The 49,831-nt window shown below is 42.7% G+C and carries 41 protein-coding genes; 14 read left to right on the top strand and 27 right to left on the bottom strand.

What is annotated here, in order from left to right:
* The first annotated feature begins 144 nt into the window (after positions 1 to 144).
* The 3 genes from AC06MN_RS13660 (at position 145) to AC06MN_RS13650 (ending at position 1,456) form a co-directional block, all read left to right on the top strand.
* Positions 145 to 495, top strand: coding sequence for a hypothetical protein (locus AC06MN_RS13660; protein ID WP_475672944.1), 351 nt, complete (start codon positions 145 to 147; stop codon positions 493 to 495).
* A gap of 47 nt (positions 496 to 542) precedes the next feature.
* A complete protein-coding gene (locus AC06MN_RS13655; RefSeq protein WP_475672943.1) occupies positions 543 to 833 on the top strand; it encodes a hypothetical protein in 291 nt (96 codons plus the stop codon).
* 371 nt (positions 834 to 1,204) lie between these two features.
* The gene (locus tag AC06MN_RS13650; protein WP_475672942.1) at positions 1,205 to 1,456 is read left to right on the top strand and encodes an XRE family transcriptional regulator; all 252 of its coding nucleotides are present in this window, start codon (positions 1,205 to 1,207) and stop codon (positions 1,454 to 1,456) included.
* Positions 1,457 to 1,467: 11 nt separating this feature from the next.
* On the opposite strand, the gene AC06MN_RS13645 is transcribed toward AC06MN_RS13650, so the two are convergent.
* Positions 1,468 to 2,721, bottom strand: a complete 1,254-nt coding sequence (locus tag AC06MN_RS13645) for a serine/threonine protein kinase (RefSeq protein WP_475672941.1) — start codon at positions 2,719 to 2,721, stop codon at positions 1,468 to 1,470.
* Between the two features lie 121 nt (positions 2,722 to 2,842).
* Positions 2,843 to 3,400 carry a hypothetical protein gene (locus AC06MN_RS13640; RefSeq protein ID WP_475672940.1) on the bottom strand — a complete coding sequence of 186 codons (558 nt, stop codon included), beginning with the start codon at positions 3,398 to 3,400 and terminating at the stop codon, positions 2,843 to 2,845.
* An 82-nt stretch (positions 3,401 to 3,482) separates the two neighbouring features.
* On the opposite strand from AC06MN_RS13640, the gene AC06MN_RS13635 reads away from it, so the two are divergent.
* Complete coding sequence (locus AC06MN_RS13635) at positions 3,483 to 3,734, top strand: XRE family transcriptional regulator (RefSeq protein WP_475672939.1); 252 nt, start codon at positions 3,483 to 3,485, stop codon at positions 3,732 to 3,734.
* Positions 3,735 to 3,775: 41 nt separating this feature from the next.
* On the opposite strand, the gene AC06MN_RS13630 is transcribed toward AC06MN_RS13635, so the two are convergent.
* The 7 genes from AC06MN_RS13630 to AC06MN_RS13600 form a co-directional block, all read right to left on the bottom strand.
* Positions 3,776 to 3,994: a hypothetical protein gene (locus AC06MN_RS13630; protein ID WP_475672938.1), complete on the bottom strand. Its 219-nt coding sequence runs from the start codon at positions 3,992 to 3,994 to the stop codon at positions 3,776 to 3,778.
* Positions 3,991 to 4,437 carry a DUF3990 domain-containing protein gene (locus AC06MN_RS13625; RefSeq protein WP_475672937.1) on the bottom strand — a complete coding sequence of 149 codons (447 nt, stop codon included), beginning with the start codon at positions 4,435 to 4,437 and terminating at the stop codon, positions 3,991 to 3,993. Before AC06MN_RS13625 ends, AC06MN_RS13630 begins: the two co-directional genes overlap by 4 nt.
* A 20-nt stretch (positions 4,438 to 4,457) precedes the next feature.
* Positions 4,458 to 4,673 carry a DUF3791 domain-containing protein gene (locus tag AC06MN_RS13620; RefSeq protein ID WP_475672936.1) on the bottom strand — a complete coding sequence of 72 codons (216 nt, stop codon included), beginning with the start codon at positions 4,671 to 4,673 and terminating at the stop codon, positions 4,458 to 4,460.
* A 202-nt stretch (positions 4,674 to 4,875) separates the two neighbouring features.
* Positions 4,876 to 5,820 (bottom strand): bifunctional riboflavin kinase/FAD synthetase, encoded by a 945-nt coding sequence (locus tag AC06MN_RS13615; protein ID WP_475672935.1) that lies wholly within the window; start codon positions 5,818 to 5,820, stop codon positions 4,876 to 4,878.
* Positions 5,817 to 6,812, bottom strand: coding sequence for an aspartate-semialdehyde dehydrogenase (locus AC06MN_RS13610; RefSeq protein WP_475672934.1), 996 nt, complete (start codon positions 6,810 to 6,812; stop codon positions 5,817 to 5,819). Before AC06MN_RS13610 ends, AC06MN_RS13615 begins: the two co-directional genes overlap by 4 nt.
* A 33-nt stretch (positions 6,813 to 6,845) precedes the next feature.
* Entirely contained in the window at positions 6,846 to 7,148 is a 303-nt protein-coding gene (locus AC06MN_RS13605) for a nucleotidyltransferase family protein (protein ID WP_475672933.1), read from the bottom strand.
* A gap of 129 nt (positions 7,149 to 7,277) precedes the next feature.
* Positions 7,278 to 8,483 carry a TlpA family protein disulfide reductase gene (locus AC06MN_RS13600; protein ID WP_475672932.1) on the bottom strand — a complete coding sequence of 402 codons (1,206 nt, stop codon included), beginning with the start codon at positions 8,481 to 8,483 and terminating at the stop codon, positions 7,278 to 7,280.
* A gap of 158 nt (positions 8,484 to 8,641) precedes the next feature.
* Here AC06MN_RS13600 and AC06MN_RS13595 point away from each other — a divergent pair, with 158 nt between their 5' ends.
* Together AC06MN_RS13595 and AC06MN_RS13590 are read left to right on the top strand one after the other, a co-directional pair.
* Complete coding sequence (locus tag AC06MN_RS13595) at positions 8,642 to 12,019, top strand: lamin tail domain-containing protein (RefSeq protein WP_475672931.1); 3,378 nt, start codon at positions 8,642 to 8,644, stop codon at positions 12,017 to 12,019.
* Positions 12,020 to 12,117: 98 nt separating this feature from the next.
* Positions 12,118 to 12,261 (top strand): hypothetical protein, encoded by a 144-nt coding sequence (locus AC06MN_RS13590; RefSeq protein WP_475672930.1) that lies wholly within the window; start codon positions 12,118 to 12,120, stop codon positions 12,259 to 12,261.
* Positions 12,262 to 12,604: 343 nt separating this feature from the next.
* On the opposite strand, the gene AC06MN_RS13585 is transcribed toward AC06MN_RS13590, so the two are convergent.
* The 5 genes from AC06MN_RS13585 to AC06MN_RS13565 form a co-directional block, all read right to left on the bottom strand.
* Positions 12,605 to 15,079, bottom strand: a complete 2,475-nt coding sequence (locus AC06MN_RS13585) for an LTA synthase family protein (RefSeq protein WP_475672929.1) — start codon at positions 15,077 to 15,079, stop codon at positions 12,605 to 12,607.
* A gap of 1 nt (position 15,080) precedes the next feature.
* Positions 15,081 to 16,649, bottom strand: coding sequence for an acyltransferase family protein (locus AC06MN_RS13580; protein ID WP_475672928.1), 1,569 nt, complete (start codon positions 16,647 to 16,649; stop codon positions 15,081 to 15,083).
* Positions 16,650 to 16,680: 31 nt separating this feature from the next.
* Complete coding sequence (locus AC06MN_RS13575) at positions 16,681 to 18,555, bottom strand: CotH kinase family protein (RefSeq protein ID WP_475672927.1); 1,875 nt, start codon at positions 18,553 to 18,555, stop codon at positions 16,681 to 16,683.
* A gap of 82 nt (positions 18,556 to 18,637) precedes the next feature.
* Positions 18,638 to 19,738, bottom strand: a complete 1,101-nt coding sequence (locus AC06MN_RS13570; protein ID WP_475672926.1) for a redoxin domain-containing protein — start codon at positions 19,736 to 19,738, stop codon at positions 18,638 to 18,640.
* Positions 19,735 to 20,826, bottom strand: coding sequence for a redoxin domain-containing protein (locus tag AC06MN_RS13565; protein WP_475672925.1), 1,092 nt, complete (start codon positions 20,824 to 20,826; stop codon positions 19,735 to 19,737). The genes AC06MN_RS13570 and AC06MN_RS13565 overlap by 4 nt, the downstream gene beginning before the upstream one ends.
* Positions 20,827 to 21,190: 364 nt before the next feature.
* On the opposite strand from AC06MN_RS13565, the gene AC06MN_RS13560 reads away from it, so the two are divergent.
* From AC06MN_RS13560 to AC06MN_RS13545, 4 genes are all read left to right on the top strand, one after another.
* The gene (locus AC06MN_RS13560) at positions 21,191 to 22,366 is read left to right on the top strand and encodes a formimidoylglutamase (protein ID WP_475672924.1); all 1,176 of its coding nucleotides are present in this window, start codon (positions 21,191 to 21,193) and stop codon (positions 22,364 to 22,366) included.
* A gap of 1,071 nt (positions 22,367 to 23,437) precedes the next feature.
* Positions 23,438 to 23,839: a putative barnase/colicin E5 family endoribonuclease gene (locus AC06MN_RS13555; protein ID WP_475672923.1), complete on the top strand. Its 402-nt coding sequence runs from the start codon at positions 23,438 to 23,440 to the stop codon at positions 23,837 to 23,839.
* A gap of 110 nt (positions 23,840 to 23,949) precedes the next feature.
* Positions 23,950 to 24,123, top strand: a complete 174-nt coding sequence (locus AC06MN_RS13550; RefSeq protein WP_475672922.1) for a hypothetical protein — start codon at positions 23,950 to 23,952, stop codon at positions 24,121 to 24,123.
* An 18-nt stretch (positions 24,124 to 24,141) separates the two neighbouring features.
* Positions 24,142 to 26,676 (top strand): helix-turn-helix domain-containing protein, encoded by a 2,535-nt coding sequence (locus AC06MN_RS13545; RefSeq protein WP_475672921.1) that lies wholly within the window; start codon positions 24,142 to 24,144, stop codon positions 26,674 to 26,676.
* Here the strand turns inward: AC06MN_RS13545 and AC06MN_RS13540 are convergent.
* The 5 genes from AC06MN_RS13540 to AC06MN_RS13520 form a co-directional block, all read right to left on the bottom strand.
* Entirely contained in the window at positions 26,673 to 29,324 is a 2,652-nt protein-coding gene (locus AC06MN_RS13540; protein ID WP_475672920.1) for a restriction endonuclease, read from the bottom strand. The two genes, AC06MN_RS13545 and AC06MN_RS13540, sit on opposite strands and share 4 nt — an antisense overlap.
* Complete coding sequence (locus tag AC06MN_RS13535; protein ID WP_475672919.1) at positions 29,321 to 29,929, bottom strand: hypothetical protein; 609 nt, start codon at positions 29,927 to 29,929, stop codon at positions 29,321 to 29,323. The genes AC06MN_RS13540 and AC06MN_RS13535 overlap by 4 nt, the downstream gene beginning before the upstream one ends.
* A 1-nt stretch (position 29,930) precedes the next feature.
* Positions 29,931 to 32,990 (bottom strand): HsdM family class I SAM-dependent methyltransferase, encoded by a 3,060-nt coding sequence (locus tag AC06MN_RS13530; protein ID WP_475672918.1) that lies wholly within the window; start codon positions 32,988 to 32,990, stop codon positions 29,931 to 29,933.
* Positions 32,991 to 33,008: 18 nt separating this feature from the next.
* Positions 33,009 to 34,994, bottom strand: coding sequence for a site-specific DNA-methyltransferase (locus AC06MN_RS13525; protein WP_475672917.1), 1,986 nt, complete (start codon positions 34,992 to 34,994; stop codon positions 33,009 to 33,011).
* A gap of 180 nt (positions 34,995 to 35,174) precedes the next feature.
* A complete protein-coding gene (locus tag AC06MN_RS13520; protein WP_475672916.1) occupies positions 35,175 to 36,317 on the bottom strand; it encodes a Fic family protein in 1,143 nt (380 codons plus the stop codon).
* 119 nt (positions 36,318 to 36,436) lie between these two features.
* On the opposite strand from AC06MN_RS13520, the gene AC06MN_RS13515 reads away from it, so the two are divergent.
* Entirely contained in the window at positions 36,437 to 37,621 is a 1,185-nt protein-coding gene (locus AC06MN_RS13515) for a T9SS type A sorting domain-containing protein (protein ID WP_475672915.1), read from the top strand.
* Positions 37,622 to 37,727: 106 nt separating this feature from the next.
* Here the strand turns inward: AC06MN_RS13515 and AC06MN_RS13510 are convergent, their stop codons facing one another.
* Positions 37,728 to 37,928, bottom strand: coding sequence for a PspC domain-containing protein (locus tag AC06MN_RS13510; RefSeq protein WP_475672914.1), 201 nt, complete (start codon positions 37,926 to 37,928; stop codon positions 37,728 to 37,730).
* Between the two features lie 170 nt (positions 37,929 to 38,098).
* On the opposite strand from AC06MN_RS13510, the gene AC06MN_RS13505 reads away from it, so the two are divergent.
* Positions 38,099 to 38,773: an energy transducer TonB gene (locus AC06MN_RS13505; protein WP_475672913.1), complete on the top strand. Its 675-nt coding sequence runs from the start codon at positions 38,099 to 38,101 to the stop codon at positions 38,771 to 38,773.
* Positions 38,774 to 39,110: 337 nt separating this feature from the next.
* Here the strand turns inward: AC06MN_RS13505 and AC06MN_RS13500 are convergent, their stop codons facing one another.
* From AC06MN_RS13500 to AC06MN_RS13485, 4 genes are all read right to left on the bottom strand, one after another.
* On the bottom strand, positions 39,111 to 40,580 hold the full coding sequence (locus tag AC06MN_RS13500) for an MBOAT family O-acyltransferase (protein WP_475672912.1): 1,470 nt from the start codon (positions 40,578 to 40,580) through the stop codon (positions 39,111 to 39,113).
* 40 nt (positions 40,581 to 40,620) lie between these two features.
* Positions 40,621 to 42,177, bottom strand: a complete 1,557-nt coding sequence (locus tag AC06MN_RS13495) for an alginate O-acetyltransferase AlgX-related protein (RefSeq protein WP_475672911.1) — start codon at positions 42,175 to 42,177, stop codon at positions 40,621 to 40,623.
* A 515-nt stretch (positions 42,178 to 42,692) separates the two neighbouring features.
* On the bottom strand, positions 42,693 to 42,911 hold the full coding sequence (locus tag AC06MN_RS13490; protein ID WP_475672910.1) for a hypothetical protein: 219 nt from the start codon (positions 42,909 to 42,911) through the stop codon (positions 42,693 to 42,695).
* Between the two features lie 239 nt (positions 42,912 to 43,150).
* Positions 43,151 to 44,599 (bottom strand): alanine/glycine:cation symporter family protein, encoded by a 1,449-nt coding sequence (locus tag AC06MN_RS13485; protein WP_475672909.1) that lies wholly within the window; start codon positions 44,597 to 44,599, stop codon positions 43,151 to 43,153.
* 598 nt (positions 44,600 to 45,197) lie between these two features.
* Here AC06MN_RS13485 and AC06MN_RS13480 point away from each other — a divergent pair.
* Positions 45,198 to 45,986, top strand: a complete 789-nt coding sequence (locus AC06MN_RS13480; protein ID WP_475672908.1) for a hypothetical protein — start codon at positions 45,198 to 45,200, stop codon at positions 45,984 to 45,986.
* Here the strand turns inward: AC06MN_RS13480 and AC06MN_RS13475 are convergent.
* From AC06MN_RS13475 to AC06MN_RS13465, 3 genes are all read right to left on the bottom strand, one after another.
* Entirely contained in the window at positions 45,952 to 46,209 is a 258-nt protein-coding gene (locus AC06MN_RS13475; protein ID WP_475672907.1) for a hypothetical protein, read from the bottom strand. The two genes, AC06MN_RS13480 and AC06MN_RS13475, sit on opposite strands and share 35 nt — an antisense overlap.
* A gap of 424 nt (positions 46,210 to 46,633) precedes the next feature.
* Entirely contained in the window at positions 46,634 to 46,999 is a 366-nt protein-coding gene (locus AC06MN_RS13470; protein WP_475672906.1) for a YraN family protein, read from the bottom strand.
* 37 nt (positions 47,000 to 47,036) lie between these two features.
* Entirely contained in the window at positions 47,037 to 47,951 is a 915-nt protein-coding gene (locus AC06MN_RS13465) for a tetratricopeptide repeat protein (protein ID WP_475672905.1), read from the bottom strand.
* A gap of 432 nt (positions 47,952 to 48,383) precedes the next feature.
* Between AC06MN_RS13465 and udk the strand changes: the two genes are divergently transcribed.
* Entirely contained in the window at positions 48,384 to 48,992 is a 609-nt protein-coding gene (gene udk / locus AC06MN_RS13460) for a uridine kinase (protein ID WP_475672904.1), read from the top strand.
* The last annotated feature ends 839 nt before the right edge of the window (positions 48,993 to 49,831 follow it).

Genomic DNA, 49,831 nt, shown 5'->3' with positions numbered 1-49,831 from the left:
TGGTAAGTTGCTTGCGCTCCGTTGCAGACAGACTTACCTCGTACTTCTGGATAGGCATAATCGTATCGTGTTGTATGTGACGCGGCAAAGATACGATTATTCTTTGTTTTATGCAATATTTAGATATTACAAAGTACTAGAAGGATGAGGGAATACCTATTCATTTATTGGTATATCAAAGGTGCAGCAAACGAAGAAGAGCAATTCGACGAAATTAAATACATAGAGTCAATGTTGCCGCAACTCAAATCAATCATTGATATGGAAATGCTAACCTATTGGGGCGAAATTCTCGAACAACAATGTGATAAAAACTGGAGAGACAAGTATCCCGAACTGGTTGTGTTGGGCGATGAAGAAAGGTTCAGGGAAAATGTGATTCGCAATGCCGAGTATTATACCCAACTTGCTTCAACGGGTTATTCCATAGAGGCATTTGCCCAAATGTTATGCGATTTCGACAACAGCCAATGCAAAGTAATGAGCAACCTATAGTAACAATAAACAACTGATTTACAAACACAAAATTAAAAACACAAACAATGAATAAGGAAGCAATTCAGGCAATACTTGCCAAACATCTCAACGAAAAGAGGAAGATTGAAGATATTTGGCTTAATAACAACAACCTCTTGGGTTATGTGGAAGAAACAGATTGCTATATCGAAAAACGCAGTCCAGTTGAAGTACAGCATGAGGATGGTTGTTTGGTGTTAAAAGGCCATCGCTACAGATACGATAAATATAATAGAAAAGTGGAGTATGATTATGATTTCATCGAATATGTGGCATATACAACCATCAAGGAAATACTTGTCAATTACAAGAAATAACCGCTCTGTTTTTAGCAATAATTGCAAATGCGCGTTGCCAAAAGGAGAGCAAATGCAACTTTTTGCTCTCCTTATCAAATAATTTTCCTATTTTTGAAGCCTCAACAAAATAGGAGAATCGACAGGAGAAACAGACAAAACACACATAATCTGATATAAACAGGGCTTTTGCTCTTGTTCCTAAAGTAGTAAATCTGGAAAATTTATGTCAAACAGGAATGGAGAGCGAAGGTTCATGCTTTTTAGCGTGAATCTTTCGTTTTTTATGGTTTGACAAGGCATTCCAGAGCCAACTACTTTCATAGAGGCGATAAGCGTTCACGCTATTTTTATGCCAAGGCGCAAGGGCGGAAGCCGAACCACAGGGCGGCATGGCTTACACAAAAGGCGACATACACATTGGCAACATCATCCACGAGCAACTGAGGAAAGACCAACGCAGCGTGGGCTGGCTGGCACGCGAAATTCCCTGCACGCGCAACCACCTCTACAAGGTGTTCCGCCGTCCTTCCTTAGACACGGATTTGCTGCTGCGCATCTCGCAAGTCATGAATTTCAATTTCTTCCAGTATTATGTGGCAGAAGTGAAGAAAGAGGTTTCAGAAAGAATGGGAGAAGATTAATAATCCAGTCCCTACCATTCCATATCCTTCAGTTTTTCCAAATCCTTCATGTCGAAGTCATCGCCATCTTCGGATATTTTGGGTGTTTCGGCTTGCTTCGTCTCTCCGGCAGCCTTTTTCATCTTGTTGAAATCGGCCATGAAATACCGTATGATGGCTTCGCCCGCTTGGTTGTATTTGGCACGAGCCGACTTTGATGGGTTTATCGCATTGATTTTCTCTTTGATCATCGTCCTGCCCGTCGAGACGGCCTTATCCATATAGAAATCCATGTCCGGCGAATAGCTGTCATACATATCGTTAATGGTATTGTACCAAAAACCGAATGTTGGTGCCAATGCGTTTTTCAAGTCTTCTTTAAACATGGCAATGGAGTCATCTAAAGTCAGCAAAGGTGCCGTTTCGGCAACAAAAACGGTATCGTACTGCATAAGATATACCGTATCGTGTTGAATTTCAGTTACGACATTCGCCTTTTGATTGTTTATCGAGATTGGAATGGCAATAGCACCAGCAATAACCGCCAGAGCCAAAACTCCCCAAACGGACGACCGCTTCGGTTTGACAGCCTTTATCAATTCCTCAACGCTCTGAAAGCGCTCTTTGGGATTTTCTTTCAGGCAGCGTCGCACAACGGCATCTTTCGCCAGATGAAACTGCTGCATGACTTTGCCCAAGGCATAGATGTCGGTGGCCGGTCCGATGCAATCCGTGCGGTTTTCCAACTGCTCGGGTGCGCAGTAATCGCGGCTGAACCCTGCATCATACAAGTAGCTCTCCGACCAGGCGAACCCCAAATCAATCAACTTCACATGATAGCCTTTGTTGGTGATGAGAATGTTGCTGGGTTTCAGATCCAAATGCAGCATCTGCTTATCGTGCAGATAGGCCAGGGCACTCAGCAATTCGTCAAGCAGACGCTCACGGTTTTCCTTTTTGCTGAAGAAACCGGGGTGCTTTGCGGCAAACTGCTCCAGATTGTCGCCATCCACAAAATCCATACGGATGAAAGGGCCGCGCTCATCGTCGCCGTAAGCAAAATAGCGCACGATGTTGGGATGTTCCATATCAATGCCCAATTCAAATTCCTTGCGGAACAACGCCATGTATTCTGATGAATGGCACTTGTCGGGCTTCGGCCTCTTTATGCAATAGGCACGGTTGCCCATGATGAGTTTGTAGCAGTCGGAAGTACCGCCGCTATCGAAGAGCACTTCTCCCGCATCGTGAGAAGCCTTGTTGGTAAATTCAGAGTCTTCTATCATTTCTTTTTTGTTTTTATATTGCTTTTGGCTTCTGGCTCTTTGCCTTTGGCACGTCTATCATTTGAACATACTATTTACTTTTTCTAATGAACCAATGTGCCAAAGGCCAACAGCCAATAGTCTACTCTCTTATTTTTAACATTCTCAATCCATTACGTTTTCCTGCCACATAGCATTGCTCATTGCCATCGGCATCGCAAACGGTCTTGCCGTCACGGACTATATGGCTGACATCCAAAGGATGTTCGAGACGGAAATAGTAGATGGTTATCTCATCACCAACCTGCAATTTCCCATTCAGGCTTTCCGTAATGCGGAAACGGTTTTCGCCAATGCATAGCAAGGCTAGTTTCCGTTCGGGCAGCCATTCCAACTCAATGGAAGAACCTGTCTTTATCTCGTCGGCACAGACGGCTTTTTCAGTCCATTCGCTGTCGTTTGGCACCATTCCGTTGAGGCTTTCCCAAGAATCGCAGCCCAGATAATGCGCCAAGGCATCGAGGGTGGCCTTGCGTGGCGCAATGGGCGATTTGGCATAGCCGAAAAGCCTTTTCAAGGTGTTCACGCCCAATCTGTCGGCAGCGGAAAAAGCGCTGGAAAGCACTTCAAAATCCTTGGCATTGTCGAATGACAAGCCCGATTGCTGCTTAATCTTTTCTATGATGAAATTCGGTAACATGATTCGGCAAATATACGCAAATGGATGAAATGGATGACAGCAAAACGCTTTTGTTCAGATATTTTTGCCGCAAAATTCGGTCATGGAAAACTACGACAACAACATTCACATCGGACAAATCATCGAGGCACAGCTCAAGGCCGACAAGCGCAGTGTTTCGTGGTTGGCGGCACAGCTTCCATGCACCAGAAACCATCTTTATAAAATCTTCAGAAAAAGTTCCTTGGATTGCGCCTTGCTGCTACGCATCTCGCAAGTCATGAATTTCAATTTCTTCCAGTATTATGCGGCAGAGGTGAAGAAGAGTTCGGATGAGAGAATGGGAGAAGGTTAAACGGAAAGCAGGGACGCACCGTGCATCCGAAAAATGGAAGATCAATTCAAAACGATTTCTTTTTTCAATAGTTCGTATATGTATGCAGGACTTTGCGACACCAAATCGGCATCCTTGATTTGCAAAAGAAGGTAGACTTTTGAATTGTAAACCACATTCAGGGCTTCTTCCAGTTCAAGATTATGGTCTTCGATGAGAAATCCTGTAAGCTGGTCTATGATTCTGTTTAACAGATATTCCTGAATTTGTTTGTCGCTCATATTCTTTTCAAGAGTTTAATTGACTTCTCCGTTCCAAAGAAATACTGATTGTTCAGTTCGCGGAATTGAAGTTCTTTTGTCAATTCATCGAGGGTCAAAGTTCCTTCTTCGAAACGTCCGAGAAGGTAGGCAACGCCATCATTTGCAATCGGTCCATAGACAATATCGTAATCGTGATGGAAATGAGAATCCCTGTTTCGGTTTTTGTAAATGAATTCAGCCCATTCACGTTTCGGCTTTTCAAAAAGCAAAACCTTATAGTCGGGAGAATACAATACTGTTTCATCAAACTCATACATTTGAACAATTGGCGTACCTTTAAACAGTTTTGCCTTTTTTTCTGCCAATTGTTCGGCTTGGCTTCTGATGTCGGTCAAATAAAACCCCTTTCCGAAATCCTTGTAAGGAGATGATTTGGAAAGCTCTATGCCATCAAAATCCATATTTGTTCCGTGATACAAAATCATGCCAAATATCCTCCATTGTTTTGGCAACACACCACAAGGTCGTCAACGGCATCCTCTATAGATTGCAAGTGCTCTATTTCATAAAATTCGACGAGAAAAGCGATTCCCTTGAAACGATAAAGATATTGGAAAGCATCTTTTGTCGTCATTTTGAAACGTCTTCCAAAAGCTCGGATACATGCGTTGGTATATGGAATCTGGTACTTGCTCATCGTTAGTTTTCTATTCGGTTGCAAAATTATATATTTTCCAGCAAGTTGCAACCATTTACCCAGAAATATAAAGACACAATCGGATTCGGCGAATTTCACAAACACAAAAAATGCGAAACGTTAAAATCAGGCGTTCCGCATATTCTTAATAATCACAGACTCAAATCCTTAAATCTTGAATCTTTAAATTTTGAATCCGTCATCATTGCTTCATTTTCAAAATTTTCATTGCCGAATCCTTGTCGCGGTTCAATTGGGCTTTCAGTTCCTCTAAACCGTCGAATTTCACTTCGGAACGGATGCGGTCGATGAAGCGTACGCGGATTTGCTTGCCGTAGATATCGGCATTGAAATCGAATATATTCACCTCGATGATGAAATCATCTTTGGCGCGGTCGCCAATGGTGGGGCGGCGTCCGATGTTAGCCATGGCCTTGTATTCCTTGCCTTCCAAACTGACAAGACAGGCATAAACGCCCGCATTGTTGATGAGTCTATACTCTTTTGGCAGCTCGAGGTTGGCGGTGGGGAAGCCTATCGTGCGTCCAATCATGTTGCCGCGTACCACTTCGCCTTTGACGGAATAGGTGTAGCCCAAAAGCCGGTTTGCACTTTTCACGTTGCCTTCCGACAGGGCGTGACGGATTTTCGTTGAACTGACGGCAATATGCTCAACATCTTGTGCTTCAATGCGTTCGACTTTAAAATTATACTTTTTGGCAAAATCGGAAAGTATGTTGAAATCGCCCATGCGGTTTTTGCCGAAATGATGGTCGTAGCCGACAACTAAAATGGCAGGCTTGATAGGTGCAATGATATAATCTTTGATGAAAGTTTCGGACGGGGTGCGCGAAAACTCCTTTGTAAAATTGATAATCAGTACGTTATCAATGCCGAAATCTTCAAATTTCTGTAGTTTTTCTTCTTGGGTGCAGATGAAACGCAGGTTGGAGGTGTCGATGTTCAGCACCAAGCGTGGATGTGGATAAAAAGTAACGACAACTGTCTGTCCATCAACGGAATGAGCCAATTCCTTCATTCTTTTGAATATGGCCTGATGTCCAAGATGAACGCCATCGAAAGTGCCGATGGTGACAACTGCGTTAGGAATGTTTTTAATATCGTTTATGTCGTTGAAAATCTTCATTTCTTGAAAAATTGACGGATGACATATTGCGCAATCTGAACGGCATTGGTGGCGGCGCCTTTGCGGATGTTGTCGCTTACAACCCAGAAATTCAGTCCGTTGGCAACGCTGAAATCGCGTCGGATGCGGCCTACGAAGACTTCATCTTTGTCGTAGGCGGTAATGGCCATTGGGTAAACGTTGTTTGTTGGGTCGTCTTGCACAATAATGCCTGGAAAATTGGAAAAGAGTTTGCGGATTTCATCCAATTCAAAAGGTTTGTTGAACTCGACATTGACGGCTTCGGAATGGCCGCCTGTGACGGGCACGCGGCACACGGTCGCGGTGATGCCGATTTGTGGCGCACGCAAAATCTTGTGCGTCTCGTTGACCAGTTTTTCCTCTTCGGTCGTGTAGCCGTTTTCGCAGAAATCGCCGCCGTGAGGCAACACGTTGCGGTAAATCTGGTGCGGATAAGCGGGCTTCTCGGGCGTTTCGCCAGATTCTTCCTTGTTGAGCTGGTTGATGCCTTTCAAGCCGCTGCCACTGACACTTTGGTAGGTGGCAATGACCAAACGCTTGATGTCGAAAGTTTTATGCAAAGGGGCAAGAGCCATCACCATCTGAATGGTTGAGCAATTCGGATTGGCGATGATATGTGTTTCGCGGGTGATGGTGTCGGCATTGATTTCGGGCACAACCAAAGGCACGTTGTCATCCATGCGCCAGGCCGAACTGTTGTCAATGACGTATGTTCCTTTTTCAGCAAATTGCGGCGCATATTGCCTTGAAGCCGCCGCTCCTGCGGAAAAAATAGCTATGTCGGGACAAGCATCGATGGCATCTTCAACACTGATGACTTGGTGCGTTTTGCCACGGAAAACGATTTCTTTTCCAATGGAACGCTCTGATGCAGCAACAATGAGCTCATCGATTTCAACGTGCTGTTCATCAAGTACTTGAAGCATTTTTGAGCCAACCAAACCTGTGGCGCCGACTACTGCGATTTTCATAGGAATAAAATTTATCAAATTAGAAAAACAATCTCACGCTGCTCTAAAGATATCGATTCCATATTTTTCAATTTGCTGTTTAAATAATGGTTTTAGATTGTTATGGTCTCTGACGACATCGACACGGCAACCTAACAGATTTTCAAGGAAATCAGCCGCTTCGCAAATGGTATAAAATACAGGAGGCATGATAACGAACAGGTCAACATCGCTGTCCTCGTTGTGTTGGTTGCGGGCTACAGAACCGAACAGACGCATATAGGTGATGCCGAAACGGTTTTGTAATTCATCAGCATTTGCTTGTAAAATCGCTATGTATTCCTCTCTTGTTTTCATACTAAATTTCTTGCTGCAAAAATAAAACGGTTTTTCCGTTTATTATTGATTTGAATTATTTGATGATAATATTTTCAAGTCTGATAGTTAAGTTGGATTTGTTGAAAGAGATGGTTTAATTGCATATGTTTATTTGTTGTACTGCTTGATTGCTTTTAAGATTTCTTCATCGGTAAAATGGGTTCCTTTCTTTACAACTTCGTTTTTAGGAGAGAGAAGGTAATATGAAGGATAAGCTGGAATTTCTATCAATGCTGTCAGACCCTTTCCTGCGTAAAGCAGATTGTGGACATTGTATTTTTCGGCCACCTTGCCAATATATTCCATGTTATCGCTCTGTGGATTTACGCAAATGACTTTCACGCCGTTTTTTTCAAGTACCGTTTGCCCAATGGAATCGATTTGTTGTCCCATGCGTTTGAAACCGGCATAACAGCCTTTGCAGCCAAATTCCCACAAATCAAGTAAAACCCATCCTTTTTCTTTCTGAATGGAAGTTTTGTTATTGTTCAAGTCTTTCAATTCAAAATTGGCGACTTCCGGAATTGAAAGATTTTCGTTATCTGAATAGGCGGAACTATATGGAGTATTTTTATTGTCATGTTTTGTAAATTCAGCATATTTTGGACTTTCAAAATTGAATAAATCCTTGACTTTCTTTATATTGAAGTTTTTGGTGTCTGAAACGATTTCTTTTTTAGCAACATATTTGCTTCCATCCTTTCGTGTACTTATCCAAAGAACGCTATCGAGCTCGTAACTGTTTTTATTAACATAGTGTATGGCTTCTTTCCGGTTTTTTTCATTGAAATTAGATGAATAAAAAACCAAACATGGTTTTTTCCTGATAATCGTGTCTGTCTTTTTGTATAATGCGTAATTTACAGCAGGTTGTAAATTTTCATTTCCGTAAGTATAATAATCAACGACTTTATGTTGTCCTTCTAATGATTTTTTTTGAGCTCTGAATATGCCTTTGTCTTTTTTCAAATGTGTAAGTTCACGAGTGCCGACATTTACTTCGTAAAGATTTTTCTTGTCAATTTTATAGAAATCCATAAGAGCCGTGTCAAGTACGCAGTAATAGGGATTTTTTGTGGAAAAATCATATATGAAGGTATAGTATTCAATTTCCGAAGTGTTTTTGCCAAAATAAACCTTTACATTTTTTGCGACTATACCATTCTGATGGTTTTTCATCATTTCAGAAGAAGCATAATAGTAGTCTTTCATTACTTTGAAAGTAGCTTTGAAATTGATATTTTGTGCATTAGATGTCCCAAATGTATTGAGAAATATCAGCAATAATATCACAAATTTTTTCATTATTTTCATTTCATGCTTTTTAAGTTAGTGGATGTATTCCTCTCTTGTTTTCATACTAAATTTCTTGCTGCAAAAATAAAACGATTTTTCCGTTTATTATTGATTTGAATTAATTTTGTTTGCAAGTCTGAAAAACAATATCTTTGCAAACACATATTGAATGAAAAATGAGAAAATCCCTTTTACTTTTGCTATTATTCCCGTTATTGGGTTGGGCTCAGGCCAGCGACGACTTTTCGGATGGCGATTTCATCAACAATCCGACTTGGTCTGGTAATGATGATAAATATTTGGTAAACACCAATTTGCAGCTTCAACTGAATGCCGAAGAGGCGGGAACGGCTTATCTTTCGCTGCCCTTTACGGAATTTCAGGAAATGGAATGGCGTTTCTGGATCCGCGAGAATTTTGCGCCATCTGGAAACAATTATTCTGATGTGTTTCTTTCGGCTGATAATGCTGATTTAACGGCAGTTACACAAGGTTATTTCTTGCGTTTCGGTGAAGGCGGCAGCAGCGATGCCATTGAGCTTTTCCGAAAAGATGCTAATGGCAATCACAGCATTTGCCGTGGCACGGAAGGGGCCATTGCAGCTTCGTTTGCGGTTTTTGTCAAGGTGAATTGTGACCGCGAAGGCAACTGGACTTTGCAGACTTGCTATGATTATTCAGGCAGCTATGTCATTGAGGCTCATGGGGCTGACGATACTTTTTCTCGTAACGGCTATTTCGGTTTTGTTAATACTTTCACAGCCTCCAATGCCAAGAAAATTTTCTTTGACGATGTGTATATCGGCCCGAAAATCGTTGATAACGATCCTCCGACCTTGATTGCAGCGAATGTCATTGATAACAAAAACATTCAATTGAATTTCAGTGAGATATTGGATGAGACGAAGGCTCTGAATGTCAACAATTACACGCTTGACAATGGTGTCGGGCATCCCGCTTCGGCAACATGGGGAGAAAATCAAACCATTGTAAATCTGCTTTTTGCGAATGAATTTGCCAATGGCGTGAACTACACATTGACTATTCAGAACCTTGCGGATTTGGCGGGCAATGTGATGGAAACGGCGCAGACTTCGTTTTCGCTGTACAATGCTTCGGAGAATGATGTCGTCATCAACGAAATCATGGCGGACCCTTCGCCGGTTGTGGGCTTGCCCGAATGGGAATTTGTGGAACTTTACAACACAACCAATCTCGCCATTGATTTGAAAGACTGGACCTTGACCATCGGCTCAACGACAAAAGTCTTTGACAATTGCAGTATTGCGCCAAATGGTTATCTGATTGTCTGTCACGTGAATGCGGTTGATGAATTTTCGTCTTTCGGGTCAGTTTGCGGCTTGCTGACTTCATCGACGGCCATTACGAATGGCGGTACAACGCTTCGCCTTGCCGACAAAAACGGAACCTTGATTTCGGAAGTCACGTTTGACATTTCGTGGTATCACGATACGAGCAAGGACGATGGCGGCTGGACTTTGGAGGAGATTTCGCCCAACAATCCTTGTGCGGGCGGCAACAATTGGGCGGCTTCCGTGAACGAATCGGGTGGCACCCCTGGCGTGCAGAATTCCATCTACGACCCAACGAGTGCCGTGCCAAAAATCGCCAAGGTTGAAGTTTGCAGCACTGACTCGCTTCTTGTTTATTTCGACCAGACCATGAATCAGCAATCTATAGAAAATGTGAATGTTTATCAGATTCTGGAAACCAATCAGCATCCGCAGAATGTGAGTTATGTCGATTCTTTGGATTGCGTTTGGATCAAGTTCAATCCTGCCTTGCAGGAAGGCGTAACCTTGACTTTGAAAGTCGCCAATTCGGCGGCCAACTGCATCGGAACGCCCGTGGGCGACAACGAAACGGTTTCTTTCGTCATTTCAAAGGAAGCCGCTGAATATGATGTGGTTATCAACGAAATCATGGCTGACCCGACACCTGCCGTCGGCTTGCCGGAATGGGAATATATTGAACTTTACAATGCCACTGATTATGTCTTCAATTTGGAAGGCTGGCAGATTCAGGTCGGGGCTAATGACAATGTTTTCGGCAATATCATTCTTGCGCCCCATGCCTATCTGATTGTGTGTCAAAACGATGCTGTCGATGAATTGAAAACTTTTGGCGATTGCGTCGGCTTCGGTTCCTTTGCCATCGGAAACACGGGTTCGACCATTATTTTAATAGGTAAGAACGGCCAAATGATTTCGCGTGCCGATTTTACTTCTTCTTGGTATCATGATGCCAATAAGAAGGACGGCGGCTGGTCGGTGGAGCAAATTGACCCGATGAATCCGTGTGCGGCGGCTTCCAACTGGACGGCTTCGGTCGATGCCTTGGGCGGCACGCCGGGCCGTATCAATTCGGTTGATGGCCAAAACGAATCACAGCCTAAAGTGGAACGTATCAGTATGTTTTCCAATTACATAGTCCAACTTTGGTTCGACCAGCAGATGAATCAGACCACTTTGTCGGATGTGAATAATTTCTTTGTTGATGAAATCGGGGCGCATCCAACATACGCCAATATCAATCCGATGGACGCCACCTTCGTTGAACTCGAATTTGATTACGGTTTTGAAGAAGGTGTAATTTATTCCTTGATTATCAACGATGTTGAGAATTGCATTGGCAATGAAATTGAACCGGATACTAAAGTTCAGTTTGGCATTCCGAACGAAATTGCAGAAGGCGAAATCCTCATCAATGAAATCATGTTCGACCCGATTGCGCCAGGTGTGGATTATGTGGAATTGTACAATCATTCCGACAAAACCTTCGACCTCAGCAATTTAATGTTGGGTGTGATAAAAGAAACTTTCCCCAATCCAGCCGATACGACTTTGAAGGAAATCGCTGCGGACAGCCGTCTGTTCTTGCCCGGAACTTACGTTTTGCTTTCGACAAACAGTCAGATTGTGGGCGAGCAATACGAATGTTCAACGGAGAATTTCGTTGAGATGGCTTCATTCCCAAGCTATGCCAATGCCGGCGGAACGGCGGTTCTGATGAGCAAGAACGGCACCGTGATTGATGAAATGTATTTCACCGAAAAGATGCATTATCCGCTGATTAAGGTGACGAAAGGCGTTGCCTTGGAGCGCGTTTCATTCGACATTCCCTCGGATGATGCCGACAACTGGCATTCGGCAGCCGAAAGCGTTCATTTCGGCACGCCAGGCTATCAAAACTCGATGATGCAAAATCTTGAACCGACCGATGATGCCGTTTCAATAGCCCCTGACCTTTTCTCGCCAGATGGCGATGGCATTGATGATAACTGCATGATTTCCTATCAGTTTGATGAGCCTGGCTACACGATGAATATTTACATTTTTGCCGCATCAGGGCAGTTGGTCAGGCATTTGGCCAAAGGCGAATTGGTAGGGCAGGAGGGAAGCTTGATTTGGAACGGCACCGATGACAATAATAACCGTGTCCCGATTGGCATTTATGTTGTGGTCACCGAAGTCTTCAATTTCGATGGTGTGGTGAGGAAGTATAAGAAAGGCGTGGTTGTGGCGACGCGATAAAACTGGGATTTGTATTTATTTTGAGCCGCAGATTGCGCAGATTTTCAATAAACTACAGATTTTACAGATTACACAGATAAATTTTAATGCACAAGCGCATGAATTTTCACGGATTGGCTGGCGCACGAAAAAAATTTACTCCTAATTTACTCGACAAATTTACTCCGCATTTACTCTCTACCGCCTTGGCGGAAGATGATTATTTTAAAACCGCAGATTACACTGATTACGCTGATTTTTAGTCAACTACAGATTAAACTGATTTAACGGAATTATTAATGCACCCTTCGACAAGTTCCTTCGACAGGCTCAGGGAGCGAAGCTCAGCAAGCTGATTTGCAGCTCATTGAGCCTGTCGAAATGGAAGATACTTTTGCAGTCTAATTATGAATAGTTACTTATCTTGATGAATGATGAGTACTCTCGGCAGAGTATTGCAATCCTCTCGTTGGAGTACTCCAGTACTTTAGTTAGAGTACTGGAGTATTCTGGTTAGGGTACTGCAATATGCCCTCAAAAGTACTGGAAAACTCATGGGTATGCGCTCGTTTTTTTGTTCGGTTTACATTCAAAAAGTTAGTTTTTTCAACGTTTCTCGTAAGAGACATCGATTTTTAGGTTGTCATATTCCATTATTGTGCGCTGGCTGTTGTAGAGATATATTTTCAGGTTGTCTCCGTTCATTTCATCACTCACCGGAATGGTGATTTTGGTATGGAAATGTTCCCATTGGCCAGTGTTCAGCGGATTACCCAAATCATCGTTTATGGCAATGCTGACATAGAAATCATTCGACTGAAACACAATGCTTGGCAGTTCTTTTGAAATGTCGTGACAAATCAAATCCATTGACAATTCAATTAGAATAGATGCCGCATCTTCCGGAATATCAATGCGCTGAAACAACGAACCATATTCATTCTTTTCATCGATTTGAACAGAGACATTGTCATTTTCTGTTTTGAGGAAATCGGAAAAGATTCCTATCGTGTTGATTTTAAAATCAAGTGAATAATTCAACAATGGATACCTGTTTTCGGTTTTCTTCAGGAAATCGTGTTGTACGGTGAAACGGCTGACAACGGAATAGCTGTTCAGATGTTCTGTCATCGTTTGGGTGATGTTCTCATCATTTACATATTGATGTTCGAAATTGCTGTCGATTACGAACACCTTGTTGTTCGACAGGAAATAGTCACCTTCATAATAATCCACCACGTCACGGTTGTTGAGCATGAAAGCGAGTTTCCTTGTGTTTCTGAAAGTCCTGGCCGTATCGAGCGAGTTTCCAATCCAATGGCAGCATTCGTCGATTTTGAAACCGTAGTTTTCGTGCAGATAGGCTTCGATTGTCGGCGTGATGTCGAGGTGCGAAACCACGGCATCCATCGATTTGTGTTCTTTCAACAAAGGCGAGAAGATGAGCAGCGGCACGTTGTAATTATGAATGGCCATTCCAAAAGGCAGGAATGCCATTCTGTGGTCGCCGGTGATAACAAATATGGTGTTTTCATATTCGGGCAGGGTTTTGTAATAATTGATAAGTTTCCGAACGCTTTCGTCCATATAATTGTAACATGCGAAAATGTTCAGGTTTTGTGAAATGTTTTGCTTTTCGTCACCAGGCATGTCGGGATGCTGTTTCAGGAGTTCCTCAATCCGTTTTTCATATTTTTCTACTTCGCCGAAAACGAAAGGCTCGTGTGTGGTGAGGGTCATGTAAACATCAAGATTCGGGCGTTTTGAGGGTCTTTCATTCTTTCTTGCCATGGCGAAATCGAACACTTCAGCGTCGTCGAGGCCCCAGCGGTGGTTGTCGTTTAGTAGTTTGTATGTGGCTGAATCGACATTATCGATTTGAGGAACAAAAATGAAATCCAAATCGTTGATTTTAAGGAAATTGTCGAATCGGTCGAATTTATGTACACCGCCATAGTAATAGGAAGTCTCATAACCGTTGGTTTTAAGGTCTTTCAACAATGAATTATGCGAGGGCATGGGTGTCAAGAATTGCTGGAAGCCGACTTTCCCTTGTGGAACAGAGGCAAAAATGGCAGGCAACACGCCGAAAGTCCGCTCGGCCGACGACAGGCAGTTTTTCCAGTAGAGACCTTCCTGTTTCAGCGAGTCGATGAAAGGTGTTGCGGAAAAAGTCGGGTTGTTGACGCCAGTCAGTTTTTGGCCGAAACTTTCAATGATGATGAAAACGAAATTGGGCGGCAAACTGTCTGCCGTCTTTCGCAACGAGCAGCCCAACACATCGTTGTCATCGGCTTTCCGCCACAAAGGATAGTCGGGGTCGACATATTCGTTTTGTGGATTAAGTGAATGGAAATCGTCGAATGCTTTCTTCGCTTCATCGCTGATGTTGTTATCGTCGTCAATCAGGATTTCGTTTTTATTTGCGAAATAGTCGTGTATTTTTATGACCGAATAGGAAGGCTGGTTCACTGCAAGGCAAAACGTCTTATGGTCTTCATAATGTTTCTCCGTGCGAATCAAATCGGTATAGTTCACGCAAACCGAGACGAGAACACAAGCGAGTGTAAGCACCGAAGCCATGATGAAAGGAATCCTCGTTTTTTTCCACAACAATGTGGCTGCAATGACGACCGCCATAGTCAGCAGAAACCAAATGAAAGGCGCCGCCGTGACATGCGCCGATGAAGTCAGCGTGCCCATCACTTCCTCCGGCGAGTAAACGAAAATGACGTGATCCAAAGGCATCATCAGGTTGCAGAAATATTCTGTCAGCAAGGTGCTTGTGACGGAATAAAAGATGGTCAGGCCTGTATAGGTTTTTGAAGCCGCATTGGGCCAGAAACAATAAAATAGCAGGAAAGGAATCAACAGCCATGCTGCAATGTGGCAGACCAACAGCAAATCGAACACAATGCCCGATGCAACAACAGAAAAAGAGGCCGCTTCGATGACAACCCTATGAGTGACTTGCAGCAGGAAAAACACTCTGATGATGATCATGCAAACCAAAAGCAGCAAATTGGCTTTCGCCCATTGTCCGATTCCGTTTTTTATTTTGTTTAATAAAGTGGTGTTCATATTAATATTTTATTGACAAATTGATGTTTTTCGCCTCCATTGAACTTTTCGCCGGGTTCCATAAATATATTTTCAGGGTCTTGCCGACAAGATTCCTGTTGAACGGGCGCGTGTATTCGTAGGAGAATTGGTATCTGTTGCATTCCGGAGTGTTGAAACTTTCGGGAATAACCAATCTGTCCCATAGCATTCCGCTAATATCAAACACGATGTATGGCAAGCTGGCCAAGGTGTCTTGGCTTGTCATGTCGAAAGAGCAATCTATTTTGAAATTAGCGATGTTTTTGTCGAAATTCAGTCTGCCTAAATTACCGTATTCCGTATCGGGAGTGACGATGGTTTCGCTGGGCTTTAATTCGTAGTTTTCCATTTCCTTGTCAAATTTGTTGACATTCAGGAATATGAAATAACCGATTAGGTATATGCCAAGCAGTCCGAACACCGATTGCAAGACGATGCCAACAATATGCGAAGCCTTCGATTCCCTGATTTTGATAAGTCCGAACAATCGGATCAAACATTCGTACAACTGTTTGGCTGCCAAACTGACGCCCCAAACCGTAATGAAAAACAGGAAAAAGACAAGTGCATGACTCCAAAAACCATCAAATGAGGTTTTCAGGTTTAAAAATGTTTCTCTGAAAAATCCGTGGACGGCAAACAGTATCATCGAGATTTCACCGAAATAAACCATCGCGTCGGCCAACCATCCTTTTTTGTGAGGAAGGGTTTTCAGTCTTTGGAAAGCGAACAGTAGGATGACCGAAAAGGCAAGGAATGTAAACGGATAGAAAACGGCATAAAAGTTTCCAAGACAAAAGATTACAATGGCGAGCAGCAACCATGCAGGATGGATTTTCACGCCTTTGTGGAATGCAAGCAGAATGCCTAAGCAAAATTCGGGCAGATGTCCGGGCGCGTTCATCATCAGGATTTCTCCATGAAACAAGTCGAAGACATTTCTGAAAAGGAAAATCAAGGTGTAGGAAACCACGCAGATTGCGGCAAAGGCTTTCCAACCGTATTTTTTGATGCAACTGAACAACAAAGGGAAAAGCAGATACAATTCGAAAATGAGTCCGAAAAACCACCACGGTCCGTTTAGGCTTAAACCTGAATTGGGTATCAGATTGCCAACGAACAGGAGTTTGTACATTGTTTCGGTCCATTCGTATATCCCGAAAAACATTGCTTCGTCCACTATTTTAAAAAGCATGAGGACGATGATTCCGGTCAGCAGCAGCGGATAGAGTTTTTTCAGTCTGTCGACCATGAAAGTCGTCCAGTCTTTTCCATGTTTCAACATCGAAATGGCAAGTCCATAGCCGCTGAGAAGTATGAATATCTGAACGCCAAAATGTCCTAAATAACTGAAAATGATGTTTATGAATTCAGATGGTTGCTTGCCGATCAAGTTGAAAAAATTATGAACGGTATTTGGTGAAAAGAGAAATTCATTCTCGCCCGGCGAAGGATTCAGATGATGGAAAAAATTGTGAAAGACAATGCAAAGAATGGCAAAGCCTTTCAGCGCCGAGGTGTCTTTTTTTGTCAGTCCTTTGAAAACCATTTTAGATATTTTTACAAAATAGGGAAAATACTTACTGTCTGATTATTTTTTGCATAGAGTCACCGATTTTCAGAAAATAGATGCCGGCTGGCAGGTTAGGATTGATGGAAATCTGATTTTCCGTGCCTGACAAAACGCATGGTTTTGAAAAGACTTTTTGTCCCAGAATGTCATAGATTTCGATTTCCGCCGATCTTGTGGAATTATCTTCAAACCGTATGTGTATCTCGTCAGAAAAAGGATTCGGGAAACATAAAAGCTGACCTTGTGTCCAGTTTTCATCCACTTCCATAAAGTTATGCCATTCAAATGCATAAGTGCTCTGACGGTTCAATATGAAATCATTTGTCAAGGTGCAAGCCCAATTCCAATAATCAAAGTTCTCAGGGTTGCCAAATCGGAATGATTGGTTGCTAATTTCAGGGCTTAGCAGCTCCTTGATGTGAAAATAATACTGAGACATATTCTCGTAATTCAGCACCCTGCTGCACCATTTCCCAATCCTGTCCTCAAAATTGGAAACAAAATTTCCATTTTCAAGGCATCTTCGAAATAAAAGTGTGGCTTCCTTACTGGAGGGCCATGAGTAATTTCCTGAATATGTGACATTTCCAAACACATCAAGTTCTGTTGGATTGCCAAACGAATCGATTCCATAGTTATTGAAAGCGGCATCGCCATCAAAGAATATCCAACGCCATCGCCCTCCATCCAACTTCCAGCAACGCATGTTATTAGATGGCCAATCGTAGTTGGCGACGAATGTCTCAAAGATGATGTAATCCATGAAGTTGTCAATGTCGATAAGTGAGCATAGGTGCTGAAAGTTCTGCTCTTGTGAAAGGTCCGCCGTTTCAAGCCAATTCATCAAAGCTGCAAATTCTATGTTATTGCCAAGTTCATTAATGGAATCACCATGTTCGGAAAGGCCTTTCCAGTTCGCGACAATATCGCAATGCTCGATGTCAATATTGAAATGGTCTTCCAAATAACGTTCGTCCATTTTTTCCTGCAAGAAATAGATGCCCCAATATTCGCCATTGAGGAAAAGCACAACGGGTCGGGATTGCCCCGATTCCAAGCCCATGTCCAAGGCCGTCTGGCCGCAGATATAGTCTTGAATGCCGGTATTCGGATAAAGTGTCGAAAAGGATTTGATGACAAGATGCTTGAAGCTGTTGCAAGGGCAGCCCTCAAAAAACTGGTGTTTGAAACGCTTTTTGCCATACTCTTCCCGAGCATAAATTTTCATTGCCTTTTGTGGATAACGCCGAGCACGGTTGCCATGTGTACGTAGACCGCATAATTGATTAATACCGCTGTTGTCATTTGGCTCATAAAACTCAAAATTTATTAAACGTTCCCACAAAATGCCTGTTTGGTAGTAGTTTCCTGTTAATTCTGGATCCGAAGGATTCCAATTAACGCCAGGAACAAAAATGCCTGTTTCGTTATCGAATAGGGAAAGTGAATCTGCGCAAATTGATATGGCGGCCAAGCCGTTATTGAAACAGCCCAAACTATTAATCATATAAGTGTTTGTCACGACATCGCTGACACATTCGCCGTTTTCATCAAAAACCGCTGCACGAATCACAATGGCATGCAGAACAGTGTCGGGCAAATAGAACAAATGCTCAGGTGCGGTTTGTATCGTGAAAATATCTGATTTCGAATACAGTTTATCATCCATCTGAAGCGGCTCCGTATAAAGTTGCGACTGCGCTGTAGGACAGTTTCCGTTGGTCGTGAAACGGATGGCGTTTTGAGGATTAGTGTTGCTCAACACAAGCGAAAACGAATCTTCGTAAAAGCCGCCCGCATGTGAGAAAGTGACTTTTTCATTTTGAGCCAAGGCATTCAGGCTAAGCAAGACAAGACTGATGATAGATAGGATACGTTTCATAGGACTGCAAAAATAAAAAAAACTACCATCTGATGATTTTTAGTGAGAAGCTGATAAAATCAAAACAGACTCTGGAAATCAATTATTTCAATTGTCTTTCAATCTCTGCCATCAGTTCCTCGCCTTCGAGGTTGCGGGCGACGATCATGCCGTCTTTTATGAGGGCGTTTTGCGGAATGAAGGAGATGGCGTAAAGGGCACCGGCGGCATTATTCCAGCCTTGCAGATCGGAGACATGCGTCCAAGTCAGGCCGTCCTTTTCGATGGCGGCAAGCCATTTTTCCCTATCGGTGTCGAACGAAACGCCAAGCACGTCAAAACCTTGTTCGTGGAATGTGTTGTAAGCGGCCACCACATTTGGGTTTTCTTTGCGGCAGTCGGGGCACCACGAAGCCCAGAAGTCGACCAGCAGGAGTTTGCCTTCGGCAAGTTGCGACAAGGTTATCGGATTGCCTTCGGCATCGTTTTGGGTGAAATCGATGATAGGCTGACCGGCTTGTACGCGCTCAATCTTTTCGACGTATTCCGTCGCCATATCAAGGTTCGAAGAGGTGAGGGTGCTGTCGGCAGCATGGATGTTGTCAATCATGGTGCGCATTTCGCACGGACCAAAAGCCCATTTGTAGCGGTAAAGCACATAATGTGCCGTGATGTCGGTCGGATTTTCCCAGACATAGTCGAAGCAATACATTTTCTCGATGACTTCGGCATCGTCGTATTTCAGTTTCAGTTCTTCCGCCAAAGCCTCGTCGCCAGCTTTTTTGGCATCGTTGATGAGTTGGCTGATGGAATCCAATTTGGCATCCAAAGCATTGAACCCGTCATTGAAAGCATTCAAACGGTCTTGCGATGGGGAACCTTTCACCATGATGGCATTCGGATTCTGTGCATCGCCTTCAAGGCTTACATTTTGATTGTCAGTGAAGAACGAGAATGGTCTGCGCCAATCTTTCAGCATGATGCTGAACATTTCGTTGTCGTCGCAAACGGGAGTCTGGAAATTGGCTTTCCAGTTTTCAATGACGGCCGAATCCAAAACTTGTCCGTCTTTTTGCAGGTAAAGGGTCTGACCATCGGCATTGGCAATGTCAACGGCAATGCTGAAAGTCGGTGTTTCGGGCTGATGGTTGCAGGCGGCAAACGCAAGTGCCGTGGCAGCAAATAATAAGGCTATTTTTCTCATAAGGCAAAGATTTCAGCAAGTTTGGCTTCCAGTTCTTCGCCTCTCAGACCTTTGGCGATGAAGTTGCCGTTTTGGTCGATGAGGAAATTGGAAGGGATGTAATAAATCAGATAGGATTCGCTGACGCTGTTGTCGGTGTCGCGCACCTGTGTGTAAGGCAGTGCATCGGCTTCGACGGCTTTCTGCCATGCAGCTTCGTCTTGGTCAACGGAAATGCCGATGACATCGAAACCCATTTCGTGATATTTCTCGTAAGCAGCCTTCACAACAGGGTTTTCCTTGCGGCAAGGACCGCACCACGAAGCCCAGAAATCAATCATCGTGACCTTGTTTTGGGCGACTTTTTCGGAAAGCGTAACATTTTCGCCGTCAACGGTTTGGAGTGTAAAATCGATGCATGGATGACCCACTTCAAGGGTTTCCTGCTTGGCAATGTAGCTGTTCAAGTCGTCGAGATAAATGGAGGTCGTGGTGAAGTTGGCTTCCAGTTCCTTCAGTTCGTCGAGTGAGTAGTCCTGTTTCACTTCATCGAGGATGTAATGGGCGAGGAAGCTGTCGGCGTGTTCCTTGATGTAGTTGTTCCTGAAATTGCTCTGCTCGTCCATGATGGCATCGCCGACCTTGTTGAGCGAATCCATCATGACGGAATCCTGCTTGGCGTAGGCTTCATCCATCTGGGCATAAAGTTCTTCCATTTTTTCATAGAAGCCATTAAATTCCTTGCGGTAGGCATCGAGTGCCGTTTGGGTTTCGGAGGCATAGATTTCCACATCGCGCGGATTCTGCATATCGCCGACAAAAGTCACATCTTTGTTATCGGCAAAGAAAGGCATAGAGCCACGCATGTCTTTCACTTTCAGTGCATAAAGCGTCTGCACGTCGCCAATTGGAGCGTTCAGCACAGCGTTTTCCTCCTGAATGATGGCCGAATCGATGACAACAGGCGCATTGTCGACATACTTTTGCAGATAGACCATCTGGTCATTGCTGTTTTTCAAATTGACCGTAACCTGAAAATCGGTCTTTTTTTCGGTGCAAGCAGCAAGGCCCAAGGCTGCCACAAGCAAAAATAAAAAATGTTTCTTCATTGTAATTCAATTATTTAAATGTTATTTTAATAGTCCAAAAAATTTTGCCCATAGGCATGATTTACAGAAAACAAAAATACATAATCTTGCAAGACGGAAAAGAAAAATTTTGCGAATGTCGCAGGCTGAGAATTGCTTCGTTTTTCAATCATTGGTCGAACAAATTGTTGGCTTTTCCCGATTTCGTATTATCTTTGCAGTCCAATAACAGGATTGAAGATGAGCAATTATACAATTTGGATGCAGAAATGCGGAAACACGCGGTCACGAGACAATGAAATCTCATGTTCCCGCAGTCTCGAAACCAAGCAGTCTCGAAATCCTAATTTCTATAGTTTTCTAATTTAATAATACATAAAATCACATGGAAATCAGCATGTTCCTTGAACCTGTTTCGGAAAAATGCTTCACCGAAACGACACGGCCAGGCAAAAACACTTTGGGTCAAACCATCAACATTTATCGGACGGAGGACAATTTCCCAGACTTGGAAAACGTGCAGTTGGCCCTGCTCGGCATCAAGGAAGAACGCGGTGCCGTCGATAATCGCGGCTGCGCCGATGGTATCGACTATATCAGAAAGGCATTATATCAACTTTTCAACCATTGGGAAGATTTGAAAATCGTCGATTTGGGCGACATCAGGACGGGAAACGAAATCAGTGATACTTATTATGCCGTCAATCAGGTGCTTACCGAATTGATGAAGCATCATATCGTGCCAATTGTCATAGGTGCTTCGCAAGATATGACCTACCCCATGTATCAGGTTTATGAACCAACGGGAAGATTGGTGAACATTGCCGCCATCGACCCGCTTTTCGACATCGGCAACGACAACGAACAGCTGAATTCACATTCCTATCTGAGTCATATCATTTTGCATCAGCCCAATTTCCTTTTCAATTTCACCAACATTGGCTATCAGTCGTATTATGTTGACAATGAAAGCATTGAACTGATGAAACAATTGCTTTTCGACACCTACCGCTTAGGAAATCTGAAGCAAAACATAGAGCTGACGGAGCCGCTCATCCGCAACGCCAACATTCTCAGCATCGATATGGGAGCCATCCGTGCCGCCGATGCGCCAGGCGTGAAAAACGCTTCGCCGAACGGTTTCAATGGCGAAGAGGCCTGCCGCATGACACGCTATGCCGGCTTGAGCTTCAAGCTGTCGTCAATCGGTTTCTTTGAATACAATCCGCATTACGACATCAACTCGCGCACGGCCAACCTGATAGCCGAAATGATATGGTATTTCATCGAAGGTTTCTCAAGCCGTCAGGACGACATCCCGACTTTGGAAAGCACCGATTTCGTCCGCTATAATGTGCAAATCGGCGAAGGTCAGGAAAACCTGATTTTCCTTTGCCACAAGATTTCCGGCAAATGGTGGATGGACATGTCATTTATGAAAGCCGACGACAATCGCTTCGAGCGGCATCATTTCATTCCATGCTCGAAGGAAGACTACGACCAGGCCATGCGCAACGAACTGCCCGACAAGTGGTGGCAATTCTATCAGAAGCTGATGTAAATCATCAAATTAAGAAGTTGTGCAAAATTAGTTTGCATCCTGAATCTACGGTTATGGGGGATTTGGACGCTTAGGCATTTGGACCCTTAAACATTTTGGACATTTGGACTCTTAGACAATTGGACATTTAGACAATTGGACCATTAGATATTTAGACTTTTTGAACAATTTTGAACTTTTGAAATAACCGACAACTGAAAAACCGATAACCAATTCATATTGCATTTTAGATTTGACTGCTTACTTAAGAAGTTGCTTTTGACTTATTTTCAGTGAAATTTCTTTCTCTCGATTTTTGGCATGTTGAGACGCACGGCCGTGCGTCTCAACGCTCCACCAGATTGTGAATTTTAATACTACGATTCCGCAATTTGTTGAACAAAAGGAGTTTAGATTGTTTCGCGAACCACAATCCATATCCTCATTCATTGCTGGATTCAAATCTGCTACTGTTCGAAAAATTGATGATTGAATAGAAAACGGCAACCATTATGATGGTTCGATTTTGCAAAAATTCAATCGCCGAAATCCATTATGGCATCCAAATTATCATGACCATATTATTCGTAATACAGATGAATATTTGAAGATTAGAGACTACATTAATAATAATCCCATGAAATGGGAACAAGATTGCTTTATGAAGCAATAGAAAACTACAACCGTAATTAATACTAAATGTAATATGCGAAGTTTAACGAATAACTTTTGGAACGTAAAGACGCACGGCCGTGCGTCTCTACATACTGCAAAACAAAAACCATCGGAGTTATAAAGGGCTTGGCAGTCGCCATTTCCCGTCCGATGGTTTAGGGCACAAAAATATGGAAATTCCATGAAAATAGTTTTCCCTCAACGCAAATCACCGATAAATATACATTAATTTGATTTACAATAATATATCCGACAACAAACGACAACAAACGCTTACAGTCGACTACAAACGTTTAATCAACGGCTTAGTTTTGACATAGTTTGCACTTTTGCGGTGAAGAAACAAGTTTTTTTGACTTTGAATGTCACAAAACTTCTAAAAAATAGCAAATAATAACAGCATTAATAAATGGAAAAATGGATAAGGAAATCGAATTACAAAAAGCGTTATTCGCTTTAAGGCAAGTCATTAATAACAAAATTGATATTGAAAACGCCTTCTATTGTCCTCTTGGACCTGTAAAACTGGTATATGGTGCGCCTGGAAACCCTAAAAATGGATATAAAAAAGGATTTGGCATTTCGCATATCATAGCAAAACGCGACAATGAACATGAACAAGACCCCAAAAAGTATCCTGAAACAGGAATTTATATAGCCGAAAAACTGATGTCGGTACTCTTGTATGGAGAAATATATAAAACTGTGCCTTCAAAACAATGTGTCCATTTCCGCCTTGAAAGGTATGAAGCGGTATTGTCGCTTAATTGGAAAGGAGAAAGTGTGAATTGGTTGCTGACCGGATGGAAAGTAATATAATAGGTTTCGGTGAATTAAGATAGGTTAGTGCTATTCTTAACCTACGCATTAATCGGTTGTCTTTAGTCGCCGCCTAATGGGAGCGAAACCGAAGCAAAAATACAAACTTTTTGAATATCAATACAGAAAACTTGAAAAATATATGGCATACAATGCAAAATGGCTTTTATCTCGGACAATTCGATGAAAACATGACTTTCCATGACCTTGAAGAGGTCGAATTTCATTTCACCCCATATCAGTACAGCGCAATGCAGGGCTGGCAAAAAAATCATCATCAATAATCCCAAAATCCCGACAAAATGAATTACTTTAGCATCTCCAAAACGGCACAATCCATGGCATCGCAAACCTTTGTAAACAAGAAACTTGACTTTGTTGAAGAATTAGTCCAATACACCGATTCGCACATTTTCCTCACGGGAAAGGCGGGCACGGGCAAGACGACTTTTTTGCACAATCTTCAATTGAAGAAAGCCAAGCGCATGGTCGTCGTGGCTCCGACGGGTGTTGCCGCCATCAATGCGGGCGGACAGACCATTCATTCGTTTTTCCAGTTGCCTTTCGGTCCGCAACTTCCTGAAGACGTGCAAAATGACAATCTTGCCAATCCGAAATCGCTGGCAGCACAATTTCAGAAGATTAGGAAAAACAAACTCAAATTGATGCGTAGCCTGGAACTGCTGGTCATCGACGAAATCAGCATGGTGCGTGCCGATGTTCTGGATGCCATCGATTCGGTTTTGCGCCGTGCACGCCATTCGCAAAAGCCATTCGGCGGCGTGCAGCTGCTCATGATTGGCGATGTGCATCAGCTGGCGCCTGTGGCCAAACAGGATGAATGGGAAATCCTTGCACCTTATTATAATACGGTGTATTTTTTCGGCAGCCATGTTCTGCAAAAGACCTCTTACATTTGCGTGGAACTGGAACACATCTACCGTCAGCACGACATGGATTTCATTTCGATTCTTAACAAAGTGAGAAACAATAAATTGGATGCCGATTGCTTGAATGTCTTGAACGCGCGTTTCAAGCCGAATTTCAATCCAAAGGACGATGAAGGCTACATCACTTTGACCACACACAATTATCAGGCCGATGAAATCAACGATACAAAACTAGCGGCGCTGAAAGAGAAAACCTTGCATTTCACGGCGGAAGTGAAAGGGCAATTTCCCGAAAACACCTATCCAACCAAAGAAGATTTGGAACTGAAAATCGGGGCGCAGGTGATGTTCGTGAAAAACGACCCGAATCCTGAAAAGGCTTATTTCAACGGAAAAATCGGAATCTTAGTCAGTTACGACGAAAAAGAAAAGACGCTTTGCGTGAAAAGCGGTTCGGAGCACATCACGGTTTCGCGCGTGAAATGGCAGAATTTCGAGTACAGCATCAATCCCGAAAACAACGAAATCGAGGAAAAGGAAATCGGCAGTTTCGAGCAGATTCCTTTGCGTTTGGCTTGGGCGATCACGATTCACAAGAGCCAAGGCTTGACTTTCGACAAACTCATTGTGGATGCCGGTCAGGCCTTTGCCCATGGTCAGGTTTACGTTGCCCTGAGCCGTTGCACTTCGTTGGAAGGTCTCGTCTTGAAAACCAGGATTTATTCCAATGCTTTGGTCAGCGATTATTCCGTCGACAATTTCGTGAACAAAATGCCCGAATTGGAGCCGACACAGGAAAAAGTCGATGGTCTGCGCCACGAATACGAGTTGTCGTGTATGCTCGATTTGATTGATTTCATGGGCTTGTATCAGGATTTTGGCAAACTGAATAAAGTCATCATTACCAACGACACCCTTTTTGAAAGCAAAATGATTCAGGATTTGTCGCACCGCAGGACGCAAATTCACGAGGAATTGTGTGAGGTTTCGCTCAAATTCGAGGCACAAATCAGAAAATTGCACGCGGAAATTCCTTCATGCGAGCAAAATTCAGTTTTGCAGGATCGTTTGAAAAAAGGTGTCGTTTATTTCAGCGAGCATTTGAAAGCCATTGCAAAAGGCCTTTTGGAGTTGCCTTTCAAGACCGATAACAAAGCTGTGAATGAGCAGATTATGGAAGCTTTGGGACAACTGAAAGAAGACCTTTTTGTGAAAGACAGTTGCTTGGAGGCTTGCAAGGATGGTTTCAGCGTGAAGGCTTATCAGGAAACAAAATTGAAGAAAGCAATTGATGCTGAGAAGAAAGCAGCGGAAAAAGTCAACATTGTGGACGATGTCATGGGCAAGAGTTCTTTGTATAAGGCCCTTACGGCATGGCGCGAAGCATACGCTGATGAAAACGACATCCCTGCTTCCAATGTCGCACCAATCCGGACACTGAAAGCCATCGCTCAGGCGAAGCCCGTCACCTTGCATGAACTGAAGCAGATTGAAGGCATGGGACCGAAGCGCGTGAAACTGTATGGCGCGGAAATCATTGATATTGTGTTGAAATATTCAGGTTTTCAATCCATTGGAAAGCATGAACCTGAACCAGAAGAGCCTAAAAAGGAACCCAAGCCAAACACTTACGAACTGACGCGGCAATTGCTTGAGCAAGGCTTGACTTTGGAAGAAATCGCCAAGGAACGCGGCTTTGCCCTGACAACCATCGAAGGTCATGTCGCACACTTCATCAAAGACGGCGAATATAAGGCCACTGATTTCGTTGACCAGGAAAAATACGACGAAATCGTCGATTATTTCGAATCAACGGGCGACAAGTCATTGGGTGTGGCTAAAGATGTTCTCGGCGATGATTTCAGTTACGGCGAAATCAAAATGGTGCTGGCTGAACTGGAAAAGGAGCATTTTTTTGAGAATTTGCCGCAGGATGATGAGGATTAACCTTTTAATTCGCTCACAGCCTTCACCACTTTGTATTCCAAATCCTCAAATTCCTTAAAGTGAGCTTTGCCGCATTTTATCTTTTGCTGCTCGCTTTCACGTAGTTTGGATAAATCGACGGTTGGGGTATTCGTATCTTTGGTTTCGGCTACGAAATAAATGCGTTTGTCGTCTTCAAAGACAACCGCCCAGTCGGGATTGTAATTCCCAATTGGAGTTGGGATTTTGAACCAATCGGGCAACTTGAAGTAGAATTTCACTTGCTCGCTTGATTCGCAGTCCTTGGCAAACTGGTTTTCAACCGATGAATCCAATGGGACAAAATCCTCGTAAATGGTCTTGTCGGAATCAGTTACCTTGAAAGTGTTGCTGTTCAGGTAGATTTCCAATTCCTGAGCCTCAAACAGCCTCATTTCGTAGGATTCATTTCCAATGCGTTGATACTTAATGCCGTCAATCATCATCGCGTAAAGCATTTTCTGGATGGCCGCCACCGACAAATCCATGAATAGTTGTGGGTTGACTGCCAAATCATCGAAGCGTCCTGATTCCTGAAGGATTCTGCAAATGGTACTGCGGGTTAATTCAGTCCTGTTCTGAATGTAATTCAAGACATCGGGAATGTCGTAACTCAAGGTGTATTTTGCCACCACATCGCTGGCATAGCTGCCTTCGATTCCTGTAGCGGTAATGCCGATTTTCATTTTGGTTGAGCGTACTGTAGGTGCTTCAATCACTGGCATTTCCTTAACGGCTTTTGCCGCTTGACAGATTAATTCCTCGGTGTCGTAATTGACCCGATAAGTCGTTTTGCCTTTCAGTTTTTCCCAGATTTCCAAGAAACGCGGGTCGGCTTCGAAGCCTTTTCTGTATTTCACGGCTACACGGTCGCGTTTCGGTTTGATACGATTCGAGAAATCAACGCCACAATCGGCAGCAATTTCCGTTTGAAGGGCTTTTGCAAAATCGTTGTAAGACTCATTGGCTATGACAGTCAAACGGTTGATGTTCTTGTCGTAAATCCTTTCGCCCGACTGGTTGACAGGCAGACGCAAGCCGCGCCCGATTTCCTGCCTTTTCTTGATTTCGGACTTGGTTTCGTTTAAGGTGCAGATTTGAAATACGTTGGGATTGTCCCAGCCTTCGCGCAAAGCCGTATGGGAGAAAATGAAACGCAATGGATTTTCCATGTCCAAAAGTGTTTCCTTATCCTTCATAATCAGGCTGTAAGTGTCATCATCGGCTTGGGTTTCACCTGTAGTGTCTTTGAGACGGCCTTTCTTGTCCTGTGAAAAGTACCCGTTATGGATTTTCTCCAAAGAATATGCATTCAGAGATTGGTATTTTGGATTGAGGAACAGTTCGTTATAGATCTCTTCAAACCAAACGGCGAGTTTACCTTTCACTTCGCTTCCGTCTTCGTTGTAGGAACGGTAATTCGCCACACGGTCGATGAAAAACAGCGACAGCACTTTGATTCCCAACTTGTTCAGTCGCAATTCCTTTTTCAGATGTTCCTCGACCGTTCTCCTGATTTGGAATTTCATAACCTCATCGTTCAAATCGTCGCGTTTCTCGCCTTGATAGAGAATGTCATTATTTGAAAATGAGACACATTCGTTGGCGGCATCGATTTCTTCCACGATATAGCCGTTGCGGTAGATTTCGCGCTCATTGGATTTCTGATATAAGTCGTCGCCCGCCTTGACGCTGACGGTCTTGCGTTTCACACCTTCCTTTTCGTTGCAGTCGATGGTGATTTTGGCGGTGATTTTCGTTTTCGTCGCCGTAATGGAAACCAATTCCACAAACGCGCCGTTGAGCGATTTTTCCTCCAAAACGGAATCCACTTCAATCTGTTTCACCAAGCCCAAATCGTAAGCCTTGACAGGATTGAGCGAATAAATCAGGTTGTAGAGGTTGCGGTGCGTGGCGGAATAACGCAAGGTGCAAAGCGGATTCAGGTTGGCAATGGCTGCTACACGCTTTTCGGTTTCCATGTTCTGAGGCTCATCCACGATCACAATCGGATTGACAGACTGAATGAACTTGATGGGTTCCTGACCACTTAAACGGTCGTTGGGCTTGTTGATGACATTTTCATCTTTGGCAAAAGAGTCGATATTGATGACCAGAATCTCAATGTTATCGCCTGTGGCAAAACCTCTTAACTGGGAAATCTTGTTTCGGTCATAGACATAATATCTTACGGGAATGTTGTCATAGAGGTTTTGAAAATGCTCTTGTGTGATTTGCAGGTTCTTCAGAACGCCTTCGCGGATAGGCACCGATGGCACAACGATTACGAATTTCTTGAAACCATATTTCCTATTGAGTTCGTAGATGGTACGCAGATAGACGTAGGTTTTCCCCGTGCCAGTTTCCATTTCCACCGAAAAGTGCATTCCTTCCAAATGGTCGGATGGCGCAATTCCGTTGATTCCCTGCACTTTTCTCAGATTCTCCAAAACCTGTTCTTCCGACAGGCTCATCTTGTTGCCAACGCCATTGATGAAGTTGAATGTTCCATCTTCATTCAGGCTGTAAATGACATTCGACTCGCCACGCAGCTGGCCTTCGAAAAGTCCTGTCACCGACTGCACGGCTTCCTGCTGGTAGGATAGGTTGGGTGAGAACTGGAGTTTCATATTGTATAATCAAAAATAAAATGACTAATTACTTGATAATTAAGATGTTGTGATTCAAAATACTGATCATGAATAGGATGTATCTTTCTGCTCAAAACTTCATTAATTCGATTTTTCTTTTTTAGTATCGTATTTATATTCCCTATGGTTGCATCAACATCTCCTTTTATCAGATATCCCACCAGAATACCATAAGGATATTTCTTCGTCAAATAATTATCTATTCCAGTATCAACATATCTACTAAGCAAACCATTATCTTTTTCTTTCAATCTTTTAGCTTCAACATAAAATAGACATTCGTCAGTAGAAGAGAAAGTTGAGAGTCGCATATCTATTCTGCTTTCTTTGTTTGCATACCCTTTTCTATTATTGGTTTTATCTGTATGTAAATGATGCTCAATATGGCAATTAATTTTCCATTTTTTGCGATTCGGATCTTTGTCAATATGCTTATCCAACAGACTTGTAAAATCATTCTCCATCCAATCAGCTTTATATTCATGATTTGTGATCGAGGTATGGTATGCTGAGACCAATAGTGACACACATCTTTTTTCAAAAGATTTTTTGAAAGCATCAATGACAGAAACGGTTAAACTCATATCATCCCTCCTTATGATTCAATATTTCAATAATGAGATCTGATGCGTCTTGCATTGCCATAGATTGTGTCCAAAAACGCCGTTGATTAGGTCGAATTATATAAATATTGTCGCCGTCATAATAATTTAGCTTTTTCCTAAAAAATATGCTTCCGCCTTTTTGCTTCCATAGATGCTTATTTATGTCTTTCAACTCATTATCAATATTCAAATCGGATTGCTGTATTCTATGTCTTTCATTACTAAATGAAATCTTGACTACAACAAGTGGTAAATCACGTTTTATTGGGAGAATTATTCCATTAGCAAAAAGTCCCTGCCCTTCAAGGAATGTATTTATTTCTGAACAAATTTGTTCAACATAATCGTGACAACTTAGAATTGGCAACAATGCGACAGATTTTTCTTGTTTTTGAAATAAATCTATACTTAAAAAAGAATCTCTTATAAGTATAGTATAGTCTGTCCCAAGTTTATTATAAATAAAAGCATCAACTTTTTGCCTTGTTGGAGTAATATCTTGCCACTTCATTTTTGTCGAAACGATTTCATCAAAACAATTCAATAAATAAATCCTATCGTCATTATTCAGTTGATCAAACAAGAAACTAACATGAAATAGCTCTTTATGTTTGACATCAGGTCTTTCCAATCCCCAACTTGAAGTTGTTAGAAATGCATAATACTTTACAAACGAAGAATTCAAAAATAAGGTGAAGATTTTAAGCATATCATCATTATCGTTTAATGATGCTATTCCAACGATTCCTTTAACATAGGCGCTTCTATAGTCAATGTAGGAAGATACTATTTGCATTGTATCATTAAACTTGCCCAGCGCCCGTTCATTCATGATAACATGATTTTTACAATAAACCCCTATGCCACCTAATCTTCTGAATTTATTTGTCGTGACTTTTTGAGATGGTTCATCTGTGGTATAAATATCAATATTATTAGGCGTGTGTATTGGTAAATCTAATAATTCATTATTAACGATGTTTGCAGGTGAACTTGTTTCCAATCCTACATTATAAATGAATTTATTTTTTTTCAAAAATTCGCAAAAATCTATATGCTCATTAGAAATATATTTCAAAAAAGAGTAATCCCTATCATTACCCCACATTGCAATTTTCCAAATTTTTGTGTCGGGTTTTTGGCATTCTTCCCTTGGCAAGTACTTGACATCGGTGCTGTCAATCACTACACCTTCAAGCACGTTGGACTTGATATATGTTTTAGGAGCATAATAAACAATTCTATCTGATCCATTTTCTGGTTTTTCTTTTTGGTAGAATGCAATACAGATAGGTCCAATGGCTGAACCAAACAATTGGCCTCCAAAATCCTTAGGCGCATTTCTTAAGATTGAAAAATTATAAACCTTCTCCACGTAGCAATCATTAAACAACCACTTCCTAAAGTTTTGGTATGTACTACTAGTATTTGTTAGAAGTTTGGTATTGAAAATCATGGAGATTTTCCCTTTAGGAGAGAATTTGATCGCTTTGTGCAAAAAAGGAAGAACCATTTCTTTAGCAAATCCATAGTTTATGCAATAAGTTCGAATTGAATCTGATAACACAACCCCATTGGATTTGTTTTCTGTCCCAAATGGAGGATTGCCTATGACCAAATCAAAAGAAATGCTTTCTATGTCGTCATTGTCCTTAATAGTATCCCTGCAAAACAAATTTTTACCGATTTTTTCTTCGCTAATGCGTTCAGGATCATTGACCAAGCAAGGAAGCTTTGTTGAAATCCATAGTGTTTTAGGATCCAAATTGTCTACTAAAGCTAAGTACAAGCTAAAAGCAGCAACAATGATTGCTTGATCGTTCTGTTCAATTCCATAAATATTATCAAGAAGAATTTTCTTTAATTCTTCGAAGCCAGATGGTCTCCTATGATAGGCGTTTTCATAACGTTTTAGCAGCCGTTTGTAACTTTCCACAAGAAATATTCCCGAACCACAAGCAGGGTCGAGTATTTTTACATTATAGTTTGTATATTGCTGGCCAACGGGAAGGACTTCATCCAACATTAACTCAACCAAAGATGTTGGTGTATAAAAAGCACCTGCACCTTTTTTGCCTTTCGGATTGGATTCTTCCAAAAAGCGTTCGTATATCTCACTCAATAATTCTATCCGAATTATCTTGAAGTCAAATAACCGCCAATCTTCAAACAATTCAGTTTGACCATTGTTTTCATATCCGTTTATGAAGCATTTTCTAATAATCTTCAGATGTTCATCCGTCACTTGTTCTTTCTCATTATTTAAAACAGAGAAGACATTACCATTAAACTTATCTTCTAATACAGCATATAATTTGTATGTAGCATCAACATCTTCAAGAATAGAAAAATAACCTTTTGCCCCGGATTGTATTGAATTATAGAAATCTAAACTTGTTGCGCCTCTGTCTTCAAGATACAACAAAAATAATGACCGCAAGATGATTTTATGGATGATAACGACATCCGTGAGGCCTAAATTCTTTAAATCATCTGTCGCTCGTTTCAAACTATCAACCAGATATTTGTCAACTCTCTTCTGAATTTTAATCTTATTTCTAATTTCCACAGCTTCTGCCATTGTCCAAATCATTCCTGTATCAATGGCAATAGAAGAAAAGACCGAAACCAAACGAGCTATTGCTTTTTCATCTGAAGCATCAGCTCGAAATAATTCCAGTTTCTCCAACTCTTTTTCATAATCAGTGTTTTCCGTTTCAACAAAAGGTTTGGCAATACAATTGTAAATACGAATTTCCGTGTCATTGTATACATAAAGAAACAAAACCTTCTGGAAATTCCATAATTTATGTTGTGTTGAAGAAATATCCTTTAGTGTAGATTTGTCAAAAATAACGACTTTTTTCAGAAATACTGCTGGATAACTTTTTGATTCATCAGTGGAAAAATAAATATCATCAACGCCAAAACCTTCTACTTGCTTAGCAATGGCAAGTTGACTATCCGATAATTGTCCTATATTAGAAATATTGACACTTTTTTCTAACTCCAACAATACTTTGAAATCTATAATATTCATAACTTTTTCCTCCTTCCTTTATATCGTCTTAAACTCCACGCCCGCATCGCGCATTTGCAGGGCGGTGTTGGTTTTCAGTTGGTCGTTGCCCTCGAAGAGCTTGTCTAAGGCGATGACTTTCTGCGGATGTCTTGACAAAACCGCATCGACCGTCGCCTGGCTGACCGATTCGAGCAGCAGCGCCAACTCGCCGCCGTTGATGCAGTAGCAGTTGTCGGCGTGTTCAATCTTGCTGTTGAGACTTTTGCCGCTTTTGAGCAGCAGTTCGTACATCATGTTTTCGACCGTGGCGTTTTCGGCAACGGGATTGATGAAGTCGATGATTTGCTGCTTCCATTCCTCTTTGTTGGCTCCGGGTATGTTGCGCCACTGCTTGAAGTTGCTGTCTTGCAATTTAAAGACCTTGAAACCCAAATCGGGCATTTGTAGGGCATTTTCTTCCTCAAACTGCAATTTTTGTTGTTGTTCCGCTTGTGCGGCTAACACTTCTGTTTTTATTTTGGCAGAAGCCCGTCGGATGCGTTCCTTCGAGATTTCCGCAATGGTGCCGTAGCCCGCTTTGTAGGCCTCGCTTTTCTCGTCGCACCGCTCTGGCAGCTGCACACAGATGAACTTGCGGTGTCCGCCGTCTTCCTTGTTCAGCTGCATGACGGCGTGGGCCGTGGTGCCGCTGCCGGCGAAGAAATCGAGAATGATAGAGTCTTTATTAGAAAAAGATTGAATATGTTCTTTTACAATCAAAGTAACTTTTGGAGTTTCAAAAGGTATTTGTAAATCATCAAGTAGGTCAATATCACTCCCTCCATAATATAATAACGAAGGAATGTTTTCAAACATATTATCTTTCAAAGTATATTTGCGAGTAGGTTGAGTTTTTTCATCTTTTCCAAAGATAATCAAACCTTTAGAGAGTAATTCTTTCATTGTTTTTGGAGGATTTCTCCAACCTCTTGAAGGAACAGGGCAATCTTTGTGTGTTATAGGATGCTTTAAAGGTATAAAATATTCATCAGGAGCTTGCTTTTTGTTTGGCCAAGCCATTGAAACTTCACGAAACACATTACCTTCAGAATCAATTTGATTGTATGCAGATTCGCCACCACTAAAATCTTTTTGTTCTCTTATCCATAATTGGAATTCATTGTTGATAGAATCAAGATTTTCCCCATTATACTTTTGAAATAGGAAAGCTGCTTTAGCTAAAATTTTCTCGGCATTTTTCTTTGGACGGATTATATCATTAGTGCTTTTTAAAGTTACAGAATCTTTTGCAAACACTACAATATATTCATGTTGATATGCAATTCCTGTTGCATCACCTTTGGGATTTCTTTTGTCCCACACAATAGTTCCCAAATCATTTTCTTCTCCAAAAATTTCATTCATGAGATATTGAAGATTCGTTATCTCATGCTCATCCATGTTTATTAAAATCACGCCGTCGTCGCGGAGCAGCGATTTGGCCAAGTAGAGGCGCGGCATCATCATGTTGAGCCAGTTGCTGTGGTATTGTCCGTTTTCGCGGCTGTTTTTCTGGAACATGCCGTCGCGCATCATGTAGCCTTCGGCATCCTTGTCGCCCACGCGCTTCTGGTATTCCTCCTTGGTCTCGGAAAACTTGTCGGGATAGATGAACGAGTCGTTCCCGGTGTTGTACGGCGGGTCGATGTAAATCATCTTCACCTTGCCGAAATAGCTTTTCTGCAACACCTTGAGCACTTCCATATTTTCGCCCTCGATGAAAATGTTTTCGGTGTTGTCGAAATCGACGGATTCCTCCTTGCAAGGCACGAGGGTGGCCGTGCTTGGCTGCTGCATGATGCGGAAGGCGTCGCTTTTGCCCGCCCAGTTGAGCACGTAACGCTCGTTGCTGAAATTCACTTCCTCGCCCAATGCGGCTTTCAGCTTTTCCCAGTCAATCTTGCCTTCGGCAAAGGCTTCGGGAATCAGGCTTCGGAGAGCCTCAAGGCGTTCTTTCAAAGGTGTTTGGGAATATCCGTCCATATTTCGTTTGCTGTTTTTCTAATTGTTGTTTTTCAAAAAACATGTACCCGAAATGGCGTTTTTGGGTACATGTCATTATCAATATGTACCCGAAATGGCGTTTTTGGGTACATATCATTATCAATATGTACCCGAAATGGCGTTTTTGGGTACATATCACATGTTAATATGGTGTTGGTTTCATTCATTTACCGATTCAATGCGTTCGTCAATGTCTTCGATTTTTTCCCGATAGTTGATGAACAAATCTATCAGTTTGTCATTCATATAATAGTTGCTTCTTCCTATCTTGATTTTTTCGAGCAAGCCTTCTTTCACAATCATATCCAAATAGATTGAAGCGGTCTTGCGCTGTACGCCCATCACTTCCATCACGAATTCTATTTTCGTATAAGGAAAAGAAAACAGGTTGTTCAGCAAATCGTGTTTATAGTTTTTGCCTAACAAAGGACGTAACCTGCCTTTAAATTCGGCCATCAGCAGGGAAATGCCTTTTATCAGGCGTATGGTTTCATCGGCGGTTTCCTCAACGCCCTTCAGCAGAAACAGCACCCATTCTTCCCACGCTTGGGCGTTGCCTTCCTTTTCCTTGTCTCGGATTTGCTGAATAAGCCGGTAGTATTCGCCTTTGTTGTGCGTGATGTAACGGCTTAGATATAAGATGGGCAAATCAAGCAAACCGTTGGTAACCAGATAAAGAATCGAAATGATACGTCCTGTCCTTCCGTTGCCATCGTAAAACGGATGGATGCTTTCAAACTGATGATGGATGACAGCCATTTTTATCAGCGGGTCAACATCTTGAACAGTAGGGTCGTTGATGTATTTTTCCAAGTTGTCCATCAGCATTTCCACTTCACGTTTGTCTTGGGGCGGGGTATAGACAACTTCGCCGTGGTTGTTTTTCAGTTTTGTTCCCGGCAAAGCCCTGAAACCAGCATTATTGGCTTCCAAAACCTGTTGGATTTGCTTTATATCATTGAGTGTCAGCAATTTTGTTTTTTTTGCCGATTGGAAGCCCATCTGCAAAGCCTGCCGATAATTCAGCACTTCTTTGGCAGAAGCATTGATTGTAATACCTTTCAGATTTAAGTCGGCACGATACAATTCGTCATTTGTGGTGACAATATTCTCCACTTCCGAGCTGTCCTTGGCTTCTTGTAATGTAAGCGTATTGATAAGGATGGTTTCGTTAGGAATGGTTTGGGCCAAGCCTTTCAATTCGGCAAGTTTTCTATTCGACAGGACAAGCTGTTTGAGTACGGCTTTGGTCTCCAAGTCGTAGGACAAAGGCAAAAAGGGAATTTGATAGTTGTCCGCCATGATAAATATCTGTTATTCAATATATTCTTTTCAGTTTTTCCTGTACATCAGAAATTAATCTTGCAAAAATAGTCTTTTTTCGGGTTTTTGTCTATTTTTGTCCTGCAAATTTTAGTCCTATGAAAAAGTTATTTTTATCCATCATTTTTGCGGTTACAGCCCTCATGCTGAACGCACAGGAAATCAAAACCACAACCTGGAATGGCATCGAACGCCGCTATCTTGAATATGTGCCTGCCACATACAATGCCGGCACGCCATCGCCGCTTTTGTTCTGTCTGCATGGTTTGGGACAAGATTGCCAGACAGTTTTCGACCAAAGCCATTTCTATGAAATTGCCGAAGAAAAAGGCTGGATTCTGGTCTATCCCGAAGCTTTGGATTATACGGTTGAAATTCCGTTGGTCGGCAGCTATGACTTTGGCAATGCTTGGGCCGCTGGCGTCACTATCACGGTGAGTATCACCGTCTATGGGATTCCAATTAGCTACGATTTCACCTTGAACGGCACCGTCGATGACTCCGGCTTCCTGAATTCATTGATTGATGAAATGGGAAACAACTACAACATTGATGCTGATAGCATTTTCTTCGCTGGCATTTCGTTAGGTGGCTTCATGTGCCACCGCATGGCCATCGAGCATGGCGAGCGCATCAACGGCATCGCTTCGGTAAGTGGCTTGGTCGGAACGGATATGGAAAACCTGACACCGGCTGCCAATGTCAATGTGCTTGAAGTTTTCGGCACCGCCGATGCAACCATCGATTATGAAAACGCTACTATCGAACGCATGGGATATGGTCCTTTCGTTGTCGGTTTGCCTGCCGAACAGACTACGGAATGGTGGCGCAGTTTCAACAACTGCGATGAAACGCCTGTTTTCGAGCAATATCCTGATACGCAAAACGATGGACTTACATTTGAAATGTATAGTTACCTGAATGGCGACAACGATTCGCGCGTATCGTTTATGAAGGTCATCAACGGGGAACATGCTTGGTACAGCGGTGGCAATTACGATGTGGACTATGAAACCGAAATATACCGTTTCTTCACCAATACATTGGATGTGAATAATGTCAATGAAAACGCCTGCTACGCGATAAGCGTTTATCCGAATCCTGCCAACGATTTCATTTACATTGATTTAGATGAACCTTCCGAAATCCATGTTTTTGATCTTCTTGGAAACGAAGTGCTGCACACCATCGCAAACGGGAAGGTCGACGTTTCGTCATTGAAAAATGGAATTTATTTCCTGAAGGCCGATGGAAAAATGGCTAAATTAGTGGTTGAGAAATAATTATGTTGATATTTCGGACGCACACAGTGCGTCCATGCAAAAAATGCCAGACAAATCGCTGTCCGGCGTTTTTTTATGGTTCATGGGTTTTTGTTCATGAAAATCCTTACGGGTTCGGCAATTGGTTTTGTGTCGGCATGATGATGGCGCAGATGATGTAGGCCAACAGACCGCTGCCGCCAACAAGTGCAAAAATAATCCAAAGAATTCGGATTAAAGTCGGATCCAGGTCGAAGTATTCACCGATGCCTCCGCAAACGCCGCAGAGTTTTTTGTTCGCAATCGAACGGTAAAGTTTCTTGTTCATTTTTTGTCCTTTCATTTCGTTTAACACTGCAAATGTAGAATTGTTTGTTGACATGAATTTGGGTTGCAACGTTGCAAGTTCAAAATCCATGCAATAATCAGGCCAAAATTCCGTAATGGATGTAAGAGAACCCTTTTCCTGCCTTCGCAGGAATGACTAAACTTTGCATTATGGAAACAAAAAAATCACAGAAAGCCAACCTCGAAAAAAGCAGGTTGATGTTCACGCAAATCGGTCTTATCGTCAGTCTGGCCGTCGCGTGGATGGTCTTTGAAACAAAAGACTACGAAAAAAAGGAAGTCAGCACTGTCGGCAATAGACAGATTGTTGAAGTGGATGATTTCATTCCTATCACCGTTCAGGAAAAGCCGAAGCCCATTGAAAGGCCGCAAGTTGCCATTCAAATGGAAATCGTCGACGATGGGGAAGATGTGGAAGACGATTTCGACATCGAAGCCACTGTCGGTCAAAATGAGGCGATTCCTGAATATGTTCCCATCGAAATCGAAGATGAAGACATCGTTGAAGCCGCTCCGATTCGTGTTGCGGAAATCATGCCTGAATTTCCGGGCGGCGAACTGAAGCTTTTGGAGTTCATCTCTAAGAACATCAAGTATCCGCAGCTGGCACGCGAAACCGGAACGCAAGGCCGCGTTTTCATCTCGTTCATTGTTGAGCCTGATGGTTCCATCTCAAATGTCGAGCTGCTCCGTGGCATCGGCGCGGGCTGCGACGAGGAAGCCATGCGCGTGGTGAAAGCCATGCCGAAATGGTCGCCTGGCCGTCAGTGCGGCAGAGCCGTCAGGGTGGTGTATAACCTGCCTGTCAATTTCAAACTACAGTAAATCCAATTAAACCGTTAGTTTTTGGGCGGCAGTTAAGGGTATGCCGCCCTTTTTGTTTGCTCAACTTTCCCAGCGTAAATTGCCGCAAATGAATCGATAATGCATCACCGTCAAATTCATTAATGGAAATTCGTGGCCAATTAATGGTAATTCGTGTTCATCAAAATCTGTGGCAATTCATGCGCTGTTCCCTGCGATTCCTGAGTTTGTCGAAGGGACATTAAAAATTTTCCGTGCAATCAGATAAATCTGTAATTTATTAAAAATCAGTGTAATCAGCGGTTTGAAAAATCTTTGCTTAAATCAGCACTACCAGTGGCGAAAAACGACTTATGCCTTAGAACCGGAAATAGATGAACGGGCTGAAGTCGGAGGCATTCAGTGCAGCAATGCAAAACACAAAGGCAAAGGCAGCAAGACACCAAGCCACAATGTGTTTCTTGTTGGAAAATTCTGAGAAATAAACCTTTTCCTGCATTTTCAGGCCAAACTTCGACAGCGTGAAGAATGAGAAGAATGCAGCAACAATCATGGTGACATACAGCTGGCTGTTGGCCGAGAAACTGATTGGAGCGAAGTCGAAGGCAAACATGCGCTGAATGAACATCCAGGCAAAATCGATGCGCTCGACGCGGAAAAACACCCAGATGATACACACCGTGAGGAAGGTGAGGACAACGGAAGGAATCCTGCCCAGTTTCTGCATCAGTTTGGTAAGGAAAAGTTTGTCGGCACAAATGAAAATGCCATGCAGGGCACCCCAGACAATGAAATTCCATGATGCGCCATGCCACAAGCCCGAAATGAGGAAACACAGCCAGAGGTTGAAATACATGCGCGACTTGTGTTTCACGCGGTTGCCGCCCAGCGGAATGTAGAGGTAATTCCTGATGAAACTGCCTAAAGTGATATGCCAGCGGCGCCAAAACTCGGTGATGGAAGCGGAATTGTAAGGGTTGTCGAAGTTTTCGGGGAAGCGGAAACCCATGATGCGACCCAAGCCAATGGCCATGTCGGAATAGCCGGCAAAGTCGAAGTAAATCTGGAAAGTATAGGCAATGGCCACAATCCATGCCGTGCCTGAGTCGAGGGTGGCGATGCGTGAAGCAATTTCGTTGAGCTGGTCAACACTGAGCAAGGCGAAATTTGAAGGCCCCAGTACGGCATCGACTTCAGCACCGATGACATCGGCGATGAGTATTTTCTTGCACAGGCCTATCACGAAGCGGTAGAAACCTTGCAGGCGGTCGTCCAAAGTCGACTGGCGTTCCCTGATTTGGTCGGCCACATCGCAATAGCGGATGATAGGGCCGGCAATCAGCTGTGGGAACATCATGATGTAAAGGACGAAATCGCTGAGTTTTTCCATCGGCTTGTTGATGCCGCGATAAACATCCAAAGTATAGGTCACGCTTTGGAAAGAGAAAAACGAAATACCGATAGGGAGCAGTATTCTTGTCCAAGTTAAGGTGGGTCTTCCTGCAAGGCCTAAAAGGGCATTGATGTTTTCCATTGTGAAATTGCCGTATTTGTAATAAAGCAACAGTCCGAGGCTGATGACAATGGAAAGCGCACAGAGCAGTTTCTTCCTGACTGGTTTTTCGGTTTTGCACATCTGCTTCACAATGAAGAAGTTGGCAATGGTGGAAAGCACAAGCTGAATGACGAATTCGGGTGCGCCGTAGGCATAGAACAGAACCGATGCAAACAGAAGCACATAATTCCGCGTCCGTTTAGGCATCAGGAAATACACCAGGAAAAACACTGGCATGAAATACAATAGGAATACGTTGCTGCTGAATACCATAGGTTCAATTGTTTTTCAGGTTTATTCGTTTATTCCCAAATTATAGTTCGTTGTTTTCAATCTCACGGTCTATCACCCACTGTATGTCAAGTATCATCATCGAATCAAGCGGAATGTTCCTTTCATTGGCTTTGTTTTGCAGCATTTCCATGATTTCCGGGGTTCTGCGCCAGTTTTCTTCGATTTTCTGTTTTTCCATCTGGATGATATTATCAATGTTGAGTATTTCCCTGATTGCTTTCGAGCGTTTTTTCGGAATACTGTCGCATAATTCAGGATAGAATTTTCTCCAGTTCAAATCCATTTGCCATTCGGCTTCGGCGGCAAGCACCTCTTCCAAAGGTATTCCTTTTTCTTGCGATCTTTCCACAAGGCCTTCATACCATTGTTCATTGGTTTTGAGGTAAGTCATAAAAGATTCTTTCCTTTGATGAATATCAGTGGAGTCGACGCAGAAATTAATCAGGGCCTTTTTTGTGAAGCCATTGCTCATTTCATATTGCTGTACGGAACAATAGGAGAGGATGACAAAATCAGCCGTCAGGAGTTCTTCGATTAGGTTGATGTCTTTGGTCGATTGATGCGGATCATCGTAATAGATGGAGCTATTATAGTACCAGTAAGGATAAGCGCTGAAGATGTCGCCCATTGGCAACTGTTTGACGATGTTCCAGTAGAAAGAATCGCCGATGACAATGATTTTCGGTTTTGAGGCAGTCGTGTCGCCATCTGGTTCAACGTTTGCGTATTGGTTGTAGTTTTCACGAAGGGGGCGCATGAGGTTCATCAGGCTTTCCAAGTCATCGTCAGGTTCTTTGGTCATGCCGATTTCAGGTTTTCCAATCCTAAGGTTACGGATGTTCATGTCGCCGAGTTTTTCCATGTAACGGATGACGCTGTCGGCTACATAAAGCGAAGCGATGTTGCTCCAGTGCGTGCCGGTTTGAGGGAACAAATCGAAACTCGCCGTGTCTTTCATCTGCAAAAACCATTGCTCGACATTGACATGATTGACGCCCATTTCCTTGAACTTAGGGCCGAAATAATCACGGGCAGTGATGGTCTTTTCTTCAAAATACTTGTTGTTGTCGGGCAGGTATTCGGGATAAATCAAGTCTTTGCCGGGCAGAAGGCAAACCATGAGATGTGTGCCATATTGCTCAAGTATATGCTGCAGCTGGTAGATGCGAAAGGCTTCATCCTCAAACCGCTGCACCAATTGGGCGGAGTCCAAAGCCATGTAATGGCTTCTGCCTTGGTAGTAGTCTTCCACAAACCAAGGTTCGTAAATCCAGCCTTCTTTGCCAAAGGCAATTTGCCACAGGGTGGCATTTGACTTGCCATAGAAATCCCACAGATACTGGTTGTAGAACCGAATCAATGGCTCGCGGCAACCGAACTGCTGCTTGAGGTGCTGCTCGGTCTGCGACTGGAACGAACCGTCGCGGTAAGAGGCAAAAGTCAGTTCCGGCATCTTGACTTCTTCGACCACACCTTTTAATGACTTGAAATGGATGACATTCAATTGCTTCTGAATCAACGAAATGAACAGCAGCAATGCAGTCAATGAAAATAATATGACTTTCGTTTTACGCATGGTATGTTTGCAACCTTTTGATTTGCAGTCCTGTTAAATCAGCAAGTCGGAATTGCGTTGCAAAAATAGTAAATTTGCATGATAAGTAGGCAGATTATATTGATTACGCTTTTCTCCCGCAGATGCCGCTGATTTACGCAGAGAGTTTTTGAAGCCGCTGATAACGCTGATTGCCAACAAACTACAGGTTTTACAGATAAATTTCAAATGCGCAAGCGCATGAATTTTCACAGATTGGCTGACGCACGAAAAGAAATTTACTCCAAAATTTACTTTTTAATTTACTCCGCATTTACTCTCTACCGCCTTGGCGGAACATGATTTTTTCTCCCGCAGATGCCGCTGATTTCCGCAGAGGTTTTTTGAAGCCGCTGATAACGCTGAATGCCAACAAACTACAGATTTTACAGATTACAAAGATAAATTTCAAATGCGCAAGCGCATGAATTTTCACAGATTGGCTGACGCACGAAAAGAAATTTACTCCAAAATTTACTCTTTAATTTACTCCGCATTTACTCTCTACCGCCTTGGCGGAACATGATTTTTTCTCCCGCAGATGCCGCTGATTTACGCAGAGGTTTTTTGAAGCCGCAGATAACGCTGAATGCCAACAAACTACAGATTTTACAGATAAATTTCAAATGCGCAAGCGCATGAATTTTCACAGATTGGCTGACGCACGAAAAGAAATTTACTCCAAAATTTACTCCGAATTTACTCTTTACCGCCATGGCGGAACATGATTTTTTCTCCCGCAGATTACGCTGATTTACGCGGAGAGTTTTTGAAGCCGTGGATTACGCAGATTTTCAATAAACTACTTTAATTCACTCATTTCGACAGGCTCAATGAGCTGCAAATCAGGTTGCTGACACCTTTCTCCAAGGACGTGACGATGTCGAAACATTGTGCCTTTTATGTAAACTAATTTTGCTCACCTACTTAACTGATAACCAATTCCTATTGCGGTTTACATCTGTTCGTTTTCCCAGAAGTCAGCCTTTTTTATTCCCAAATCCTTCGGGTCGAAAACAGGTTCCTTGCCTTCTTTCTTCTGCTTTTCGTATGACCGCAGCACGCGGAAGGCGATTGGCGAGAGCAGCAATATGGAAATGATGTTTATCCAAGCCATCATGCCGACGCCGATGTCGCCCAAATCCCAAATCGTTTTGGCTTCCTTCAAAGAGCCGAAAAACACGGCAATGATTAGGCAGACACGCAAACCCCAAATCAGGATTTGCTCTTTTTTGCCTTTGCCGAAAAGGTAGACCAAGTTTGTTTCGGCATAATAGTAATAGGCCATAATGGTTGTGAAAGCGAAGAAAAACAGCGCAACGGAAACGATGATGCCGCTCCATTTTGCACCGAACAGAGTCCCTAACGCCGAAGAAGTGTAAATGACACCCGGTTCGCCGACTGCCGCTCCCTGGGCAGCAATCAGCAATTCGCCGTTTGGACCGAAGACGTTGTAGGTCTTTGTAGCCAGAATCATGACAGCCGTGGCGGTACATACCAGCAAGGTGTCGACGTAAACCGAAAAAGCCTGCACCAAGCCCTGCTTGACAGGGTGGGAGACCTTGGCTGCTGCAGCAACCATGGCTCCGGAGCCTTGTCCCGCTTCATTTGAGTAAATGCCGCGTTTCACACCCCAGGCAATAGTGCTGCCAAAAATGCCACCAAGTGCCTCGTCCAGTCCGAAAGCACTGCGAATCATTTCGCCAAAGGCGGCCGGAACAGCGGATGCATTGCAAATCAGCACGATGATGGATAGGATGATGTAAATGAAGGCCATTATCGGTGCAACGATTTGGGCTACATTAGCAATGCGTTTTACACCGCCTATAACCACCAGACCGATTAAAATGGCGACACCCAGTCCAACCCACCACGCTTCGATATGGAAAGTGTTGGCAAACGACATGGCTATGCTGTTGCTCTGCACAGGAGGCATGAAAAGACCTGCGGCAATCACGACGCAAACTGCAAAAGTAACAGCCAACCATTTGACATTCAATCCTTTTTCAATGTAGTAAGCTGGCCCACCACGGAATTGCCCATTATGGTCTTCCTTGAAAATCTGTGCCAAAGTTGATTCGGCGAATGCAGTTCCAGCACCGAAGAAAGCTATAATCCACATCCAGACTATGGCTCCCGGACCGCCATAGCCGATGGCGGTTGCAACACCGACGATATTGCCTGTGCCAACCCTTCCCGACAAAGCCATTGCAAATGCCTGAAAGGAAGAAATACCTTCTTTCTTCGATTTGTCTTTGGCAATAAGCAAGTGAATCATCTCGCGGAATCGGCGCACTTGCACAAAGCGCGTCCCAAATGAAAAATACAATGCTGCGACTAAACATAATACCACCAAGGCGGGGCTCCAAACACAGCTGTTGACAGTTTGAATGATGCGATCCATAAGCCTGAATTTATGAGTTCAAAATTACAATAAAAAATCTTTCAAACTTCAAAAGCTGTTTAAAATTTCTTCATCGGATTTCCTTTCAAAGTTTTACAGGCATATTCCGTAGGAATGTCGAAGCATTGGTTTAGACCGGATTTTTTACCGAACATCCATGCCTACGGCATGTAAAGTTCAATCCCATAGGGATTTGCTTTCGGTAAAAAACGACAACTTTATGACTTTGACTTGGCATCCCATCGGGATGCGCCAAATGCATCTATAGCATAATACTCAATTGAAATTTAGTGAGAATTAAAAAATAACCTGTAACGATAATAGCTGTTTTTTCACTTCGCTAAACACAAAATCGAAGATTACCTCACTTCGTGTCGGTGAATTTACATTTCGACGTAGTCAATTATCGTAAATGAATCATTAATTATTAAATGTTATAACTAGATGTATATCAGTTAATTCACATTAATTTTTGAATAATTTGTGGCAATTTGCGTTTTGACAAGGAAACAATTGCTAACGTTGAAATGTGTTACAACTTATTTTTTAAGCGTTACTTAAACAGCTTCTCAAAAAAAATCAATTGACTGTTTGTTTCATGAAATCTCCTTATTTTTGCATTCTAATTTTCGATGGTGAAATGACCGGCAAGACATATAATAAAATCATTCTATTAGTCATCGTCTTGACTATGTCGTTTTCATCTGATTCTTTTGCCCAGATTTATTCCAAGCCTCATGCTTCAGGCAGATTGCCAAAGGATTATCCAAACAAAGTCACTCCCAATTTTGATAAAAAAAAGTCTTCTTATGGCGTGTATATTGGCATGAACACAGCGACCTTCGCATCATCGTTGTGGCGTGATTTTTCGCCGGCTTTGGGTTTCGCTTTCGGATTCGAGTTTAACTATCGAAAAATATGTGGCTTTATCAATGGAGGTATGTCGTGGGGAAAAACCAACCGTGAAATTTTGGCATACGAAATTTTGCCTCAAGGTAAACCTTATTATTATGGGCTGACCGAGTTTTCATTGGGCTATTCCGTTTTCGAAAACGAACCTTGGAGATTATGCCCTTTTATCGGCTATTCCATTTCGGAAATTGGCGTCAATGGATTGGATGCTGAAATTAGCAGTGTATCTATGTCGAAGTTCTGCGCAATCGTTGGAGTTTCAATTGATTACAAAGTGTATGGCGATATTTTCACCTTATCGAGGACAGGCCATCAGGATTATCTTGAATTCAATGTCAAGGCGAGGTTGTACGGCTCGTATCTAAATTTTGATGAGAATATCAAAGGATACAGCATCAATCTTTTGATTGGTTTTTCGTTAATTAAAAGGCCATTGTTAGTCAGAGGTTTTTCGTCTGGGCGATCCAACCTTTGATGTCGTTGATTCGTTGCTGGTATTTGGCAATTTGTCCTTCGATGAAATCATCACTATACTTGCGGTCGCAAAAGCCGTTGCCGCGTGCCACATATTCGTCGTTGTCGAGCGAATCGAGGACTTCAGTGTAGTTTTCCAAATATTGTTGGTTTTCCGCCAGAAGGCGGTGTAATCCTTCAATGTCGGATTCTATGGTTTCGCCAGTCGTGAATGTATATTTCATTTTCGGTAGTTTAGTGATAAGTAACTAAGTAAGTAGTCAAAATTAAATTGCAAGTAGGTGATCAAAATTAGTTTACATATTGAAAACGAGGCATCGAGGTCGCGGGAATGCGAGATTACGAGGCATTCCGGCATCCCGAAGCCTCGCAGTCTCGAAACCCCGTGTCCTTTATAATGTAGTTTAATTTTGAATAGTTATTTAACATGAATTGGTTATTGGTTATCGGTTATTTCAAAAGTTCAAAATTGTTCAAAAGTCCTAAATGGTTATCGGTTGTCAGTTATCAGTTTTTTCAAAAGTTCAAAATTGTTCAAAAGTCCTAAATGGTTATCGGTTTTCAGTTATCAGTTTTCGGTTATCAGTTTTTTCAAAAGTTCAAAATAATTCAAAAAGTCCAAATGTCAAATCGTCCAAATCACTCATCTTAAAGAGTTGGATAAAAAGCGTCTTCGATATGATCGATTCTCTTTTCCTTTCCTGATAGGACAATGGAAACGATGTCGAAGCGTGTCTCCACATCCAAATCATGCTGAATGATGTAGGCATCCGCCGATTTGATGATGGATTTCTGCTTGCTTGGTGTCACGGCCAAGTCAGGCTCGCCAAATTCGTCGGTGGCGCGGGTCTTCACCTCTACGATGACAAGCATGTCGCCGTCTTTCGCCACAATATCGAGTTCCAGATGATGGAAATGCCAGTTGCGGTCGAGTATTTCGTAGCCTTTTCCGACAAGAAAATCCGCTGCAAGGTCTTCGCCGATTTGTCCAAGTTCCTTATTGTGCGATTGCATGGCGCAAGAATTATTCGGCAAAACCGAATCCAAAACATCATTTTTTGAACTGTCTGTCAAGGAAATCCTGAGCTTCCTTCATGCCGCCGTCACGAGCTTTCTTCATCAGCAGTTCGCTGTAGACTTGATCCTGTTCCACCCCTTGACCTGTATAATAGAGGATGCCCAGACGAAATTGTGCGCCTGCAACATTCTTATCGGCGGCTTTTTTAAGACAATCCACTGCTTTGTCAAGGTCCTTTTCGACACCCCTGCCATATAGATAACAGTCGCCCATTTGAGCCAAAGCGTAGGCATTGCCCAATTTGGCGGATTCCGACCACCAGACGATGGCTTCGTCGAGGTTCCTGACGGTCCCTTTGCCGTAATAGTAGCAATTGCCCAAATTCAGCATGGCCTGTGAGTCTTTCACTTCGGAACCTTTCTTGAACCATGAAAAAGCCGATTTGTCGTCCTGTTTCACGCCCTGACCGACGCGATAAAGGTTGCCAATGGCATTAAACGATGACTTCTGACCTTGGTTGGCTGCCTTTTGGTACCAGTTCATGGCTTGGGCATGATCTGTTTCAACGCCCCAGCCATTATCGTAGCAAGCGCCATAAAAATACTGATATTCGGCATCGCCATGTTCGGCTTTGTAACGAATGGTATCGATTTGGTCGACGGCCATTTCTTCCATGCTTTTCTTGGGACCCATCAACTGGCTCAAATCCAAAGGCTTGCCTTCTTCCATTTTCAGTACAGGCTTGTTCGGGTCTTGTGGAGTAGGGTTGGGATCCTGGGCGAGACCGGCGTTTGGATTGATTGGTTGAGAAACAGGTGGCGTAGGCATTCCTGGAGGAATAACAACTTTTTGAGGGTTTTGCTCAGCCTGTTGTTGTGTCTTATCTCCCTGCTGACCGCAAGCCACCATTGTTGCGGCGATAGCCAAAGTCAAAAAAATTTTCTTCATGATGATTCGATTTGGGCTGCAAAAATAATGTTTTTGTCTCATATTATTATCACTTTAGGCAATAAGTAACTATTTAAGATTAAGTAAGTGGTCAAAATCAAACTGCAACATAGATTGGTTATCGGTTTTTCAGTTGTCGGTTATTTCAAAAGTTCAAAATTGTTCAAAAGTTCAAAATTGTTCAAAAGTTCAAAATTGTTCAAAAAGTCTAAATGTCTAATGGTCAAATCGTCCAAAAGTCAAATCATCCAAATGTCAAATCGTCCAAAAGTCAAAATGTCCAAAAGTCAAAATGTCCAAATGTCAAATCGTCCAAAAGTCTAATCGTCCAAAAGTCAAAATGTCCAATCGTCCAAAATTAACATTGTCTGCCAAAACACAAAGTATTTCCGCAAAAATTCCTATCTTTGTGGCAAATTTAAGTAGAGCATCATGTTAGTCATCGGCATAGCAGGCGGTTCGGGTTCGGGAAAGACCACCGTCGTCAAGGAGTTGGTAAACCAATTGCCTGAAAACTCAGTATCAGTCATTTCGCAAGACGCTTATTATTACGATAATGGGTTCCGCACGCCTGCGGAGAAAAAGCAAATCAATTTCGACCATCCCGATGCCATTGAATGGGACCTGCTCATTGAGCACCTCGACCGACTGAAAAACGGCGAGACGATTCCGATGCCGATTTATACATACGTCACCTGTGCCCGTTCAGAGGAAGTCATCCATGTGCAGCCTACCGAAGGCATCATCGTGGAAGGCATCATGGTCTTGACCAACGAGGAATTGCGCAAGCGCATGGATATCAAGGTGTTCGTCGATACCGACAGCGATGAGCGTCTGATGCGTATCATCCGCCGCGACATTGCCGAGCGTGGCCGCACTTGGGAAGACGTGTTGCGTCATTACCAGACTTTCGTGAAGCCCATGCACCAGCAGTTCATCGAGCCAACGAAACGTTCCGCCGACATCATCCTGCCACGTGGTTCAAGTCTTGTGGTGGTCGACATTCTGGCTTCGAGAATCAGGATGCAGCTGAGGAAATGATGGCAGACAACGTGTCGAAACTCTAACAATAGAAGAATCCGGCACAACGAATGTGACAAAGCGTTGGTTTCAGAGAAATCTGGCACAAGCAGTTTGAAAAAGTGCAGGATTCAGAGAGAAACGACATTCGGAGTGTTGAAATGTGCAAGATGTGAAATAATTCGGCACTCCAAGTTTGAAAAAGTTCAGGATTCAGAATTATCCGATACTATGTGTGTCGGAAAGTGTTGGATTTAGGGAAAAATGACACAATGAGTGTGAAAAAGTGCTGGATTCAGAGCAATCTGACATAATCCAGGACTTAAAATTACTTGTACAAGTGATTTTGGTCTTTTACGGTAGCCTAAAAGAGTATTTTCATGTGATTTCGGTCTTTCACAAGTGCTTCAAATAGGGTTTTCATGTGATTTTGGTCTTTTACAAGTGCTTCAAAGAGGGTTTTCGTGTGATTTTAGCATGTTTCAATTACAGAAAAGAGTATTTCTACGTGATTTGTGTCTGTTACATGGGCTGAAAGACTGTAATCAATCGTTTTTTACACTTATTTCCCTGTCAGCACAGATAAAAACAATAAAAACACTTTGTCATCAATCAATTTGCTAGGCAATTATATGCTTTTTGACCTATAATGCTTTCATACTTCGATTATGTTGTTCGCCATATTAGGTCAAATGGATTTTTTTGAAACAAATCTATAATGTCTTACCCTGAAAAAGGTTGACTCAAAAAGACAAGAGTCAAGGATGTATCAGTTACACACAGAGAAACAGCAAAAGTACTTCAAGGAAGTCATCCGCCTCCACTATGAAGAGGGATACGGAGAAAACCGGATTGCCAGG

It is taken from the genome of Candidatus Limimorpha sp., assembly GCF_056203535.1.
Note: the sequence above shows the minus strand (reverse complement) of the source record. Positions and strands in the feature narration are given on the sequence as shown.

Bases quoted from the DNA above. Each gene is read 5' to 3' on its own strand.
- AC06MN_RS13660 (WP_475672944.1), top strand. From the start codon at position 145: ATGAGGGAATACCTATTCATTTATTGGTATATCAAAGGTGCAGCAAAC.
- AC06MN_RS13655 (WP_475672943.1), top strand. From the start codon at position 543: ATGAATAAGGAAGCAATTCAGGCAATACTTGCCAAACATCTCAACGAA.
- AC06MN_RS13650 (WP_475672942.1), top strand. From the start codon at position 1,205: ATGGCTTACACAAAAGGCGACATACACATTGGCAACATCATCCACGAG.
- AC06MN_RS13645 (WP_475672941.1), bottom strand. From the start codon at position 2,721: ATGATAGAAGACTCTGAATTTACCAACAAGGCTTCTCACGATGCGGGA.
- AC06MN_RS13640 (WP_475672940.1), bottom strand. From the start codon at position 3,400: ATGTTACCGAATTTCATCATAGAAAAGATTAAGCAGCAATCGGGCTTG.
- AC06MN_RS13635 (WP_475672939.1), top strand. From the start codon at position 3,483: ATGGAAAACTACGACAACAACATTCACATCGGACAAATCATCGAGGCA.
- AC06MN_RS13630 (WP_475672938.1), bottom strand. From the start codon at position 3,994: ATGAGCGACAAACAAATTCAGGAATATCTGTTAAACAGAATCATAGAC.
- AC06MN_RS13625 (WP_475672937.1), bottom strand. From the start codon at position 4,437: ATGGATTTTGATGGCATAGAGCTTTCCAAATCATCTCCTTACAAGGAT.
- AC06MN_RS13620 (WP_475672936.1), bottom strand. From the start codon at position 4,673: ATGAGCAAGTACCAGATTCCATATACCAACGCATGTATCCGAGCTTTT.
- AC06MN_RS13615 (WP_475672935.1), bottom strand. From the start codon at position 5,820: ATGAAGATTTTCAACGACATAAACGATATTAAAAACATTCCTAACGCA.
- AC06MN_RS13610 (WP_475672934.1), bottom strand. From the start codon at position 6,812: ATGAAAATCGCAGTAGTCGGCGCCACAGGTTTGGTTGGCTCAAAAATG.
- AC06MN_RS13605 (WP_475672933.1), bottom strand. From the start codon at position 7,148: ATGAAAACAAGAGAGGAATACATAGCGATTTTACAAGCAAATGCTGAT.
- AC06MN_RS13600 (WP_475672932.1), bottom strand. From the start codon at position 8,483: ATGAAAATAATGAAAAAATTTGTGATATTATTGCTGATATTTCTCAAT.
- AC06MN_RS13595 (WP_475672931.1), top strand. From the start codon at position 8,642: ATGAGAAAATCCCTTTTACTTTTGCTATTATTCCCGTTATTGGGTTGG.
- AC06MN_RS13590 (WP_475672930.1), top strand. From the start codon at position 12,118: ATGAATTTTCACGGATTGGCTGGCGCACGAAAAAAATTTACTCCTAAT.
- AC06MN_RS13585 (WP_475672929.1), bottom strand. From the start codon at position 15,079: ATGAACACCACTTTATTAAACAAAATAAAAAACGGAATCGGACAATGG.
- AC06MN_RS13580 (WP_475672928.1), bottom strand. From the start codon at position 16,649: ATGGTTTTCAAAGGACTGACAAAAAAAGACACCTCGGCGCTGAAAGGC.
- AC06MN_RS13575 (WP_475672927.1), bottom strand. From the start codon at position 18,555: ATGAAACGTATCCTATCTATCATCAGTCTTGTCTTGCTTAGCCTGAAT.
- AC06MN_RS13570 (WP_475672926.1), bottom strand. From the start codon at position 19,738: ATGAGAAAAATAGCCTTATTATTTGCTGCCACGGCACTTGCGTTTGCC.
- AC06MN_RS13565 (WP_475672925.1), bottom strand. From the start codon at position 20,826: ATGAAGAAACATTTTTTATTTTTGCTTGTGGCAGCCTTGGGCCTTGCT.
- AC06MN_RS13560 (WP_475672924.1), top strand. From the start codon at position 21,191: ATGGAAATCAGCATGTTCCTTGAACCTGTTTCGGAAAAATGCTTCACC.
- AC06MN_RS13555 (WP_475672923.1), top strand. From the start codon at position 23,438: ATGGATAAGGAAATCGAATTACAAAAAGCGTTATTCGCTTTAAGGCAA.
- AC06MN_RS13545 (WP_475672921.1), top strand. From the start codon at position 24,142: ATGAATTACTTTAGCATCTCCAAAACGGCACAATCCATGGCATCGCAA.
- AC06MN_RS13540 (WP_475672920.1), bottom strand. From the start codon at position 29,324: ATGAAACTCCAGTTCTCACCCAACCTATCCTACCAGCAGGAAGCCGTG.
- AC06MN_RS13535 (WP_475672919.1), bottom strand. From the start codon at position 29,929: ATGAGTTTAACCGTTTCTGTCATTGATGCTTTCAAAAAATCTTTTGAA.
- AC06MN_RS13530 (WP_475672918.1), bottom strand. From the start codon at position 32,990: ATGAATATTATAGATTTCAAAGTATTGTTGGAGTTAGAAAAAAGTGTC.
- AC06MN_RS13525 (WP_475672917.1), bottom strand. From the start codon at position 34,994: ATGGACGGATATTCCCAAACACCTTTGAAAGAACGCCTTGAGGCTCTC.
- AC06MN_RS13520 (WP_475672916.1), bottom strand. From the start codon at position 36,317: ATGGCGGACAACTATCAAATTCCCTTTTTGCCTTTGTCCTACGACTTG.
- AC06MN_RS13515 (WP_475672915.1), top strand. From the start codon at position 36,437: ATGAAAAAGTTATTTTTATCCATCATTTTTGCGGTTACAGCCCTCATG.
- AC06MN_RS13510 (WP_475672914.1), bottom strand. From the start codon at position 37,928: ATGAACAAGAAACTTTACCGTTCGATTGCGAACAAAAAACTCTGCGGC.
- AC06MN_RS13505 (WP_475672913.1), top strand. From the start codon at position 38,099: ATGGAAACAAAAAAATCACAGAAAGCCAACCTCGAAAAAAGCAGGTTG.
- AC06MN_RS13500 (WP_475672912.1), bottom strand. From the start codon at position 40,580: ATGGTATTCAGCAGCAACGTATTCCTATTGTATTTCATGCCAGTGTTT.
- AC06MN_RS13495 (WP_475672911.1), bottom strand. From the start codon at position 42,177: ATGCGTAAAACGAAAGTCATATTATTTTCATTGACTGCATTGCTGCTG.
- AC06MN_RS13490 (WP_475672910.1), bottom strand. From the start codon at position 42,911: ATGGCGGTAAAGAGTAAATTCGGAGTAAATTTTGGAGTAAATTTCTTT.
- AC06MN_RS13485 (WP_475672909.1), bottom strand. From the start codon at position 44,599: ATGGATCGCATCATTCAAACTGTCAACAGCTGTGTTTGGAGCCCCGCC.
- AC06MN_RS13480 (WP_475672908.1), top strand. From the start codon at position 45,198: ATGAAATCTCCTTATTTTTGCATTCTAATTTTCGATGGTGAAATGACC.
- AC06MN_RS13475 (WP_475672907.1), bottom strand. From the start codon at position 46,209: ATGAAATATACATTCACGACTGGCGAAACCATAGAATCCGACATTGAA.
- AC06MN_RS13470 (WP_475672906.1), bottom strand. From the start codon at position 46,999: ATGCAATCGCACAATAAGGAACTTGGACAAATCGGCGAAGACCTTGCA.
- AC06MN_RS13465 (WP_475672905.1), bottom strand. From the start codon at position 47,951: ATGAAGAAAATTTTTTTGACTTTGGCTATCGCCGCAACAATGGTGGCT.
- udk (WP_475672904.1), top strand. From the start codon at position 48,384: ATGTTAGTCATCGGCATAGCAGGCGGTTCGGGTTCGGGAAAGACCACC.